40 protein-coding genes (1 of these 40 running past the window's edge) are annotated in these 57,671 nt (G+C 65.6%); 25 read left to right on the forward strand and 15 right to left on the reverse strand.

Annotated elements, in window-relative coordinates; genetic code table 11:
• The 14 genes from VGQ44_00735 to VGQ44_00800 all read left to right on the forward strand — a co-directional run.
• On the forward strand, positions 1-631 hold a 631-nt coding region (locus tag VGQ44_00735; protein ID HEV8445312.1), incomplete at its 5' end, for a type II secretion system F family protein.
• Between the two features lie 14 nt (positions 632-645).
• Positions 646-1,755, forward strand: a complete 1,110-nt coding sequence (locus VGQ44_00740; protein ID HEV8445313.1) for a pilus assembly protein TadG-related protein — start codon at positions 646-648, stop codon at positions 1,753-1,755.
• Positions 1,756-1,832: 77 nt separating this feature from the next.
• Positions 1,833-3,584, forward strand: coding sequence for a protein kinase (locus VGQ44_00745; GenBank protein HEV8445314.1), 1,752 nt, complete (start codon positions 1,833-1,835; stop codon positions 3,582-3,584).
• 24 nt (positions 3,585-3,608) lie between these two features.
• Positions 3,609-5,117 carry a hypothetical protein gene (locus tag VGQ44_00750; protein HEV8445315.1) on the forward strand — a complete coding sequence of 503 codons (1,509 nt, stop codon included), beginning with the start codon at positions 3,609-3,611 and terminating at the stop codon, positions 5,115-5,117.
• Entirely contained in the window at positions 5,114-6,265 is a 1,152-nt protein-coding gene (locus tag VGQ44_00755) for a glycosyltransferase family 87 protein (protein HEV8445316.1), read from the forward strand. Before VGQ44_00750 ends, VGQ44_00755 begins: the two co-directional genes overlap by 4 nt.
• A 983-nt stretch (positions 6,266-7,248) precedes the next feature.
• Positions 7,249-8,910: an FAD-dependent oxidoreductase gene (locus VGQ44_00760; protein HEV8445317.1), complete on the forward strand. Its 1,662-nt coding sequence runs from the start codon at positions 7,249-7,251 to the stop codon at positions 8,908-8,910.
• Positions 8,910-10,325 carry an ATP-binding protein gene (locus VGQ44_00765; protein ID HEV8445318.1) on the forward strand — a complete coding sequence of 472 codons (1,416 nt, stop codon included), beginning with the start codon at positions 8,910-8,912 and terminating at the stop codon, positions 10,323-10,325. Before VGQ44_00760 ends, VGQ44_00765 begins: the two co-directional genes overlap by 1 nt.
• Positions 10,326-10,614: 289 nt before the next feature.
• Positions 10,615-12,165, forward strand: a complete 1,551-nt coding sequence (locus tag VGQ44_00770; protein ID HEV8445319.1) for an aminotransferase class V-fold PLP-dependent enzyme — start codon at positions 10,615-10,617, stop codon at positions 12,163-12,165.
• A 79-nt stretch (positions 12,166-12,244) separates the two neighbouring features.
• Positions 12,245-13,810: an efflux RND transporter periplasmic adaptor subunit gene (locus VGQ44_00775; GenBank protein HEV8445320.1), complete on the forward strand. Its 1,566-nt coding sequence runs from the start codon at positions 12,245-12,247 to the stop codon at positions 13,808-13,810.
• Positions 13,811-13,818: 8 nt separating this feature from the next.
• Positions 13,819-16,932, forward strand: a complete 3,114-nt coding sequence (locus VGQ44_00780; GenBank protein ID HEV8445321.1) for an efflux RND transporter permease subunit — start codon at positions 13,819-13,821, stop codon at positions 16,930-16,932.
• A gap of 495 nt (positions 16,933-17,427) precedes the next feature.
• Positions 17,428-20,541, forward strand: a complete 3,114-nt coding sequence (locus tag VGQ44_00785; GenBank protein HEV8445322.1) for an efflux RND transporter permease subunit — start codon at positions 17,428-17,430, stop codon at positions 20,539-20,541.
• A gap of 279 nt (positions 20,542-20,820) precedes the next feature.
• A complete protein-coding gene (locus tag VGQ44_00790; protein ID HEV8445323.1) occupies positions 20,821-23,208 on the forward strand; it encodes a hypothetical protein in 2,388 nt (795 codons plus the stop codon).
• 278 nt (positions 23,209-23,486) lie between these two features.
• Positions 23,487-23,831, forward strand: a complete 345-nt coding sequence (locus tag VGQ44_00795) for a hypothetical protein (protein HEV8445324.1) — start codon at positions 23,487-23,489, stop codon at positions 23,829-23,831.
• 13 nt (positions 23,832-23,844) lie between these two features.
• A complete protein-coding gene (locus VGQ44_00800; protein ID HEV8445325.1) occupies positions 23,845-24,513 on the forward strand; it encodes a response regulator transcription factor in 669 nt (222 codons plus the stop codon).
• Here VGQ44_00800 and VGQ44_00805 read toward each other — a convergent pair.
• On the reverse strand, positions 24,474-25,091 hold the full coding sequence (locus tag VGQ44_00805; GenBank protein HEV8445326.1) for a type 1 glutamine amidotransferase domain-containing protein: 618 nt from the start codon (positions 25,089-25,091) through the stop codon (positions 24,474-24,476). The two genes, VGQ44_00800 and VGQ44_00805, sit on opposite strands and share 40 nt — an antisense overlap.
• Before the next feature lie 51 nt (positions 25,092-25,142).
• Here VGQ44_00805 and VGQ44_00810 point away from each other — a divergent pair, with 51 nt between their 5' ends.
• From VGQ44_00810 to VGQ44_00830, 5 genes are all read left to right on the forward strand, one after another.
• The gene (locus tag VGQ44_00810) at positions 25,143-26,498 is read left to right on the forward strand and encodes an ATP-binding protein (protein ID HEV8445327.1); all 1,356 of its coding nucleotides are present in this window, start codon (positions 25,143-25,145) and stop codon (positions 26,496-26,498) included.
• Positions 26,499-26,777: 279 nt separating this feature from the next.
• Positions 26,778-27,986: a TolC family protein gene (locus VGQ44_00815; protein ID HEV8445328.1), complete on the forward strand. Its 1,209-nt coding sequence runs from the start codon at positions 26,778-26,780 to the stop codon at positions 27,984-27,986.
• Positions 27,983-29,101: an efflux RND transporter periplasmic adaptor subunit gene (locus tag VGQ44_00820; protein HEV8445329.1), complete on the forward strand. Its 1,119-nt coding sequence runs from the start codon at positions 27,983-27,985 to the stop codon at positions 29,099-29,101. Before VGQ44_00815 ends, VGQ44_00820 begins: the two co-directional genes overlap by 4 nt.
• The gene (locus VGQ44_00825; GenBank protein ID HEV8445330.1) at positions 29,098-32,250 is read left to right on the forward strand and encodes an efflux RND transporter permease subunit; all 3,153 of its coding nucleotides are present in this window, start codon (positions 29,098-29,100) and stop codon (positions 32,248-32,250) included. The genes VGQ44_00820 and VGQ44_00825 overlap by 4 nt, the downstream gene beginning before the upstream one ends.
• Before the next feature lie 222 nt (positions 32,251-32,472).
• A complete protein-coding gene (locus VGQ44_00830) occupies positions 32,473-32,958 on the forward strand; it encodes an SRPBCC family protein (GenBank protein ID HEV8445331.1) in 486 nt (161 codons plus the stop codon).
• On the opposite strand, the gene VGQ44_00835 is transcribed toward VGQ44_00830, so the two are convergent.
• The gene (locus VGQ44_00835) at positions 32,906-34,828 is read right to left on the reverse strand and encodes a chloride channel protein (GenBank protein ID HEV8445332.1); all 1,923 of its coding nucleotides are present in this window, start codon (positions 34,826-34,828) and stop codon (positions 32,906-32,908) included. The genes VGQ44_00830 and VGQ44_00835 overlap by 53 nt on opposite strands.
• Before the next feature lie 140 nt (positions 34,829-34,968).
• Positions 34,969-36,057 (reverse strand): alpha-hydroxy acid oxidase, encoded by a 1,089-nt coding sequence (locus tag VGQ44_00840; GenBank protein ID HEV8445333.1) that lies wholly within the window; start codon positions 36,055-36,057, stop codon positions 34,969-34,971.
• A gap of 78 nt (positions 36,058-36,135) precedes the next feature.
• On the opposite strand from VGQ44_00840, the gene VGQ44_00845 reads away from it, so the two are divergent.
• On the forward strand, positions 36,136-37,497 hold the full coding sequence (locus tag VGQ44_00845) for a VTT domain-containing protein (GenBank protein ID HEV8445334.1): 1,362 nt from the start codon (positions 36,136-36,138) through the stop codon (positions 37,495-37,497).
• Between the two features lie 224 nt (positions 37,498-37,721).
• On the opposite strand, the gene VGQ44_00850 is transcribed toward VGQ44_00845, so the two are convergent.
• The 6 genes from VGQ44_00850 to VGQ44_00875 form a co-directional block, all read right to left on the reverse strand.
• On the reverse strand, positions 37,722-38,180 hold the full coding sequence (locus VGQ44_00850) for a MarR family transcriptional regulator (protein ID HEV8445335.1): 459 nt from the start codon (positions 38,178-38,180) through the stop codon (positions 37,722-37,724).
• A 130-nt stretch (positions 38,181-38,310) separates the two neighbouring features.
• Positions 38,311-40,605, reverse strand: coding sequence for a prolyl oligopeptidase family serine peptidase (locus tag VGQ44_00855; GenBank protein HEV8445336.1), 2,295 nt, complete (start codon positions 40,603-40,605; stop codon positions 38,311-38,313).
• Positions 40,606-40,696: 91 nt separating this feature from the next.
• Positions 40,697-42,409, reverse strand: a complete 1,713-nt coding sequence (locus tag VGQ44_00860; GenBank protein HEV8445337.1) for a hypothetical protein — start codon at positions 42,407-42,409, stop codon at positions 40,697-40,699.
• A 28-nt stretch (positions 42,410-42,437) separates the two neighbouring features.
• Positions 42,438-44,375: a hypothetical protein gene (locus tag VGQ44_00865; protein HEV8445338.1), complete on the reverse strand. Its 1,938-nt coding sequence runs from the start codon at positions 44,373-44,375 to the stop codon at positions 42,438-42,440.
• Entirely contained in the window at positions 44,375-45,277 is a 903-nt protein-coding gene (locus tag VGQ44_00870; protein ID HEV8445339.1) for a hypothetical protein, read from the reverse strand. Before VGQ44_00870 ends, VGQ44_00865 begins: the two co-directional genes overlap by 1 nt.
• Before the next feature lie 35 nt (positions 45,278-45,312).
• Complete coding sequence (locus VGQ44_00875; GenBank protein HEV8445340.1) at positions 45,313-46,401, reverse strand: alpha/beta fold hydrolase; 1,089 nt, start codon at positions 46,399-46,401, stop codon at positions 45,313-45,315.
• 327 nt (positions 46,402-46,728) lie between these two features.
• Between VGQ44_00875 and VGQ44_00880 the strand changes: the two genes are divergently transcribed.
• Both VGQ44_00880 and VGQ44_00885 read left to right on the forward strand, forming a co-directional pair.
• Positions 46,729-47,904: a hypothetical protein gene (locus tag VGQ44_00880; GenBank protein HEV8445341.1), complete on the forward strand. Its 1,176-nt coding sequence runs from the start codon at positions 46,729-46,731 to the stop codon at positions 47,902-47,904.
• Between the two features lie 179 nt (positions 47,905-48,083).
• Positions 48,084-48,221 carry a hypothetical protein gene (locus VGQ44_00885; GenBank protein HEV8445342.1) on the forward strand — a complete coding sequence of 46 codons (138 nt, stop codon included), beginning with the start codon at positions 48,084-48,086 and terminating at the stop codon, positions 48,219-48,221.
• Here VGQ44_00885 and VGQ44_00890 read toward each other — a convergent pair.
• The 3 genes from VGQ44_00890 to VGQ44_00900 are packed head-to-tail and all read right to left on the reverse strand — an operon-like array spanning position 48,218 to position 51,397.
• Complete coding sequence (locus VGQ44_00890) at positions 48,218-48,880, reverse strand: ROK family protein (protein ID HEV8445343.1); 663 nt, start codon at positions 48,878-48,880, stop codon at positions 48,218-48,220. The two genes, VGQ44_00885 and VGQ44_00890, sit on opposite strands and share 4 nt — an antisense overlap.
• Before the next feature lie 10 nt (positions 48,881-48,890).
• On the reverse strand, positions 48,891-49,448 hold the full coding sequence (locus VGQ44_00895; protein ID HEV8445344.1) for a hypothetical protein: 558 nt from the start codon (positions 49,446-49,448) through the stop codon (positions 48,891-48,893).
• A 32-nt stretch (positions 49,449-49,480) separates the two neighbouring features.
• A complete protein-coding gene (locus tag VGQ44_00900) occupies positions 49,481-51,397 on the reverse strand; it encodes a CocE/NonD family hydrolase (GenBank protein ID HEV8445345.1) in 1,917 nt (638 codons plus the stop codon).
• 280 nt (positions 51,398-51,677) lie between these two features.
• Between VGQ44_00900 and VGQ44_00905 the strand changes: the two genes are divergently transcribed.
• The gene (locus VGQ44_00905; GenBank protein ID HEV8445346.1) at positions 51,678-52,025 is read left to right on the forward strand and encodes a four helix bundle protein; all 348 of its coding nucleotides are present in this window, start codon (positions 51,678-51,680) and stop codon (positions 52,023-52,025) included.
• A 126-nt stretch (positions 52,026-52,151) separates the two neighbouring features.
• Here VGQ44_00905 and VGQ44_00910 read toward each other — a convergent pair whose 3' ends face one another.
• The 3 genes from VGQ44_00910 to VGQ44_00920 all read right to left on the reverse strand — a co-directional run bounded on the left by VGQ44_00910 (position 52,152) and on the right by VGQ44_00920 (position 56,528).
• Positions 52,152-52,904, reverse strand: coding sequence for a c-type cytochrome (locus VGQ44_00910; protein ID HEV8445347.1), 753 nt, complete (start codon positions 52,902-52,904; stop codon positions 52,152-52,154).
• Positions 52,905-53,208: 304 nt separating this feature from the next.
• Entirely contained in the window at positions 53,209-55,845 is a 2,637-nt protein-coding gene (locus tag VGQ44_00915; GenBank protein ID HEV8445348.1) for an FtsX-like permease family protein, read from the reverse strand.
• Positions 55,845-56,528, reverse strand: coding sequence for an ABC transporter ATP-binding protein (locus VGQ44_00920; GenBank protein HEV8445349.1), 684 nt, complete (start codon positions 56,526-56,528; stop codon positions 55,845-55,847). Before VGQ44_00920 ends, VGQ44_00915 begins: the two co-directional genes overlap by 1 nt.
• Before the next feature lie 248 nt (positions 56,529-56,776).
• On the opposite strand from VGQ44_00920, the gene VGQ44_00925 reads away from it, so the two are divergent.
• Entirely contained in the window at positions 56,777-57,355 is a 579-nt protein-coding gene (locus VGQ44_00925) for an arylesterase (GenBank protein ID HEV8445350.1), read from the forward strand.
• Between the two features lie 71 nt (positions 57,356-57,426).
• A protein-coding gene (gene efp / locus VGQ44_00930) for an elongation factor P (GenBank protein HEV8445351.1) crosses the window boundary here: on the forward strand, positions 57,427-57,671 show its start. The gene runs 319 nt beyond the window's last position; the window shows 245 of its 564 coding nt (coding positions 1-245); it begins with the start codon at positions 57,427-57,429; its stop codon lies beyond the right edge, outside the window.

The following is a 57,671-nucleotide window of genomic DNA, read 5'->3' on the forward strand; positions in this document are numbered from 1 at the left end:
CACGATGACCCGGCTGGTGTCGGCGCTGATCATCCCGGGCGCGTTGTTCGCCTGGGGGCCGCACGACTCGAGCTTCATGGTGCTGTTGAGCGGCGCTATCGGCATCGCGCTGGGTCTCGTCGCGCCGCCCGCGTTGCTGGAGCGTATGCGCCGGCTGCGCCAGGAGCGGATCGTCCGTTCGATTCCGGATACGCTTGACTTGCTGTTGGTTTGCGTTGAAGCGGGGGTGAGCCTCGACGCCGCGTTGTTGCGCGTCGGCCGCGAAATGGTGCTGTTGCATCCCGAATTGGCCAACGAGCTGTTGACGATGAACCGGCGCATGAACGCCGGTATGCGGCGTGAAGAGGCGCTGCACGGTCTCTACGAACGGACCGGCGTCGATGAGTTGCGGTCGCTCGGCTCGAACATGATTCAGAGCGAGCGTTGGGGAACGTCGATCGCGAAGGTGCTGCGCGTGTACTCGGAGTCGCTGCGGCGCAAGCGGCGCCAGGCGGCCGAGAAGAAGGCGGCGGTGGCGGCGACGAAGATGGTGTTCCCCTTGGCGTTGTTCATTCTTCCCGCGTTGTTCGCGGTCATCGGAGGCCCGGCGGTCATCGCGATCGGCCCGGTCTTCGCGGCGATGGGCCAGTAAGATCGGGGGCGATCATGCAAAGGCTCAAAATGAAGTTGTCGAATCGGAAGGGATTCACGCTCATCCTGTCGGCGCTGTTGATCTTCGTGTTCATCGGGGCGGCGGCGATGGCTGTCGACGTTGGACACATCCAGATGCGCCGCGCCGAGCTTCACGCGGCGGCCGATGCCGCGGCGTTGGCGGGGATCGAGAAGTTCGCCGCGTCGGACGACGCAGGCCAGGCTCTGGCTGAAGCGCAGCTCTTCGCCGGGAAATTCAAGGCCGACACGACGACGTTGTCGCTTGCTGCCGCCGATTTTACTCTCGGCCACTGGGACTCAGGCACCGGATTCGCGGCTGGTGGCACCCCGACCAACGCCGCGCAAGCGATAGTTCGGTATACGGGACCGCTCACCTTCGCACCGGCGCTTTTCGGACACATCACCCAGCACGCCGGGTTGGCGAGGTCGATCGCGATCGGCGTGCCGAGCAAGTCGGTGACGCAGTCGACGTGCGTCGCGCCCGTCGTGCTCTCGTTCGGGGACCTGCTTGCTCAGCTCGGGCTTCCGTCGAATACCACGACGCTCACGCAAGCCGATATCAACAATCTCATGAACGCGACCGCCGCGAATGCGGTCACTTTGGGCATTCCGAACGGCAGCCAGGTCAACTCTCTGAACAACGGGTTGTTCTACCAGGTACAAATGCCTCCGGTGTTGACTGCGGGGGGGGCGACGCAGAACGGCCAATCGCCAAGCGCTTCGATGTTCAAGAATGCGTTCACGTGCACCGGTGGCAATGCCGCGGTGGGCGTCGGCGACTGGCTCGCCATCATCAACGGCCAGGACGCGAACCAAGCCAAGCAGGGAATGGACAACGCGAACGGCGGCACCTATCCGACGACGATCGAGGTGGCGCTGACCGGCAACTATTCCAATACCGTGACCCCAGTTTGCGCGTCGGGCGGCTCGGTCAAGGGGTGCCTCCAGGTCCTGTACCTTGGAGCGTTTACGGTCACCCAGGAACCCGACTCAAAGGGCGTGGTTGGGTATTTCACCACGGCTGATCCCAAGGCGGGCGGCATAACCGGCACGGGCACATCGCCCGGGCCACTGGCGCTCGTAAAGACTCGATTGGTTTTTTGATCGATATCAGGCGCACGTAGGACAATCGCCGAAGCATGGCGGAGCTGATTTCTCCGGTTGTAGCCCCTGGAAGGCACGTGACCGAACTCGCTGACACGCAGGACCAAATCGTTTGTCCGTCGTGTGAGAGTCCTGTGGATCCGCGTGCCGTCGTATGCGGAGTCTGCGGGGCCGTGCTCGCGAGCGGCATCGAGAGCGAGCAGGCCACGGAGCTCCTTCGCAAGCTCCGCGACGCGTTGCAGGGAAGGTACGTGCTCGGAACCGCGATCGGTCTCGGACGGGCGGGGATCACCATTCGCGCGCGCCGCCAGAGCGGCTCGAATCGCGACGTCGCCATCAAGGTCGCCTGGGACGATCCGATCGCGCGGCGCGACTTGGCGCGCGAGGCCGACCTCGCCGCGCAGGTCGTGCACCCGAACGTGCTGCCGATGACGCGCATCGACATCGCGCCGCCGCTCGTCGCGGTCGAGATGCCGCTTGTCGAAGGCGGAACGCTCGGCGATCTGATCGACTCCGGAACGCAGGTGCCGTATCAGCGCGTCGTCGAAATCGTCCGCGGCATCGGCAAGGCATTGGACGAGGCGCACGAGCGCGGCATCGTCCACGGCGCGCTGCGTCCGGAGAAGATCCACCTCGACCGCGACGGCAACGCGATCATCTCGGGCTTCATGCTCGGGCAGTTCCCGAGCGGAGACCGCGACGCACCGCTCCCGAACTCGATCGGTTCGCCGGCATACACGGCGTTCGAGCAGCGGCACAACCTGCAAACGATCGATGGTCGCGCCGACCAGTTTTCGCTCGCCGTCACCATATACGAGGTGCTGTGCGGACGCCGCACGTGGCGCCTTCCAGCAGACGGCGTGCTCGAGATCGACGCGATCGAGATCGTCCCACACCGGGCGATCGCGCCGGCCGTGCCGCTGAGCGCGGGCGCCGCGATCAAGCGCGCGACGTGGAAGGACCCGAGCTACCGCTACGACACCATCAGCGATTTCATCGCCGGTCTTACGGGCACGGCGCTCGAAGGCACGCCGGCGGAGCAGTTGGCGAAGGTGGACCGCAGTGACATCAAGCGCCGCTCGCCAGTGTGGATTCTCGCGCCGCTCGCGGCGCTGATCATGCTCGCCGTGGGCGTTCGTCCAGACGTGAGGAAGACGGCCACCCACTGGTGGCACGTCGCGTTCACGGACAACACGATGTTCTTGCCCGGCGGGAGCATCTCGGGCCCCAGCGTGGACCCGAGCGCTCCGCCGACAATGCCCAGCCCCGACATGGGCCAGTCAAACCGCAAACAAGGTGAAGGCGCCCCGAGCAACACGCGCGTCGGCGACGAGACGCAGCGAGTGGGGCCGGCCGCGGGACCCGATCGCACATTCGATCCGTATCCCAAAGGGCCGCTGCCGAGAGGCGAGACGTCGGTCGACTCCAAGCGAATCGACGATCCGAAGTCGAAGGGCAGCTCCCGATCGCAAGACGGATCTTCGAAGTCGGGCAGCGGACGAACGAGCGGTTCGCCGCGAGTTTCGGTCGACGCCGGCGCCGTGTCGCGCGACGGTGGGAACGGATCGCCGACGCTCGCGGGCGACCCGATCAACGCCGGCCCCAACGCCGGATTCGTCGCCGTGTCGGCGGCGAATGGAGACGGCGTGTCGGTGTACATTGACGGAATTCTTCGCGGCAAGGCGCCCTTCATTTTTCGAGCGTCGCCAGGCAAACACGTCGTATCGGTGCGCGGAACCGGAAACTTGTCGTTCGGGTCGATGTCCGTGACGATCACGGCACGCGATACCGCGCGCGCCGTCTTCTCGCCCAACGCAGGTCGTCCCTAACAACCGATGCGGTCCCCGGCGTTGATGCGTGCGGCATGCGTCGCGGCGCTCGTCGTTGGAGCGTTCGCTCCGACTATCGCCGCGGCGCAGCGCATTGCGCCGCTCCCCAAGCCCTGCCACGTCGACGGCACCGAGCTCACGCGGCTTCCGCAACGAATGCCCGGTTCGGTCGCCGTATCGATCTTCGCGTCCGATTCCACCGACGCCGCGGGCGAGCTCGCGGGCGGCCTCGCCGACGTGATCGCGAACCGCATCGGAACGTCGATTCCGCGCATTCTCGTCATCGGCCGACGCGCGCAACGACGGCTGGTCGTCGTCGACTCGAATACCGCGCGCGCGATGGCCGACAGCCTCGGCGCGACCTATGTGCTCGCCGGGCGCGTGAGCGACGGACTCCGCGGACGCACGGTGTCGTTCACGCTCTACAACGGCGTGACCGGCCGGGCGCTCATGTATCGCACGCTGCCCCACGACTCCGCCCACGTGATGCTCGTCGAGCAGAACGTGTCGGCGCAGGTCGCGGCGCAGATCGTCGGCAAGCTGCGGCCGCAGGAGCAACGCGCTCTCGATAAGGTGCCTGACGTCAGCGCAAAGGCGTACGACGCGTACGTGCGTGGGCAGGGAGCGCGCGACCTATGGGCGTTCGGCCGCGCCGCCGGGTACTTTCGCGAGGCCGCGCGCCAAGCGCATGGCTTCGCCCCCGCGTACGCCGAGCTCGCGCTCGCCGATGCCGAGGTGCTTCACCGCGGCGTGAACTCGACGCTGGCCGCCGACGTGCTGTTCGAGTTGCGCAGCTCGGCGAGCCACGCCATCGCGCTCGATTCGACGTCGAGTCTGTCGTGGCGCGCCGAGGCGCAGTCGCGCATCGCGCAGGGGCGCGCGCCGACGCTGTGGCGGCGCGCGTTCGAACGCGCCATCGCCGCGGATTCACGCGACCCCGCCGCCTTCGAGGACTACGGGCTCGCGCTGATTCGCACCGGCGACCGCGAGGCGGGCCGTTCGATGCTCGAGCGCGCACTCGCGCTGGAGCCTCAGCGCGCACCGCCGATCGCTGCGCTGGCGAGCCTCGCGATCGCTGACCACCGCGACGGCAGCGCGTGCACGCTCCTGAACCAGGCGATCATTGGCGACGTGTTGTTCGCGCCGGCGTGGGCGCAGCGTGCCGTCGTGCGCGCCCGCCACGGCGACCTGCGCTTCGCGTGGGCCGACGCCGAGACCGCGACGCAGCTCGGGGAGGGATACCTGGGCGAGTCCGCGGGGGCGATCGTGGACTTGATAGCGCGTGACACGTCGCGCGCGCGCGACCGCCTCACCAACGAGTGGACGCAGGTGAAGGCCGCCGGCGTTGTCGGAGTTCTCGACGGCACGTCGATCGCCCGCGCGCTCGTCGCGGCCGGTCAGGCGAATCGCGCGCTCGACGTTCTGGAGCTCGCGACGCCGCGCGGACCGTGGCTCCTCGCCGCGCTCCGCGACCCGGGCTTCGACTCGATCCGCGACGACAAACGATTCCGGGCTCTCACGGCCCGGCAGTGACCGATCTGCGGATCGGAAAGGATCGGGTCCGCCTCTACGGAGTCGGGCTCGCCCTGATCGGTCTGTCGCAGCTGCGTTTCGTCTCGAGCGTCGGGCACTACTGGGACTGGCCCGATTTCTATGTGGCTGGTGCTACGGCTGGTACGCGGGCTCTGCTCGATCCCGCCGCGCACGCGGCGTGGGGCACGGCGCACCAACTTCCAGTCACCGCGTTCGCATACGCGCCGGGTTTCGCGTGGTTGCTCGCGCCGGCGGCACACCTGTCGATCCCGTGGGGATTCGCGCTCAACGCGATTCTCATGTCCGTTGCGGCAGTCTTCGCCGCGTTGTTGGCGTCGCGCGTGTATTCGATCGATCGCGCACAGGCGACGTACATGACCATCGGCTGGGCCCCGGTCACGGCGGCGGTCGTCACGGGGCAAAACAGTCCGCTCGGGTTGCTCCTGTCGCTCGTCGCCATTGACGGACTGCAAAGTGACGACGCGCTGCGAGCCGGACTGGCCGTCGGCGCGCTCGGCTACAAGCCGACGTACGTGCTGCCGTTCGGACTGCTGCTTCTTTTGTATAGAAAGTGGAAAGCGCTTGGGGTCGTGGCGGCGTGCGGCGTGGGGTGGTATGTCCTGAGCGCTTACGCCGCGGGCGGCGACTGGATGTGGCCGAGGCCGTATTTGGAGTCGGTCGCGAGTTACGTCGGGCCGGATTTCGCGTACAACCGTGCCAAGGCGGTGAGTTTGCCGGGCGTGCTGATGGTCGCCGGTGTCTCGTCGAAGGTCGCATTCCCACTCGGAATGGCGCTGCTCATCGGCGCGCTTGTGTGGCTGCGGGTTCGCGGGGCTGACCTGGTGCAGGCGGCTAGTTTCGCGGGAGCCATTGCGGTCGCGACGAGTCCGCATGCGTGGCCGTACGACGCGGCGGTGGCGTTACCGGGTTTGTTTTGGATAGCCGCGAAAGGGCAGGAGCCGGCGAGGACGAGGGCGATCGTGGTGGCGTACGCGGTGGCGCCGACGTGGTTGGCGGCGCATGTCTTGGGATTTGATCTGTTTGCGATCGTGGTAATTGGAGGAGCGGCGTGGGTGGTTGGGGCGAGTGGGAATCGGCGAAGTGAGGAGGGCCTAGGGCCGAAACTGCCGAACGCCGAAACTTCCTGAAAAGCCGAAACGGCCGAAAGCCGAAGAGGCGAAACTTCCGAAAGCCGAAACTGCCGAACGCCGAAACTTCCTGAAAGCCGAAACTGCCGAAGGCCGAAGAGGCGAGGCGGCCGAAAACCGACACTGCCGAACGCCGAAAACTGCCGGGGGCCGAAGCTAACCTCGCCGCGAATCGGCCGCCGGGAGTTTCGGAGTTTGGCAGTCTTCGGTCCTTGGCAGTCTCGGAGTCTCGGAGTTCGGCAGTCTCGGAGTTCGGCCATTTCGCTCTCCTAGTACCGAAGCCCTCGAATCATCCACACGATCGCAACGCCACGACTCGTGAGTCGACGGTAATCGCGCGCCGCTAATTGCTCGATGCGGTACGAGAGTCGGATCCAACCGAGTGCTTCCTCGCACTCGGATCGAGCCGTCCGGTAACTCCGCAACCGATCCCGACCCGGGCCCCGGCCGTAACCCTCGATGAGGTTCGAATAAACGGAACCGGCAGCGCGACGCACTTGATCGGCATAGAACGGCCGCCCGCCGAAACAACGGTTCACATCGACCGCGAAATCTTCCGCCGCATCGATCACGCGCAACGTCCCCCGTGGAGGCATGGGCCAAGTTTGGGGTCGCCGAGGGCGCCGCGTACCATCACTGCATTGCGAGTCGTAGTGAAAATTGCCCGACTCCGAAACTGCCCAAGTGCGAGACTTCCCACCTCCGAGACGGCCAAACTCCGAAACTGCTGTAGGTTCGGAGTTCGGCAACTTCGGAGTCAGACAGTTTCGGAGTTCGGCAGTCTCGCACTCTCGGCGTTCGGCAGTCTCGGAGTTCGGCAGTCTCGGCGTTCGGCAGTCTCGGCGTTCGGCAGTGTCGGAGTTCGGCAGTCTCGGAGTTCGGCAGTCTCGGCGTTCGGCAGTCTCGGCGTTCGGCAGTCTCGGAGTCCGGCAGTCTCGATTCCGGCAGTTTCGGAGTTCGGCAGTCTCGCTCCATGTTTAGCCATGCCCAAACCCGTCATTCTCGCCGTCGACGACGACCCCGAGGTCCTGAACGCCGTCGACCGTGATCTTCGGGCGCATTTTCGGACCGACTACCGCGTCATAAAGGTCGGCTCGGGGCGTCAGGCGGTCGACACGACGCTCCAGCTCAAGCAACGGGGATCTCCGGTCGCGCTCTTTCTCGTCGACGAGCGCATGCCGGAGATGTCGGGCACGCAGTTTCTCGCTGAGGCGAAGAAGCTGTATCCCGAAGCGCGCAAGGTTCTGCTCACGGCGTACGCCGACACCGAGACCGCGATCCTCGCCATTAATAGGATCGGGCTTGATCATTATTTGCTAAAACCTTGGGAGCCGCCGACGGAGCGGCTGTATCCGGTGCTGGACGACCTCCTCGCCGATTGGCGGGCGACGGTGCGGCCGTCGCAGGACGGGCTGCGCGTCGCGGGGACGTCGCTGTCGCCGACGAGCTACGCGCTCAAGGATTTTCTGTCCGGCAACGGTGTGCCGTACCAGTGGATCGACCTGGACTCGGACCCGGCGATGCGGGCGTTGGTCGAGGCGATGCCGGACGGGTTGCAGAAGCTGCCCGTCGTGCTGTTCCCCGATGGCACGACCATGGTGCAGCCGACGCCGCTCGAGGTCGCCGAGCGGCTGGGGATGCAGACGCACGCGAAGTCGAAGCAGTACGACTTCATCGTGATCGGGGGCGGGCCGGCGGGTCTCGCGGCGTCGGTGTACGCCGGCTCCGAGGGGCTGCGCACGATTCTCGTCGAGCGTTACGCCACCGGAGGACAGGCGGGCACGAGCTCGCAGATCGAGAACTACCTCGGGTTCCCGAGCGGCGTGAGCGGCGCCGACCTCGCGCGCCGTGCGACGACGCAGGCGAAGCGGTTCGGCGTCGAGGTGGTCACGGCGCAGGACGTGGCGTCGATCGAGCGGCGCGATCCGTATCGCGTCGTGAAGTTGTCCGACGGTTCCGAGGTGCAGGCGAAAGCCATCCTCATCTCGTCGGGAATGGAAGTTCGAAGACTCGACGTTCCAGGCATCGAAGGGCTCGTCGGAACTGGTGTGTTTTACGGCGCGGCACTCACCGAGGCGGCGACGTATCGCGACCGCGACGTCTACGTCGTGGGCGGCGCGAATTCGGCGGGGCAGGGCGCGATGTTCTTCTCGCGCTACGCGCGCCGCGTGACGATGCTCGTGCGAGGCGAATCGCTCACGTCGAGCATGTCCCAGTATCTGATCGACCGCATCGCCGACACGAAGAACGTCGAGGTGCTCACACGGTCGGTCATCACCAGCGTGCGCGGCACAGGCAAGCTCGAGTCGGTCACGATCTCGGATCTCGCGGCAGGCACGTCGCGCGAGGTGCCGGCCGACGCGCTGTTCATCTTCATTGGCACCTCGCCGCGCACGGATATGGTCGCGGGGCTCGTCGAGCGGGACGCGCAGGGCTTCATCCTCACGGGGCGCGATCTCATGGTCGACGGGCATCCGCCGCAAGGTTGGCCGCTCACTCGCGATCCATTTTTGTTCGAGACGAGCGTGCCGGGCGTGTTCGCCGCGGGCGACGCGCGCCGCGGATCGGGTAAGCGCGTCGCGGCGGCGGTGGGCGAAGGATCGGCGACGGTGAGCATGGTCCACGAATATCTGGAGACGGTCTGATGCCCAGGACCCATCCCGCCACTCGAGACGAAGTCATTCAACTGCTGCTCGCGCACCGGACGCTCGGCGACGCGCCGCGCGAGGAGCTGGAGTGGCTCGCCGACCACGGCGAGCTGCGCGACTACGAGATCGGCGACGTCTTCATCCAGCCCGATGCGCTTCCGACGGAGATGATCATCGTCTTTGCCGGCGACGGGGCGGTCTACGTCGAGCGGGGCGGCGAGAAGAAGAAATTCCTCGAATGGCGCGCCGGCGACGTGACGGGAATGCTCCCGTACTCGAGGATGAAAAAGGCGCCGGGTGTCTCGAAGACCGAACATCCGCTGCTTGGTCTCGTGATCAACGTCAGTTGTTTTCGCGAGCTGACCGTGCAGTGCCCCGTCGTCACCGAGCGACTCGTGCACATCATGATCGACCGCGCGCGTCAGTTTTCGGCCACCGATTGGCAGCTCGACAAGCTGGCGTCGCTGGGGCGTCTCTCGGCGGGGCTGGCCCATGAGCTGAACAATCCGGCGTCGGCTGTCGCGCGGGCGGCGCGCACGCTCGTCGACAAGCTCGCGAAGGCCGAGGCGGCGGCGCGCGAGCTGGGGGCGTTGAACCTGGGAGAACGCGAGATCACGCTAATCGACAACATGCGGGAGGGGAACGCGTTTCCGCGGATGACGGGAGTTTTTTCGGCGATCGAGCGGGCGGACCGCGAAGAGGAAGTGGGTGAGTGGCTCGACGCGCACGGCGCCGATCCCGACACCGCGCAGAGCTTGAGCGAGAACGGGGTGCCGGTGTTCGCGCTCGATGACCTCGCGCGGGCGGTTCCCGACGAGGCGCTCGACACGGCGCTTCGCTCGGTGGCCGCGGGTGTGACGACGCGCTTGCTGGCCGAAGACATCGAGCGCGCCGCGACGCGGATTCACGACCTGGTCGGTGCGATCAAGCGCTTCACCTACATGGACCGGGCGACCGTCCGCGAGCCGGCCGATATCTCGCAGGGCGTTTCCGACACGATCGCCGTGCTGGGGTCGAAGGCCAAGGCGAAGTCGGCCTCGGTGCGCATCGACATTCCGAGTGATCTTCCGAAGGTGGGCGCCTACGGCGGCGAGCTGAATCAGGTGTGGTCGAACCTCATTGACAACGCGCTGGACGCGTTGCCCGAGCAGGGCGGAGAAATCACGGTCAGCGCGCGCCCGGACAACAATGCGCGCGTCGTGGTGCGGATCGCGGACAACGGCTCGGGAATTCCCGCGGATGTCCTGCCGCGGATCTTCGATCCTTTCTTTACGACGAAGCCGATGGGGCAGGGGACGGGGCTTGGGCTTGATATCAGTCGGCGGATCGTGGCCTCGCACGACGGAACTATTGACGTGGATTCCAAGCCGGGGAAGACGGAATTCAGGGTGTCGCTGCCGGTGTTGAAATGACGCCCTGGTACCGAAAACTGCCGACGCCGAGACTGCCAAGCTCCGAAACTGCCGGACGCCGAAACTGCCGAGCTCCGAGACTGCGAGACTGCCGATCCCCGAAACTGCCGAACTCCGAAAACTGCCAGACGCCGAGAGGGACCGAGTTTCGGAGTTGGGGAGTTCGCGGGGGTTGGAAGTTTCGGAGTTGGGAAGTTTCGCAGTCTCGGAGTTCGGAAGTTTCGGTGTTCGGAAGTCTCGGAGTTTGGTAGTCTCGGAGTCAGGCCGTTTTCGCCTTACTGTTTGATTTATGCGTTCTTCTCCCGCTGACCTTTCTCCCGACGAATTCCGCGCAGTCGGCAAAGCTCTCGTCGACCGCGTAGCGGATTTTCTGGCCACGCTGCGCGATCAACTCGTGGCTCCGGACACGACTCCCGCGGCGGTGCGTGCAAGAGTGGGGGCGGACGCGCCGGTTCCGCGCGTCGGCATTCCGGCTTCGGAAGTGCTCGAGCGCGCGGCGGATGTGTATCTGTCGGGCTCTACGCTCAACGGGCATCCGCGGTTCTTCGGCTACATCACGTCGTCCGCGTCGCCGATCGGCGCGTTGGCCGACATGCTCGCCGCGACGGTCAACGCGAATGTTGGCGCGTGGTCGTTGTCGCCCGTGGCGACCGAAATCGAGCGGCAGACGGTGCGGTGGATCGCGGAGCTGATCGGATTTCCGACCGACACCGGCGGAATTCTGGTGAGCGGTGGCAACGTCGCGAATCTCGTGTGCTTCATCGCGGCGACGCGCGACAGGGCAAGGACGGATGTTCGGTCGCACGGCATTGCGAGCGGTGAGCGCCTGGTCGTGTACGCGTCGAGCGAGGTTCACACCTGGCTCGAAAAAGCGGCCGACATCTGCGGACTGGGTCTCGACGCGGTGCGTGCCGTTCCGGTCGACGCTGGGCGTGCGATGCGCACGGACGCGCTGCGAGAGCAGATCGAGCGCGATCGGCGCGAGGGCTTTCGCCCGGCCGTCGTCGTTGGCACCGCCGGCTCGGTCGGCACGGGCGCGATCGATCCGTTGCGCGAGATCGCCGCCATCGCGAAGGAAAACGATATGTGGTTCCACGTCGACGGCGCGTACGGCGCCCCGGCGGCGGTTCTCGACGACGCACCGCCGGAGCTTCGCGCGATCGCGGTTGCGGATTCGATTGCCGTCGATCCACACAAATGGCTTTACGCGCCGCTCGAGGCGGGGTGCGCGCTGGTTCGCAGCCCCAGTGCGCTGCACGACGCGTTTTCCTTTCACCCGACGTATTTCCGGTTCGAGGGCGACGCCAGTGATCCACCGACGAACTACTACGAGTGGGGCCTGCAAAACTCCCGCGGCTTCCGCGCGCTCAAGGTCTGGACGACGATCCAGCAAGTTGGACGCGAGGGGTATCAGCGAATGATCGCGGACGACATCGCGTTGTCGCGCGAGATGCATCGCCTCGCGAGCGCGGAGCCCGAGCTCGAGACGTTCACGCAGGGTCTGAGCATCAGCACGTTTCGCTACGTCCCGAACGGTTTCGATCGGGCGGCCGCCGGTGCGAACGACTATCTCAACGCACTGAACGCCGCTCTGCTCGAACGGGTACAGCTCGAGGGGACGACCTATCTCTCCAACGCGGTCCTCGACGGGGCGTTCGCATTGCGCGCGTGCATTGTAAACTTCCGGACCACGTCGGCCGACGTTCGGGCCGCCATCGACGTGATCCTTCGCCTCGGCAGGGTGGTTGACGCGGACCTGCGCCCGTCAAGTCTTGGCGGGCGGGGTCCCATGCGTCCCGCCGAAAAGGCTGCTCCGGTTCCTTCAGCGACGTCCCAATAGCGGCCGGAAAAGTTTCCGAACACATTGAAGGGCTTACACGTAGTACATTCGTGAAGCCTCGAAAATCTTTGTGAACACGATGATCGGATTGCGACACCTCTCCCGTCGCGCACCGTTGCCGGTTTTTGCCGTCGCGCTGTCGTCGCTGGGCATTTCCGCCTGTGCCAAAAAGCAAGAGCGTGCTCAACGTCCCGTGGCGATGGTTTCCGTCGTCGCCGCGCGCCGAGCCACTGTCCCCTACATCATCGAATCGAACGGAATCGTGACGCCGGTTCAGACCGTCTCCGTCACGCCGCAGGTCGATGGAATCATCCAATCGGTGGATTTCGCCGAGGGGCAGGAAGTCCGGACGGGACAGCCGCTCTTCCATATCGACTCGCGGCCGTATCAGAACGCCTACAACCAGGCGGTCGCGGTTCTGGCGCGCGACAGCGCCACGTGGGCGGCCGCCGACGTAAACGCGAGGAGATACAAAGATCTCCTAGCGGCCAAAGTCATCACGCCGCTCGAGGCGGAGGCGCAGTTCACCTCTGCCGCGACTGCCGTCGCGACGCTTCAGTCGGATCACGCCGCGGTCGAGCAGGCGAGGTTCAACCTCGACAACGCAGTCGTCCGCGCGCCGATCGGCGGCCGCACGGGCAACGTACTGGTCAAGCGCGGCAATCTCGTTCGCTCGGGGGCGGCCACACCGTTGGTTGTGATCAACCAGGTGCGCCCGATCTACGTTCGATTCTCGATTCCGTCGTCCGAGCTGCCGTTGGTCCAGCAGTACGGTGCGGGCGGCGGCCTTGCGGTCGCGGCAGTACCCAGCGGGGTGGCTCCGGCGACCCCGTCGATCGATTCGCTGGCCGCGGCGGCAATGAACCCGGTCAACGACCCGCCAGGTCAAGACGGCGGCGGCTTTTCCGGAAGCCCCGGCGGCAAATCGGGGGGGGGAGGACGCGGTCGACGCGGTGCCGGCGGCCCATCGTCTGGGCCCGGGCCGTCAGCCGGCGGGTCAGCGACCGACGGCGCGTCCGGCGGGGCCAACGGAACAGTCGGCACGCCGCGCGGGGCGCAGCAAGCCGGAAACACGACGCAGCCTGGCGCTCAATCAGCGGCGGGCGCCGGCGTCGCTGGACCGCCCGTCGGCGAACGCCTGATGGGCAAGCTTTCGTTCATCGACAACGCGATCGACACGTCGACGCAGACGGTGCAGCTCAAGGCCACCTTCGACAACACAAACGGCCGGCTCTGGGCGGGGCAGTTCACGGCGACCTCCCTCCATCTGTTCGACGAGGACGGCGCCCTGGTCGTGCCGACGCAGGCCATCGTGAATGGTCAGCGCGGGACCTACGTGTACGTCATCGATCAGGCCGACACGGCGAGGCAGCGTGGCGTCGTCGTCGAGCGACAGGAGAGCGGGCTTGCCGTCATCGCCAGCGGAATTCACGATGGTGACCGTGTCGTGACGGACGGCCAGTCGCGTCTCACGCCCGACGCGCCGGTTCGCATTCGCGGCGCCAATGATATGGGCGGTGGTGGAGCCTCCGGCAGCGGCCGGCGCGGCCGAGGAGGAAAGGGCCGTGCGGGTGGTGGCGGCGGCGGGGGCGGCTCGGGGGGCGGACAGCCGAGCGGCAACGGAGGCGGCACGGGCAGCCGTTAGAGGATCCAATGAGCCTGACGAGTCTGTTTGTTCGACGGCCGGTCATGACGACACTGCTCATGATCGGCATCCTCGTGTTCGGGATCGTTTCGTACCGGAAGCTGCCGGTGAGCGACCTCCCGACGGTCGACTATCCGACGATCAGCGTCGACGCCAACCTGCCTGGCGCGAGCCCCGAAACGATGGCCGCTACCGTGGCGACGCCGCTGGAAAAGGCGTTCTCGGCCATCGCCGGGATTGACGAGATCACATCGAGTAGCAGTCTAGGTAGGACGAACATCACGCTGCAGTTCGCCCTCGACCGAAGCGTCGAGGCCGCGGCGCAGGACGTGAACGCGGCCATCGGGAAGACGCTGCCGTTTCTTCCGTCGACGATCCTGCCGCCCAACTACCACAAGCAGAATCCGTCGGCGGCGCCGATCCTGAACATCGCGCTCACGTCCAACGTGCTGCCGATGACGGACGTGGACGAGTACGCGGAGACGACGATCGCGCAGCGGCTCTCGATGATCGAGGGTGTGGCCCAGGTGAACGTCTGGGGCTCGGCGAAATACGCCGTGCGCGTGCAGGTGGATCCCGACCAATTGGCGAGCCGCAACGTCGGCGTATCGCAGGTCGCCAACGCGATCCGCAACAACAACGTGATGCTGCCGACGGGCGTGCTCTACGGAAAGACGCACACCTACACCGTGCAGGCGACGGGGCAGATGAATGACGCCGACGAGTTCCGGCGCCTCATCGTGTCCTACAAGAACGGCGCGCCGGTGCGACTCGGCGACGTCGCCAACGTTCTCGACGACATCCAGAACAACAAGTCCGCCAGCTGGTACGAGAACGAGCGCTCGATCAACCTGATGGTGCAGCGGCAGCCGGGGACGAACACCGTCGAAGTGGCGAGCCGGGTGAAGGAAGCGCTGGGCGACATCGAGCGCGGTCTTCCGCCGACGCTCAAGGTCCACGTGCAGTACGACCGCTCGATCTCCATCCAGAACGCCGTCCGCGACGTGAAGTTCTCCCTGCTCGTCGCGCTCGTGCTCGTGGTCGCGGTCATCTTCCTATTCCTGCGCAGCGCGGTCGCGACGCTGATCCCCAGCCTGACGCTCCCGCTGGCGATCATCGGCACGTTCTCGGTGATGTACGCGCTCGACTTCAGCGTCGACAACCTGTCGCTGATGGCGCTCACGCTCGCCGTCGGCTTCATCGTGGACGACGCGATCGTGATGCTCGAGAACATCATCCGGCACATCGAGATGGGAAAGCAGCCGATGCAAGCGGCGCTCGACGGCGCGCACGAAGTCGGCTTCACCGTGTTGTCGATGTGTCTCTCGCTGTCGGCGGTGTTTTTGCCGCTGATGTTCATGGGCGGCATCATCGGACGGCTGTTCCGAGAGTTCGCGATCACGATCGCGGTGGCGATTCTCGTCTCCGGACTCGTCGCGCTCACGTTGACGCCCATGCTGTGCAGCCGCCTGCTGCGCGCGCGCGACGACGAGCCGCGTCACGGAAGCCTCTTCAATCTGAGCGAGCGCGGCTTCGAGGCGCTGCGCCGCGGCTACGAGCGGAGCCTCGAGTGGGTGATGCGGCATCGGCCGCTCACGCTCGTGTTCTCGGCGCTCATTCTCGCGCTCACGGGCGTGCTCTGGACGGTGATCCCGAAAGGGTTGTTCCCGCCGGACGACACCGGATCGCTCAACGCGACCGCCGAGGCGGCCCAGGGCACGACGTTCACGGAAATGCTGCGCTTCGGCAAGCTCGCGAGCACGAAGTTGGCCACCGACTCGAACGTCGCATCGTACACGATGAACGTGGGGAGCATGGGGCCGTCGAACCAGGTGCAGTTCAACATCACGCTCAAGCCTGCGGGCACGCGGCCGGCCGCGGATTCGATGGTGCACGAGCTGACGAAGGTGATGTCCGGGATCCCTGGGCTTCAGATCTTCGTCACGAACCCGCCGTCGATCCGCATCGGCGGCCGCGGCACCAAGACGCTCTATCAGTACACGCTGCGCGGCCCCGACATCACGCAGCTCTATTCCGAAGGCAACAAGCTGATGGCGCGGTTGCAGGAGATGCCGACGTTGAGCGGCGTGACGTCCGATCTCTTGAATCGCAGCCCGATTCTTCGCATCCACATCGACCGCGAGCGCGCGGCGGCTCTTGGAGTCACGCCGACGGGAATCGAGCAGGCGCTCGCCAACGCGTACAACCAGCAGCAGGTCTCGACGATCTTCATGCCGACGAATCAGTACCTCGTCGTCATGGAGACGGTGCCGAGCGCGCAGCTCGACGCGAGCGCTTTGGAGCATTTCTTCGTCCCGGCGCCGAACGGAAAGCAGGTTCAGCTCACCGACGTGTCGTGGCTCGAGCAGACGACCGGCCCGCTCAGCGTGGCGCACTCGGGACAGATGGCGTCGATGACCATCTCGTTCAACCTGGCGCCGGGTGTGTCGCTGGGCGCCGCGACCGACGAGGTGAGTCGTGTCGCGCGTCAAACGTTGCCGGCGACGATCACAGGGGGCTTCGCCGGGACGGCGGCCGCGTTCCAGGATTCGCAGCAGGGGATGGGACTGCTGCTCCTGATCACGATCTTCATCATCTACATCATTCTCGGGATCCTGTACGAGAGCTTCATCCATCCCGTGACGATTTTGACGGGACTGCCGTTCGCGGCGTTCGGAGCGCTGCTCGCGCTCTGGCTCGCGCACGTCGAATTGGGTGTGTACGGATATGTCGGCATCATCATGCTGATCGGCATCGTCGAAAAGAACGCGATCATGATGATCGACTTCGCGCTCGAGCGTCAGCGGACGGAGCGAATTCCGCCGGCCAAGGCGATCGTCGAGGCGGCGAGCGTTCGCTTCCGTCCGATCATGATGACGACGGTGTCGGCGATCGTCGGCACGCTCCCGATCGCGATCGGTGTCGGCACCAGCGCCGCCTCGCGTCGCCCGCTCGGCGTCGCGGTGGTGGGCGGGTTGGCATTCTCCCAGATCGTGACGCTCTACGTCACGCCCGTGTTCTATTCGTATTTCGATGAGATTCAGGCGTGGATCGGTCGGCGAGCAAGGCGGGCGGTTGGAGCGGTCGGTACGGCGGAGCCCGTGCCGGCGGCTGGAGACTAACGAAGGACTACAACGACAAGTACAACTGCAACGACCAACCGCAACGGCAACGACCAACCACAACCGCTCACCGCAGAGACGCAGAGGACGCAGAGGAACGCAGAGGAGTGCACATCTGGGCGGACCAGTCCGCAACGAGCTGGTTTGTTTGCGACAGCCGCTCGGGGGGGCTAGGGCGAGCGGAGTGGGGGTCCTCCACGCATAAGCATCCCGAGCGGCAGTCACCAAAACCCCCCGGCGTGGTGGCGAGGGCTGGCGGTCGCCGCGTGGAGGGCCCTCTGCGTTCCTCCGCGTCCTCTGCGTCTCTGCGGTGAGTCGTTGCAGTTGTTTTTTCAGTTGTTTTTTTAGTTGTTTTTTGTTGATCGTTGCCATTGGGGTCGTTGCTGTTTGGTCGTTGCTGTTTGGTCGTTGCTGTTTGGTCGTTGCTGTTTGGTCGTTGCAGTCGAGTCGTTGAGCAGTTGCTGTTGCTGTGGACTTTTCCCTATCGAGTAGTCGATGAATTTCACGACGTTGTTCATTAAACGGCCTGTCATGACGACCTTGGTCATGATCGGCATTCTGGTTTTCGGCATCGTCGCGTACCGGCAGCTTCCGGTGAGCGACCTGCCGAACGTCGATTTCCCCACGGTGACGGTCAGCGCGACGCTGCCGGGGACGAGCCCGCAGACGATGGCGGCGACGGTCGCGACGCCGCTCGAGAAGCAGTTCTCGACGATCGCGGGCATCGACAACATGACGTCGACGTCGAGCCTCGGGCAGACGCAGATCGTCATCCAGTTCGCGCTCGACCGGAACATCGATGCGGCGGCGCAAGACGTTCAGGCGGCGATCGCGCAGACCATCCGCAGCTTACCGCAGGGTATCATCCCGCCGTCTTATCAGAAAACCAACCCGGCGGACGCGCCTATTCTCACCTTGGCGCTCACGTCGACCGAGGTGCCGCTCTCCACGCTCGACGAGTTCGGCGAGACTACGCTCGCTCAGCGGCTCTCGATGGTCGGCGGGGTCGCGCAGGTGCTGGTCTACGGCGCGCAGAAATACGCCGTGCGCCTCCAACTCGATCCCGGCCAGCTCGCGTCGCGCAGCATCGCGCTCGAGGACGTCGCCAACGCGGTCATCGCGCAAAACGTGAACATGCCGACCGGCGTGCTCTACGGGCCGCGGACGGCGCTCACGGTTCAGGCGACCGGGCAGCTCGAGAACGCCGACCAGTTCAAGGACGTGATCGTGGCGTATCGGAACGGCGCCCCGGTCCACCTCGAGGAAATCGGTCGCATCACGGACGACGTGCAGAACAACAAGACGGCGAGCTGGTACAACGGCGACCGTTCGATCGTGCTGGCGATCCAGCGGCAGCCCGGCACCAACACCGTAGACGTCGCGAGCAAGGTCAAGGCGGCGCTGGGGCGATTGTCGGCCGAGATTCCGCCGGCCGTGCACGTCGACACGCTCTACGATCGCTCGGCGACGATCAAAGCGTCGGTGGACGACGTCACGTTCACCCTCGAGCTCACGCTCGCGCTCGTCGTGCTCGTGATCTTCTTGTTCCTGCGGAACTGGTCGGCGACGATCATTCCGAGTCTCGCCCTGCCGATGTCGATCATCGGCACGTTCTCGGTGATGTATCTGCTGCACTACAGCCTGGACAACCTGTCGCTGATGGCGCTGACGCTCGCCGTGGGCTTCGTGGTCGACGACGCGATCGTGATGCTCGAGAACATCGTGCGGCATCTCGAGATGGGAAAAACGAAGATGCAGGCCGCCGTCGACGGCGCGGCCGAGGTCGGGTTCACGATCTTGTCGATGACGTTCTCACTGGCCGCGGTCTTCATCCCCTTCCTGTTCATGGGCGGGATCATCGGCAAGTTGTTCCACGAGTTCGCCGTGACGATCGGCGTCGCGATCCTGGTATCGGGGTTCGTGTCGCTGACGCTGACGCCGATGCTGTCGAGCCGCTTCCTCAAGTCGGATCACGGCAAAGAGCACGGCCGCCTTTACCAGGCGACCGAGCGCTTCTACGACGCGTGGCTCGGCCTATACGAGCGCACGCTCGCGTGGGTCATGGCGCGGCGCCCGCTCACGCTCGCGTTCTCCGCGGTGATCCTCATCGCCACGGGCTATCTGTTCTGGTCGACGCCCAAGGGCCTGTTCCCGACCGACGACACGGGGCAGTTGCTTGCCACCACCGAGGCGGCGGAAGGCGTGTCGTTCGACGCGCTCGTCGAGCACCAGCAGGAAGTGGCGGCGGTCATCACGAAAGATCCGGACGTACTGTCAGTCACGTCGTCGGTGGGCACAACCGCCGCGGCCAACCAGGGACAGCTGACGATCGATCTCAAGCCGATCACCGAGCGGAAGCGAAGCGCGGATCAGATCGCGCGCGACCTCACGAAGGCAGTGGTCGGCGTTCCCGCGATCAGCGTTTTCATTCAAAACCCGCCGGCCATCTCGATCGGCGGCCTCGCGTCCAAGAGCCTGTACCAGTACACGCTGCAAAGCGGCGACATCAACAGCCTGAATACGGCGGCGCGCCAGATGGAGACGCGCATGCGGCAGTTGCCCGGACTCGTGGACGTCACGAGCGACCTGTTGATCGAGAATCCGCAGGTGACCGTCGACATCAACCGGGAACAGGCCGGCCAGCTCGGCGTCTCGGCGAGCGAGATCGAGAACACGCTGTACGACGCGTTCGGCCAGCGCCAGGTGTCCACCATCTACACGTCCACGAACGAGTACTGGGTCGTCATGGAGCTCCTCCCGGAGTTCCAACAGGACGTGGACGCGCTGGGCAAGTTGTGGGTCCGATCGTCGCGGGGCCCGCTCGTTCCGCTCAGCACCGTGGCCGCCTTCCGCTACACCGTTGGACCGGTGACGGTGAACCACTCCGGCCAGCTTCCGTCGGTCACCGTGTCGTTCAATCTCGCCACAGGTACGTCGCTCGGTACCGCGCTCAAGGCGATCCAGCAAACGGCGGCTGACGTGCTGCCGAACACCGTGGCGGCGAACTTCTCCGGCATCGCGCAGGCGTTCGTCACGACGCAGCAGGGACTCGTGCTGCTGATGCTGCTGGCGATCTTCGTGATTTACGTGATCCTCGGCGTGCTGTACGAGAGTTTTATCCATCCGATCACGATCCTCACGGGACTGCCTTTTGCGGCCTTTGGCGCGCTGGTCACGCTGATACTCTTCGGTCTCGATCTCGACATCTACGGATTCGTCGGCATCATCATGTTGATCGGGATCGTGGAAAAGAACGCGATCATGATGATCGACTTCGCGATCGAGGCGCAGCGCGACAAAAAGCGCACGCCGTCGGAGGCGATCCTCGAAGCGGCGAGCGTGCGTTTTCGCCCGATCATGATGACGACGATGGCGGCGCTCATGGGCGCGGTGCCGATCGCGGTCGGCTGGGGCGCCGGCGCGTCGACGCGACGGCCGCTCGGCGTGGCGGTGGTGGGCGGGCTGGCGTTCTCGCAGCTGGTGACGCTGTACGTGACGCCGGTGTTCTACACGTACCTCGACGAGTGGCAGCAGTGGTTCTCGAGGCGGAAAGAGCGGAGCGCCGTGACGGTGGTGGGGCCAGCGCCGGAGCCGGCTGCGGGCGACTGACGGCTGACGGCAGCCGGATCCCGGCCACTCTGAGGTCTGTCGTCGGCCGGTGGGTACGGCTGAGCGCTTCCGAGGACCGAATCCGGACATCAGACATGTGGTTCGGCGTGACGCGACGAGGAACTTGAACATGGGTCGGAGTGCCTCCGCGCCGGCCCACTGCATCATGCCTCTGTAACGACTAGTCCGGATTAGAACGCTCTAATCTGACCGCCTGCTTCTTGCGCTCCGGCCGGACGTCCGTACCTTGCCGCGGACCAATCCGCTCGAGAATCGGTCATGGCCACTCGTCGCCGTCGCCCCCCGAAGCGCGCCTCACGCCGCAGTCCGACTGCGCGCGTCCGTGCCGAGCCGCTCAGCTCGGCTTCGGCGCTCCTCGACACGGAAAAAGACTTCAGCATGCTCTCGCTTCGCGACCTGGTCGCGGCGCGGGACGCGTACCATCTCCACCTGATGGAGAAGCGGCATGTCGTCGCGACGGCGGTGGGCCGCTACCTGATTCGCAGCGAGGAGAGGTGGCCGCAATACCTCGGCGACGCAGCGGAGCACGATAGAAAGGTCGCACGACAGCCCAAGAAGGAGCCGCGGACGCTATACAACTCCGAGGTGCGCCCGTACTCGTGGCCGTGCGTGCTCGTGTTCGTGGACAAGTGGTTGAATCTCGAGGACGTGCAGTCGGGGAAGGTCGACCCGGCCGATCTCGTGCCTCGTTCGCTCGACATGCCCGACGGCTCGCGCGTGCCGGTGTGCGTCGTCTACGCTCAACCGGTGGACGCGCCGCCGTACGCGCCGGTTTCGCCGCGCTTTCCTCGACAGTTCATCGGCGGCGGGTATCCGATCATCGCGCGCGTGCAGCAGGAAGAACATGTCGCGTCGGTCGGCTGCATGGTGACCGACGGCCACGACGTGTACGCACTCACCAACCGGCATGTCGCGGGGAAACCGGGTGAAGAGCTGTTCTCGAAGATCGGCGGAGAAGCGGTACGGGTGGGAGTGTCCTCGGACAAGCAGTTGACTCGAAAGAAATTCTCCGAGGTGTATCCGGATTTTCCCGACCGGCACATGTACGTGAATCTCGACGTCGGTCTGGTGCGGGTGGACGACCTGACGAAGTGGACGGCGCAGATCTACGGGATCGGCGAGATGGGGAAGTTGGCCGACCTGTCCGCCGACAACATTTCGTTGCGGCTGATCGACGCGCACGTGAGGGCGTTTGGCGCAGCGTCGGGGCCGATGCGCGGCAAGATCAAGGCGCTGTTCTATCGCTACAAGTCCGTCGGCGGAATGGAGTACTGCTCCGATTTCCTGATTGGACCGCGAGAGGGAAAGGTCTTGCCGACCCGGCCGGGCGACTCGGGCACCGTGTGGCTGCTCGAGGACGGGAAGAAGGCTCCGCGCCCGCTCGCGCTGCAGTGGGGCGGGCACACGTTCGTCGGCGACGGCACCAAGATCGTGGCGCCGTACGCGTTGGCCACATGCCTCGCGACGGTGTGCAACGAGCTCGAGGTCGACGTCGTGCGGGACTGGAACGCGGGCGTGTTGGACTATTGGGGGGCCGTCGGCCATTACACGATCGCCGCGCTCGCCATCGACCGCATCGACGGAACGAAGTACCCGAAGCTCAAGAAGCTGATGCAGGCGAACCTGCCGCGCATCACCTTTGCGGCCGCCTCGATCACGGCCAAGAGCACGACGGGGTTGTCAAAGCACGATTTCGTCGCGCTCGCGGACGTCCCGGATCTCGTCTGGAAGAAGGGGCACAGCCCGAAGAATCCGCCGCCGAACCCGACGCTCGCCTGGAAGCGCGCGCACTCGAATCGCGGACCGAACGAGCATCCCAATCATTTCGCCGACATGGACGCCCCACGCGCCGGCGGAAACTTGCTGGACTTGTGCTCGAAGAGCCTCGCGAAGAACACGGACGTCGCTGTGTGGCGGAAGTACTACACCGACGTAAAGGACAAGAGTCGCGGCCTGCTTCCGTTCCGCGTACAGCAGTTCTACGAGGGCATGGTGAAGGACCTCAAGCAAGCGCACCCGGACTTCGCGCGATTCGTCTGCGCGGCGGGAATCGTGTCGCACTATGTCGGCGACGCGTGCCAGCCGCTGCACGTCTCGAGCTGGTTCAACGGCGACCCCACCACCCTCGTCGACAACCCCAACAAGGGAAAGCCGCACGAACCCGACAAGATTCCTGCCGGGACCGGGGTACACGGCGCGTACGAAGACGACATGATCAACTTTCACATCGGCGACATCACGCCGGTGGTGCAAGCTGATACGACGCCGCTGCGTCCCAATTTCAAGGGCGGCAAGCACGCCGCGATGGCGTGCACGCAACTCATCCTCGACACGTTCGACCTGATCAAGCCGAAGGACATCGTCGCCAAGTACATCACGCTGCAGCAGCAGGGAACGACCGGAAAAGCGGCCGCCGACGAGCTTTGGAAGACGTTCGGAACGCCGACCGAAGGCGTCATCGCGGCTGGAGTGCGCGCACTGGCGAGCGTGTGGCAGAGCGCGTGGGCCGAGGCCAAGGCGGAAGCAAAAGCGCCGGCGTCGCCGAGCGCGTTCGACGAGCCGGTGCTGGAGGCGTTCTTCGTCGAGCCGGAAACGTTCTATCCGTCGAAGACGATCGATCACGTATGCGAGGTGATTGACTGCTGACGGCGGCTGGATTCGGGACACTCTGAGGTCTGTGGTCGCGTGGCGGGTACGGCTGAGCGCGCGAAGTCCGAAGACTGAATCCGGACATCAGACGTGCGGTTAGGCGTGACGCGACGAGGAACTTGAACGCCGGTCGGAGTGCCTCCGCGCAACGCCGACCCTGATGTCAGTGGTCTGGAGTCAGTTCCCGACTTCTAGCGCACAGCCGTACCCAAACAGGCGATCGGACCTAGAGTGGCCGGCCCACTGAGCGTCGCCGGCGCGAGACCGGCTCCAGAATGGCCGCGCGCCCTTCGCTCTTCGTCATCCTCGTGACAGGTTCCGGAGATACCATTCGCTCGAACCTCCTGGGGGGCCGCATGACGACGAAATTCACGCTGGCGCCGGTCATTGCCCTTCTTTGCGCGGCGCCGTTTGTCCATGCCCAGGGCAACTACAAGTATTCCTACGACATCGCCCCGCCGAACAAACCCGGGATCGACGAGGTCGACGTCGACGCGCTCACGGGAAAAGTCATCGCCGTCGCGCACGAGACGCCGGAACAGATGAAGAAGGAGGCGGCTGAAGAGGCGAACGACGCGAAGGCGAAGGCCGCAGCAGCTCCGAAGCCGAAAAAGCCGTGACCGCGCAGGCCTGATGCGAATTCTGTTGGTCGAGGACGATCCGCAGCTCGCCTCCGTACTCGAGAGCGGGCTCACGGAGCACGGATTTCACATCGCGCGCGAAAGCTCGGCCGACGCCGGTCGGTCGCGCGCGGTACTCGGCGCATTCGACGTCATCATTCTCGACGTGATGCTCCCGGGCGGGAACGGGTTCGACCTCTGCCGCACGCTGCGCGAGCGAGGAGTCGGCACACCGGTTCTCATGCTCACCGCCAAGGACACCGTCGACGATCGCGTGCAGGGACTGGAGTCCGGGGCCGACGACTACCTCACGAAGCCCTTCGCATTCCGGGAGCTCGTCGCGCGTCTTCGGGCGCTCGCCCGACGTCCACCCACGCCGATCCCCGAGCGCACGTCGATCGCCGATTTGGAGATCGACCTCGGCGCACACCGCGTGCGGCGCGGCGGCCGAGACATCGAGCTCACCGCGAAGGAGTTTGCGCTACTCGAGTTTCTCGTGCGGCACCACGACCAAGTCGTGGATCGCGCGGCGATCACCGCGCACGTCTGGGACGAGAACCACGATCCGTTCACCAACGTGCTCGAGGTGCTCGTCAGACGGCTGCGACGCAAAATCGACGACGGATTCGACCTGAAGCTGATTCATACGTTGCGCGGAGCCGGATACCGGCTGGGCGTCTGAGTGTCTTCGGTCGTCAATCGTTGATCGGCGCGGACTCCAATCTCGAACTCCTCGACCACTTTCTTGCTGAATGCCGGGATGTCCGCCGGCCCGCGGCTGGTCACCAGCCCCATATCCGTCGCGACCTCACGGTCTACCCAGTCGGCGCCCGCGTTGCGGAGATCCGTCTGCAGCGACGGCCAAGACGTGAGCGTGCGATTTCGAACGACGTTTGCCTCGATCAGCAGCCACGGAGCGTGGCAGATGGCGGCGACGGGTTTGCCGACCTCGAAGAAGCGCCGGACGAACTGAATGGCTTGCACGTCGACCCGAAGCTTGTCGGCGTTGATCACCCCGCCCGGGAGGAACAGAGCCTCGAAGTCGTCGGCGCTGCACTTGGAGAGCGGCAGATCGACCGGGATGTCGTCGCTCCAATTCCCGTGCTCCCAAGTTCGGATCTTGTCTTGAGTCGGCGAAACGAGCAGTGTCTTGGCGCCGGCCTTGTCGAGTGCGTTGCGTGGATCGATCAGCTCGGAAGCCTCGACGCCGTCGGTCGCCACTATTGCAATGCGTTTGCCGATGAGATCGTTGCGGGGCATGAATCGACCTTCCATGAAAGAGACGCACACGCTGGGGGCAAACCGTAGACCGTGAGTCGCGCCGTCTATCGAGCGGTATCAGTGCGGCAATCGCTTCGCCGGCTCCGTCTTCGGCTCACGATCTGGTACGCCGGAACGTTTCTCGTCATCCTGGCACTGCTCGGTATCGGCATATTCGCGACGATTACCGCCCGATTCGACCGCGACCTCGACTCGTCGCTGATCGACGCGACGAAACAGCTGTCGCTGCTCGCTCGTGAGCGCGGCGTCGCGGCCGCCGTCGACGCGCTGCGAATTCCCGATCGGCGGCTCGCGATTGCCGACACGACAGGACGAACGATCGTCGGCGAGGCACTCGAGCCGTGGCTTCAGCGTCTTGTTCAGTCGGCCGCCCACGCCGGAGCGCGAGGGGAAAATCATCAGGAACGCGATCGCATTCTGCGGGCGCAAGCCGCTCCGTTCCGCCTCGATGACGGTCGCGCGTTCGTCGCGGTGTCCGTCGCCGACGAGATCGAGCTCGAGGATCGCTACATGGCGCTCATCGCCGAGCTCGCCGCTGCCGGCGTGATCGCGGCGGTCCTCGTGGCGATCGGCGGATGGATCGTCGCCGGGCAATCCACGGCTCCTGTAGAGCGAGCGATCGATCAAATGCGACGTTTCATGGCGGACGCGGCTCACGAGCTTCGCACGCCGCTCACCGTCGTGCGCAGTCGCGCCGAGGTCGCGCTCCAGCGCTCGCGCTCGGCGGACGATTACGCGGACGCGCTACGCGGCATCGAACGCGAGACGATTCGCCTCGGACGTATCGTCGAGGATCTGTTGACGCTGGCCCGCGCCGACGCCGGGCAACGGCCGATCGAGCGGGAGCGGGTTTTCCTGGACGACGCCGCTCTCGACGCGGCCGACGCGGCGCGCGTGATCGCAGAACGAAAGGGCGTCCGCCTCGAGGTTTCCGACTTCGAGGAGTCGCCGGTCGTCGGAGATGCTGCGCTGCTGCGACAGCTTGGGCTCATCCTGCTCGACAATGCAGTCAAGTTCACACCGCCCGGCGGAGTCGTTCGCATCGCGGTCCGCGTCGCCAACGGCGCGCCGACGATCGTGGTGTCGGATACCGGGGTAGGGATCGGTCCCGACGAGCTTCCGAGGATCTTCGAGCGATTCTATCGAGGCGACCCGTCGCGCACGCGGTCGGACGGAGGAACGACGGAAGGGGCAGGGCTCGGGCTATCGATCGCCAAGTGGATAGCGGAGGAGCACCGCGCGGAGATACTCGTCTTGTCGAGAATCGGGGTTGGGACAGAAATGAAGGTGGAGTTTCCGACGACGAACGGCGCTGGGGATCGCGGCCATTCGGCCGGTCGTCTCGAACCGGAGAGTACGGCTGCGCGCTCGAAATCGGACGTCTGATATCGGATATCTGACGTCAGTCCCGGCGTGACAGGGCGGGGCGCCATGGCGAGCCGGCATCCCACCCGCAAACGCCGGGTCTGATGTCCGACGTCGGATATCAGACGTCCGATTTCGAGCGGAAAGCCGTACCATCCGAGCCAAGGCAGACCTCAGAATGGCCGCGAAACCGGCCTCGAGTCTGGCCTCTTTCCTGCCTGAGCACTGCTGGCTGGGTGTCATTCCCGTGACAGGTCCGGCTCGCTAGGATCAAGCGTTCCCGGCCACACGCCAGAGGTCATGCGCCTTCTGATTCCGACCGTGGCGCTCTGCGCGACCGTGGGTGTGGCCGCGAGTGCGCCCGGACAGCAAACCAGGCTCACACGCGCCCAAGCCGTGCGGACCGCGCTCACGCGTGGGACGCGGATCGCCGTTGCAGCGGCGGACACGGCTGTGGCGGCGGCGCAGGTTGTGGCCGCCCACGTCTTTCCCGATCCATCGTTCGCGGCGAGCTACAGCAAAGCCGTTCCGACGCAGCACTATTCGCTCGAAATCCCGCTGGAGTTTCCATGGTTGCGGCGTCCTCGCTCGCAGTCCGCCGCGTTCGAGCTCCAAGCGGCGCGCGTCAAGTTTTTTCTCGCTCGAGCTACGGTCGGACTCGACGCCGACACCACCTACACGCGCGCGATCGCCGCGCGCGAACACCTCGCGCTTTCGCGTCGCAACGCGCTGGATGGAGATAGCCTGCTGCACATGGTCGAGCGGCGGCGCGCGGCCGGCGACGCGAGCGACATGGACGTCGAACTGGCGCGGGTGAACGCCGGCCAGCAGCAGAATACGGCGGCGGGGGATTCGCTCACCTGGATCTCGACGCTGCTCGACCTTCAGGCGACGCTCGGCTACACCAGCGAGGACCTCGAGATCACGGCGGTCGACTCGCTGGAGACGCCCCCTGAAGCACTCCCACCCGCTCAAGCGACGCTCAGCGAGACCGCGGCGTCGCTGTCGCTCACGGCCGCCTCGCTCAACTCGCAGGCACACCGTCACTCCGTGTTCTCCGCGCCGACCGTCTCGTTCGGCTTCGAGCACGGCGATCCTGACCAGCCGGGGATTCTGCCGACGTTCGGTCTTGGCCTCTCGCTCCCGATCTTCAATCGCCAGCGCGGCGAAATCCTCGTGGCCCAAGCCCAGCGGATCAAAGCGGAGGCCGAGCTGACGCAGGCACAAGTCGAGGCGCGCAACGAGATCGCACACGGCAAGCGAGAACGTGAGAACGCGCTCGCGAAAGTCGCCCGCGACCGCCAGCTCATCGTCAGCGCGGATCACGTGGCGGCCATGTCGCTCGTGGCGTACCGCGAAGGAGCGGCGTCACTCCCCAACGTTCTCGAGGCGCAGCGGTCCTCGCGCGACGTTCGCGCGCAGTACATCGACGACCTCGCTGCGGCATGGATTGCGACGGCGGAGCTTCGCGTGTTTTCGCTCACCCCCAGCTCGCAGCTCCTCCCATGAAACGTCGATCTCGCGAAGCGGCCGTCGTGGGCCGCGCCGCCCTTGCGCTGGCATTCGCGCTGGCCACCAGCTGCAAGTCCAAGGGGGGCGGGGAGGGCGACGCCGAAGGCGAGGCCAAGCCGGTCGTCGCGGCGCAAACGATCGTCGTGACGCCTCAACCGTTTACCGAAATGCTCGGCGCGATCGGGACAGTCTCGCCACGCCCCGGACACGTCGCAGCCCCGAGCGCACCGGCGCCAGGACGCGTGGCCAACATAGCGGTCGCAGTCGGGCAGTCGGTTCAAGCGGGCCAGCCGCTCATCGAGCTGGAGCAGCAGACCTTCGAAGCGGCGCGGCGGAGCGCCGACGCGGCGCTGGCCGCCGCCGAGAAAAACGCCGAGCGTCAGGAGCGCCTCGCGAAAGATGGCATCGTGCCGCCGAAGGACGCCGAAACCGCGCGCGCCGAAGCGGAGAAGGCGCGGGCAGACGCGATGGCGGCTCGGCGCTCCGAACAGTTGGCGACCATTCGCTCGCCGATCAAAGGCGTCGTGACCCGGCTCTCGACGACGCTCGGCGCCTCGGTGGATCCGTCGCAGCCGCTCGTCGAGGTCTCGGACCCGCTTGCGGTGGACGTGCTGCTCAGCGTGACGCCCACCGATGCGGCGCGCGTACGGCAGGGTATGCGGGTCACGCTCAGCGCAGGGCAGGGCGCCGGCGGTGAGGCGCTCGGGTTCGGATCGGTCGCGGAGATCGCGGGCACCGTCGACACGACCACGCGCAGCGTGGAGATCCGCGTGCGTGCCCCGTCTACGCGGCGGGAGCTGCGAATCGGCGAGACGGTGTTCGGATCGATTGCCGTGGTCACGCGCGCGCATGCCATCGTCGTCCCGGCGGACGCCGTCGTACCGGAGGGAGACGGCTTCAAGGTTTTCGTCGTGGACAGCGGTGGCATCGCGCACGAGCAAGCCGTGAAAGTCGGATCGAGGAGTGCCACCGGCGTCGAGATCCTCGAGGGACTTTCGCCGGGGGATCGCGTCGTGACATTCGGCGCGTACGGCATGGAAGACAGCGCCAAGGTCGTTCCGATGAACGCCGGTAAGACGCCGGGCAAGCCGGATTCGGCGGATAAGCCATGACCGACGTCGAGGTCGGCAAGAAGCGATCGCTGTTCGGCGTCCTCGCGCAGCAACGCCGGTTCATCTACATGGCGACGCTGGTGCTCAGTGCCGCCGGAATCTGGTACGCGACTCGGCTCCCGTCGGCGATCTACCCGGAGCTGACGTTCTCGCGAATCACGGTCGTGGCCGAGGGCACGTCGCTCGGCGCTCGGCAGATTCTCTTCACGGTGACGCGGCCGATCGAAGAGGCGGTGAGCATCGTGCCCGGCGTGACGCGCGTGCAGTCGCGATCGATCAGGTCAGGAAGCGAGACGAACATCACGTTCAGCTCGTCGACCGACATGATCTACGCGCTCCAGCAAGTGCAGGCGCGCGTCAATCAGATTCGCGGCGACCTTCCGGCCGGACTCGACATCGAGATCGAGCGCCTCACGCCGTCGCTCTTCCCGATTCTCTCGTACAACCTCGAGGGCGGCGATCCAGCACGGCTGTACGACATCGCGCGCTACCAGATCAAGCCGCTCATCTCGCGCGTGCCGGGGGTCGGGCGCGTCGACGTGATGGGCAGCGACGTGGCCGAGATCGAGGTCATCGCGGATCCGGCGCGCCTGGCGGCGCAGCAGCTCACGTATCAGGACCTGGCGACGGCAATTCAGTCCGCGACGACGGTCGAAGCGGTCGGCCGAATGCCGCGCGACTATCGGCAATACCTGATCGTCACCACGACCGAGGCGCACTCGACCGACGACGTGGCGAACATCGTCGTGAGTCGCGGGCTACGGGTGGGCGACCTGGCGACTGTCCGATCGGGCACGGAAGACCACACCCGCATCATCGCCGGCGACGGACGTCCCGCGGCGCTCATCAACATCACCCGCCAGATCGGCGGCAACACGCTCGAGATCGCCGACAGCGTCGCGCGCGTCGCGGCGTCGCTGCGCAAAACGCTGCCGGCGGGCACGATTCTCAAGGCCGTCTACGACCAGGCGTCGCTCGTCCGCGAGGCCGTGACGTCGGTGCGCGACGCGATGATCATCGGCGCGGTCCTCGCCGTGATCATCCTGCTGCTCTTCCTGCGGCATGCGCGCATCACGGCGATCAGCGCGTCGTCGATTCCAATCACGATGGCGATGACCGTGTTCGTGATGTCGCTCATCGGCCAGACGTTCAACCTGATGACGCTCGGCGCGATGGCGATCGCCATCGGCCTCGTGATCGACGACGCCGTGGTGATCACCGAGAACATCGTCCGCCACTCGCATCTGACAAAGGACCGGCCGATCGCGATTCGGGACGCGGTGCAGGAGCTGATCTGGCCCGTGACGTCGTCGACGATCACGACGGTCGTCGTCTTCCTGCCGCTCGGCTTGCTCACCGGCGTCGAGGGACAGTTCTTCCACGCGCTGTCGATCACGCTCACCATCGCCGTCCTCGTCTCGCTCGTCGTCGCGCTGACGATCATCCCGCTCCTCAGCGAGCAGTTCCTTCGCGAGGAGGACATCGAGGCCGCCGCCGAATCCGGACAACCCGACGGGAAGCCCGGCATCACGGCGCGAATGGGCGGCTGGATCGACGCGCTCTCGGACCGATATGAGAGCGCGCTCGGTGCGTCGCTTCGCCACGCGCGCTGGATGATTCTGATCGCGCTGGTTTTGGTCGGCGCGGGCGTCGTCGTTCACCGATTCGTGCCGACGGGATTTCTCCCGGAGATCGACGAGGGCGCGTTCGTCTTCGACTACTTCGCGCCGGGCGGAACGGCGCTCGCCGAGACGGATCGGCAGCTCCACATCGTCGAGAAGATCTTCGCCCAGACGCCGGAGATCACCGGTACATCGCGGCGGCTCGGCGCGGAGCTGGGTCTCTTCGCAACGCAGCAGAATCGCGGCGACATGGTCGTGCGGCTCAAGCCGGAGAGCCAGCGGGCTCGCTCCACGGCGCAAGTGATCGACGACGTGCGCCCGAAGATTCAGGCCGCCGTGCCGCGGCTCCGCATCGAGTTCGTGCAGATCCTGTCGGACGTCATCAACGACCTCGCCGGCGCGGCGCGTCCCGTCGAGATCAAGATGTTCGGCCCGGACCTCAACGCGCTCGAAGCATACGCCAAGTCGCTCGACCCGAAGCTCGCCAAGGTCGAGGGGCTCGAGGACTTGTTCAACGGCGTGAGCGAGCCCGGCGCGGAGCTCGAGATGACGATCAACCAGGCGGAGGCGAACCGCGTGGGTCTCACGCCCGCGCAGGTCGCCGACGAGGCGGGCGGTGCGTTGCTGGGGCAGCCCGCCGGGGAAATTCGTTTGGACGACCGGGCGGTCGGCATTCGCGTTCGCGCGCCCGACTCCGTGCGGTTCGACTCGAGGCTCCTCGGATCGATTCCGATTTTCTCCGCGCAGACCCACGCGTCGGTTCCACTCGGCACCTTGGCCACATTCGAGCCCACCGAGACCCGCGCCGAGTTGCTGCGCGAGAATCAGCAGCAGCTGATCATCGCCACGTCGGACCTCGGCGAGGTGTCGCTCAGCGCCGTGATGGCGGACGTGCGCGCGATTCTCGCCGAGAATCCGCCGCCGCAGGGGATTCGCGTGGAGATCGGCGGGCAGTACGCGGGGCAGCAGGCGGCGTTCAAAGCGCTGCTGCTCGTGCTCGCCTTGGCGGCGGCGAGCGTGATCGCGGTGATGGTGATCCAATTCCAATCGTTCATCGAACCGCTCGTCGTCCTGCTCGCGGCGCCGCTGTCGTTCGTCGGCGCGATGCTGCTTCTGCTCGTCACCGGAACGCCGCTCAACGTGTCGTCGTTCATGGGATTGATTTTGTTGGTTGGACTGATCGTGAAGAACGGGATCATTTTGCTCGACTTCACGAAGCACTTGATGAAAGAGGCTGGCTTGCCGCTCGAGCAAGCGCTTCGCGAGGCGGCGCGAATCCGTCTGCGCCCGATCCTCATGACGACGTTGTGCACGTTGTTCGGCCTGCTGCCGTTGGCGCTGGGAATCGGGGCAGGGAGCGACCTGCAGCGCCCACTTGCGCTCGCCGTCATCGGCGGGCTCGCGCTGTCGACGCCGATCACGCTGTTCGTCGTGCCGAGTCTCTTGGTCGCGATTCGCGGCCGAGACTACGCGACGGTGGGAGATCGGTTCAGCGCAGCAGCACCAACGCCCGCACCGAACCCCTAACGGCGCGTGTGGGATCGCTCACGCACGCGCGACGATCTCGGATGAGGAAGCGAGCCTAGCCTTGAGCGGCAGCTTTGAGCAGAAGCTGTGAGCTTGGCTCAGCTCATGCTGAGGGCTGATGCTCGCGGCTAGGCTCGCGTCGCTCGTCGAGATGCGGGTCTTCGAGAGCTGAATCCGAACGTCCCTCGCTCCATTCTTTGCGCGAAAGCTCCGAGAGGCACGATGACCAAGACCCTACGGAAAGCCGCCGTCACCACGCCCGCCGATCGGGAGACCCGCATCGAGCGAATCTTCGACGCGCCGCGCGATCGCGTCTGGCGCGCGGTCACCGATCCGACGCTCGTCGCGAAGTGGTGGGGGCGCGGCAACCCGCTCACCATCGAGCGAATGGAAGTAGAGAAAGGCGGTCATTGGCGCTACGTCGAGCACGCGCCCAACGGCCAGTCCCACGGTTTCGAGGGACGCTACGCCGAGGTCACTCCGGAGAGCCGCATCGTTCAAACCTTCGAGTGGGACGGCATGCCGGGACACGTCTCTCTCGATACGATGACGCTCGAAGACCTCGGCGACGGCCGGACGAAGCTCGTCATCGTCTCACTCTTCCATACCAACGAGGACCGCGACGGTATGCTGCAGTCGGGAATGGAGAGCGGCCTCAATGAGAGCTACGCGGCTCTCGACGAAGTGCTCGAGTCGCTTGCCGCTTGACCCACGCTCGTCCGATCGGGGGCGCTTCGGTGACCAACGCGGCATCGATGCGCACCCGATGGGCGTCGAGCAAATCGCTGCGCGAGATGATGCCGACGAGTCTGCGCGGCGCCGAACGTGACACGACCGGCAGCCGTCCGACTTTCTCGTTGACCATGTGGTCGGCCGCTTCGCGAAGCGTGTTCTCCTCGAACACCACGACGGGCGCCCGGCGAATCAACGTGCGAACGGGAGCCGTCTCGTCGGCGTTCGGATCGAGCAGGTCGCGGCGCGTGATCACGCCCAAGAGCGTGCCATCGTCGGTCAGCACGGGAAAGCCTTGGTGGTTCGTGCCAGCGCCGCGCGTGGACAGCCAGTCGAGAACGTCCGTCAACGCGGTGTTCTCGTTGAGCGTCACGACTTCTCTCGTCGCGGCCTCGGCGACGGATACGTGACCGAGGTGGTCCGCGCTGTACTCCGTACGCACCGGCGTGCCGCGGCGCGCGAGCTTTTCGGTCATGATCGAGCTGCGCTTGAGGAGCAGCGAAACGAGGTACGCGGTGCTGCAGCCGGCGAGCAGCGGCAGAAGCCCCATCGGCTGACGGGTCGTCTCGAACGCGAACACGACCGACGCGAGCAGCGCGTGCGACGCGCCGGCGAAGATGGACGCCATGCCGACGAGCGCCGCGACGTGCGGGTCCACGCCGAGCGACGGCGCCACCGCCACTGCCGCGGCTCCGAATAGCGCTCCAACACCGCCGCCGATCGTGAACAACGGTGCAAGCGTTCCCCCCGACGTGCCGCTGCCGAGATACACCGACCAAGACACGAACTTGAGCACGATCAGGACGACGAGCGACATCCCGACGACCTGACCGCTCAGGATGTGATCGATGTTGACGTAGCCGACGCCGAGCGTCCGCTGGTCGACCAACCCGATCAAACCGACGACGACGGCGCCAACCACAGGCCACCACATCCAGTGAATCGGCAGGTCCTCGTACAGATCCTCGAGGCCGTACACGATCTTCGTCGTCAACACGGAGAGCACGCCGATCGTCGCACCGAGCAGCACGTACACGCTCAGCGCGGGCAACGAGGGCGGCATCAACGTTGGAATCGAGAACACGGGCGCCGAGCCTGCATGCGCCGCGCGCACTCCGGTCGCGACGGCCGCGGCGAGAGCCACCGGAACGACGGATCGCGGACGGTACTCGAACAGCAGAAGCTCGACGGCGAGCAGCACCGCGGACACCGGGCTGCCGAATGTCGCCGCCATGCCCGCCGCCGCGCCGGCCGCCAGAAGAGTTTTTCGCTCGTCGGCGGTGACATGGATCAATTGCCCGACGAGAGACCCGAGCGCGCCTCCGGTCGCGATGATCGGACCCTCGGCGCCGAACGGCCCGCCCGTTCCGATCGCAACCGCCGCGGAGAGCGGCTTGAGAAACATGATCTTGGGCGAGATGCGGCTTCGTGCGGTGAGGATGCGCTCCATGACCTCCGGAATGCCGTGTCCACGAATCGCCGCCGCGCCGTACCGGGCCATGATCCCGACAACGAACGCGCCGATGATCGGAATGAACACCGAGAGCACGCCCCAACGATCGGTCGACGGCGGACTGAACTCCGTCGACAGACGGCCGTAGTAGGCGAGGTTCGTGATGAACCCGATGAGGTGCGTGAGGATCGTCGCGATCAGCGCGCCCGCGGCCCCGACGCCGAGCGCCAACGCGCAGATGACGATGACGCGTCGATCGACAGGGGAGTATGTGGGTGGTCCCTGAACCTGGGCCAGCGCCAGATCGAGCGATGGCGCGACCGGCAGGCCATCCGTCGAGTTGAGTGAGTTCGCGTCAATCGAACCCGGCGGTCTATGTCCGTTCTCTTTCATCAGTTTTTGTGAGTCGTCGCATTGGTGCCCAACATATTGAAGTATAGCGGGCGCGACGAGCGAAATGCAGGCGCATTAAGACTTTCACGAGCCGCGGTTTGGTAGCGCGTCGCGATGAGGCTGCTGACAGCCCTAGCTGATCAGTGCACGATCAAGTCCGCCGTCACATCGGCGAGCGTGGCACAGCCGGCGAGCGCCATCGACAGATCGATCTCGGCGCGAATGCGCTGAAGGACTGCGCGCACACCGTCTTCGCCGTCGAGTGTGAGACCCCAGAGAATGGGCCGGCCGATCATGACGGCGCGCGCGCCGAGTGCGAGGGCGCGAAGCACGTCGGTGCCGCGCCGTGCTCCGCCGTCGACGAGGACCTCGCACGATCCACGACGCGCAACCGCTTCGACGACCGCGGGAAGCATCGTGATGCCCGCAGGCACGCCGTCGAGTTGGCGTCCGCCGTGGTTCGAGACGATGATGCCGGCGGCACCATGATCGACGGCGAGCGCCGCATCGTCAGCCGCGAGAATTCCTTTCACGATGACGGGCATCGGCGAGATGGAGCGCAGCCACTCGACGTCCTTCCACGTGAGCGCGGGATCCCACTGTGCATGGATGTATTGGGCGAGCGACGATCCCGGGCCGCTGCCCTGGTGATGCATCGCCGTATGCGACTCCGGGAAATTCGCCAGCTTGAGATGCCCGGGCATTCGCAGATTGTTGCGACGGTCTCGCTCGCGCGGACCGGCCAGCGGCGTGTCCACGGTGAGGCAGAGCGCCGAATAGCCGGCGGCCGCGGCGCGCTCGACGAGACTTCGCGTGATGCCTTTGTCCTTGTAGACGTAGAGCTGAAACCAGCGCGCACCGCTTCCCGATGCTTCGGCGATCGCCTCGAGGCTGCAGTTCGAGACCGTGCTCGCGCAGAAGATCGTTTGCTCGGCGGCCGCGGCACGTGCGGTCGCCGTCTCCGCTTCGGCGTGACAGAGTCCTTGGAACCCCATCGGCGGGACGACGACGGGCATCGCGATCGGGGTGCCGAGGACGGTCGTCGACATCGAACGATCGGCGACGCCGCGCAGCATTCGGGGAAGGAGACGAAAACGCGACCATGCGGCGCGGTTCTCGACGAGCGTCCATTCATCGGCCGCGCCGCCGGCGATGTAATCGAACAGCATCGGGTCGAGACGTTCGCGCGCTCGCGCCTCGAGCTCGTCGAGATTGAGGACTTCCAGCATCGATTCTCCGCTAGAGGCTGTCTAAGTTTCGATCCGTTCGCGCCGTGTGTCCACCCACCCGGACTACGTTCCAGATCGATGCTCGACGTCGTTACGCAGTGGGTCGCGCACTACGGGTTCGTGATCGTCGCGGCGTTTCTCTTTTTGGAGAGCGCCGGTGTGCCGGCTCCGGGTGAAACGGCACTGGTCACGGCGGCGGCGCTCGCGGGACGCGGAACTCTCTCGATTTTCGCGGTGATCGTCGCGGGCTGCGTCGGCACGGTCGCCGGCGGCCACGCCGGCTACTGGCTCGGCTCCCGAGAGGGGCGGGCACTCATCGAGCGCTACGGCAAATGGGTGAGGCTCACGCCGGACCGTATGGCGCGCACCGAAGAGGTGTTCGCGCGTCACGGCGGCAAGACGATCTTTCTCGGCCGATTCGTCGCGTTCATGCGCAGTTTCGCCGGCATCTTCGCCGGGATCGTCGGCATGCCGCTGCGCACGTTCGCGATCTACAACGCGGCCGGCGGCATCGTATGGGTCGTCACGTTCAGCGCGCTCGGGTTCGTATTCGGCCGCAATCTGCCGCGACTGGTCCGCTATGTGGGCCGCGCGAGCCTGATCATCGCGATTCTCGTCGCGCTGGTCGTCGGCGTGATCTACGCGTGGCGCTGGTTCGAGCGAAACCGCACCAAGGTCGTCGCCTCGATGGACGAGTCGTACGCCCGCGTGACGACCACGCCGCGAATGAGCCACTGGCGGCAGACGCATCCACGCGCCTGGCGCTACATGTCCGGAAACTTCGCGAAGGGCGAGTACCTCGCGATCCATCTGCTCGTCGGGTTCCTCGTGAGCCTCACCGTGATCGGCCTGTTCGCGACGATCACGGAGGGTCTGGTCGACACGTCGCCGCTCACGCGCTTCGACGTGACCGTCGCCGGGCGTCTCGAGCAATCGGCGGCGGCGTCGCTGCTGCGTCTATTCCGCGTACTGAGCACGCTCGGCGGACGCGGCGCTATGACGCTCTTCCTGATCGCCGGTGGGCTCTACTACGCGATGAAGCGAAAGGGGCTCGAGCTCACCGGTTGGTGCGCGGCGTTCATCGGCGGTTCGATTCTCGACGCATCGCTGCGCTTCGTCGTCCGGCGATCCGAGCTTCCCTTCGCCGACGTCGTGCTCATCGACTGGGGCACGGGACTGGTGAGCCGCAAAGCGCTTGGAGTTCTCGTCGGATACGGAATGGTCGGATATCTGCTGGCTTCCCACGCGCGCGGAGCGTTGCTGCGCACGGCCATATCCGTGCTGGCGATCGCGATGATCGTCGCGATTACGGTGAGCCGACTGTTTCTGGGACAGCAGTACATCAGCGATACGACTGCCGGGTTGGCGGCGGGACTGGTGTGGTTGGTGACCTGCGTGACCGGAGTGGAGATCGCGCGGCAGAGGAAATGGGGGCGGTAGATCGGAATGTTGGGTCCCGTCGTGCCGGTCGCGGATCTCGGACAGCCACGCGAGCCTAGCTGTGAGCAGCAGCTTACAGCTGCAGCTTTGAGCTAAGAAAAACGACGGCGCTCAAAGGCGCCGTCGCAGTTTGTGCTCGCAGCTCATACTCGCAGCTGCTGCTCGAGGCTAGGCTCGCCGTCCATTTCGCGATGCCCGCTTCAGCGAGACCTCAACGAACGTCTCTAATGCCGACCCGGCGCCCCAACCTCGTCTTCGCCGAGCATCGGCGGTGAAGCGAAATCGATCTTGGCTTCGCGGAGCCACCGCTCGAGAAGATTCGCGAGTGTGTTCTGCTCATCGCGGCTGAGTCGGCGGAGCGCGGTCATCAGCTGGGTCTGGATCGTCGTCGGGGCGTCCTCGAGCAGCGCGCGACCCGCTGGCGTCACGGCGATCTCGATCCGTCGACGATCGGCGGACGACGACGCGCGCGATACGAACCCGCGCTCGACGAGTCGCCGAACCACCACGGACACCGAGCTCTGGTGTGTCGCGGTTCGCTCGGCCAACTCGTTGAGGGAATCCGCCGGCCGCTCTGTCAGCTGCTGTAACACGAAGAGCTGAGCGAGACTGATTCCCATCTTCAACTCGATCGCGCGTGTGTTCACTCGGAACGCGCGAACGATGCTTCGTACGGCGTTCATCGAACGATCGACAGGTCGATCGTGATTCAACGCGGCTGCGCTAGGCGTCGGATTGGCACCCATGATGGAGAACATGCTGTCCAGCCCGCGCTTCTACAAGGGGGCCATTCGGGTTGATTTCCGGTCTCGGTCAATTTGTCGCCAGCTTCGACTTCTCGCCCTTGAGCTTGGCGTCGTACCAGGCAAGCACTCGGCGCCACATGTCGAGGAAGTCGTCCGCGGTCGCGGTTCCGGCCCCATGGCCGCCGTTCATGTAGTTCACCCAGACGACTTCTTTCCCGAGTCGCCGCAGCGCGTAGTACATCTCGCGCGTGTTGTCGGCCGGTACGTTCGAATCCTGCGCGCCGGTGACGAGCATGAGCGGCGTCGTGATTCGATCGGCGAATAGCACGGCGGAGTGCTGCTCGTACTTCTGCGGTTGCTGCCACATCGTCGCACCGATGCGGTCTTGCGTCTTCTCGGCGGCGTTCACGTTGCGTACGCCGAGTCGCGGGCTGTCGGTATAGAAGCTGATCAGATCAACCTTGCCGGAGATGTTCACGGCCGCCTTGAATCGGTTCGTCTGCGTGACGAGAAGATTCGTCGCATAGCCGCCGTAGCTCGTGCCCTGAACGGCCATCTTCGAGGAGTCGGTGATGCCCAGCTCGATCAGCTTGTTCGCCGCCGCGGTGACGCCTTTGAGCCACGCCTCGCCGGGGAACCCGATGTCGAAGTCCACCGACGGCTGCACGACGACATAACCGTGCCCCGCCAGCAGCGCGAGCTGCGAGTTGAACGTGTCGTCGAAGAAATCTTCGTAGACGTTGAAGATCGTCGGGTACGGTTTTCCCTTCTGATAATCGGGCGGTAAGTAGACGACCGCGTATTTCTGGTGGCCGTCGGCATCGAGGAAGGGAACGAGGTCGGTGGCACCGAGCCGCTTCGACTGAAGCTGCGGATTGCTTTCGACCAAGCGGCGCGGCGCCGAGAGCGTTTCGTCGGCGACGTAGACGTCGGCCGGGTGGTTGCCGCTGGCGATCGACAGCACCACGGTCTTGCCGTCCTTCGAGAGACGGATACCGGAATAGGTGCGTCCATCGCGCACGAGCGTGGCGAGCTGTTTGGTCGCCCTGTCGTAGCGTAGCACCGCGCGCTCCCATTTCGTGCGCGACGCCGACGTGAGGTACAGGTGTTGGCCGTCGCTCGTCCACGCGGCGAAGCTGACGCGCGGCGACGTCGACGATGAATCGTCCGTCGCGACCACCTGGTCGCGTGCCGAGGTCGCGGCGTCGACGAGCCAGAGGCCTTCGCGGTTCGAGACGAGCACCGCGTCGCCCTTGGGGCTGAAGCGAACGACCGAGAATCGTTCCTTGGCCGCGCGTTCGCGCCCCGCCTTCGTCGTGTCGGGAGGCGTACTATCACCGGGCTTTCGCTCGGCTGGGCCGGCGACCTGCTTCGCGTCCTTGTCGTCGATCGAACCCACGTAGACGCGCCCGTCCTTGGAGTACGCGTAGTGGCGGCCGTCCTCGGCCCACTGGATCTGCATGCCTTTCGTCGTCGCGAAGACGACGCGCTCCGCGCCGCCGGCGGTCGTACGAGTGCGCAGCGAGCGTTCGCTGTTGAAGCTGTCGTAATCCGTCTTCTTCTGGATGTCGACGTCGTAGGCGATCGCGGCATCGTCTTTGGCGAACACGTACTGCCCGATCATCGTCTCGGGCACGACCTCGTGCATCTCGTTCGTCTTCAAGTCGAATGTGACGATGCTTCGCACGCTGCCCATGCGCCGGACGTCGTCCCAGGCGAGGAACGGGTCGAGGCTCGACTGCACGAACACCGGACCTACCGTCATGTTGGTGAACGTGTCGCGCGCCTTCTTGCGCCATTCCGTCGTGTGCACGGTGAACACGAGCGCCTTGCCGTCTGCCGACCACTCCAAGTCGCTGTTCTCGGCGACGTACCTGCCGGCCGGAAGATGCACGGTGACTACCCGATCCCCTTTGCGGTCCCACACGGCGGGTTCGTAGACGTCGCCGTTGAAGATCAGCATCGCGAGGCGATCGCCGTCGGGTGACCAGCGCGGCAAACGGACAGCCCGCTTGTCGGCGAAGACCGGATGTTCCGCGCCAGACTTCGTGTCGATGACGACGAGTCGCACGGGAACCGGATGCACGTAGGTCGGGTCGCCGTCGTGACGGTAGTCTTGTCCGTATGCGTCGCGCCGGACGGATTTGGTCAGCGCGAGCCAACGCCCATCGTCGCTCAAGTCGCCCACCGATGCGCTCACGACCTCGAGAGCGTCGTTCATCGTGAACGCGGCGCTCGACGCGGGCGCCGACGCCGCGGCCTTTGTCGCCGATCCGGAGGCGTTCTGTGCGACGATCGCGAGGCGGGGAGCCACGACGAGCGCGGCGGCGAACAGCAGAGAAACACCGGGGCTGGAACGCATGGCAAATCCGTGAACGGGTGCCGTGCAATGTGCGTGGCCGCCGCGGCCGTCGCCAGCGTCGCGACCCGCGTCGGCCGGCCGACCTGCCGCGCTAGCGGACGACGATCTCGCGCTTGGTTGTCGTGATCCCGCGGTCTGTCTGAGCGGTGACGGCAAGCTCATACGTGCCGGACCGCAAGCGCGAGAGGTCGACGCGGACGCCGCGCGCCGCAACGCCGTCGTGCTGCTCGGGAACCTCGTCCCACTGCAGGCGAAGGCCGGTGGTCGGATCGGCGAGGTGCGCGTGTTCGATCGCACGGCGCAGCCAGCTCACACCCACTTGCTGCACACTCACCGTGTAATGCACCGGTTCGCCCCGTTCGCGAAGCCCGTACGCTTCCCAGTACACGCCGACCGCGCGCGCCAACGGAATCTCCGTGCTCGCCAGCGCGTTGTCGCGCGCCGTCACGAAGTCGGCATTGGCCGACGCGTCGGCCTTGTACAGCAGCAAGTCGGACAGCGCGACGGCGCGACCGTCCAGTGCCGTGAAGCCCTCACGACGTCGGGCGGCGCGGCGGTCGTGATCGGCGAGGAGCTCGAGACTCACGACGCCGGAGTCGGCCCGGGCGACGCACACGAGGCGTCCCGTCGCGGCCGCCGAGTCCTGTTTCGTCACGGCCATCGGCGAGCCGTCGCCGGCAACGACCAGCGACGCGAGCAGCGGCCGGCCGATCAACGTCGTATCGCGGCGCGCATCCCAGGCGGCGACGATGAGTGTGGAATCACCCCGCCGGAAGCGAGCGATCTGGCTCGGCAAGTCGTGCATCGAGCGGGCGTACGCCGGCGCGTAGCCGGTGCGCGCGAGGCGGTTGTCGAGCGTCCAATCTTCGCTCGTGATTTCAGCTTCGTGGTCGACCGCGTGTTCACTCGGGATGAAGTCATACGGCATTCCGGCGTCGTGCCCGGTGATCGACATGCGAGTCTCGAGCATCATGCTCGGGAACCCGCGCGAGTACCATTGCGGCCAGCCGTACCGCATGACGAGGTGCTTTACATCGTCGCCCCAGGCCTCGCCGTCAGCCGTCGCCGAATGCTCGGCGATCTTCGCCCGCGCGTAACGCGTGAGATGCTCGGTGAGCAGATCGGTCGTGCTCACCGAATAGAGGGGTGCGCCGAGCGTCAGGATTTGCCGTGCGAGCGAATCACGCGCTTCGCACGGCATGTGGTCGAACCGGTCGGCGAGCGGCCCGTCGAGCAGATCGGTGATGTCGAGCCAACGGCATCGCTCGGGCAGCTCCATGGCCGCGAGCGCGACTCCGAAGGCCGAGTCCGCGACGACGTATCGCTTGTCGGCGTGTGCGGCGAACCCGGCGAGCGCGGCGCACCACGCCCGCCCGGCGCTGCATCTGGTGGTGGCGAATCGGATTGCGTCATCGGTGCGGTGCGCGTCGACGAAATAGCGAACCAACTGGCCGGCGATCCACGAGTCGCCGGAGAGTCGGCCGGAAGCGCTGTCGAGCTGCGTGATGAGCGCATCGCGACGCGACTTGATCTCGGGCGGATCCTCGGGCGGAGGCGCTTCGTCCGCGTCATCTCCGCGCCAATAGCAGTAGCGGCCGACACGCACGTCGCACGGCCCGCCGCCGTCGCCGCCGCGAACGGGGAAACGGCTTCGCCGGAATGACTCGAACGAGCGCTGCGCCGACTCCGCCGAGCGCCGAAGATGCACGGAGTCGGCGCGCGATACGGACGCCAACTCCACCGGCCCCTGATAGGCCCCGGCGTGCGCGAAGAGCGAGCCGGCGAGCAACGCGTGAGTCAGCATCGCCGGTCCGCTCCGCGCTGTTGCTTGGCTACGGCTCTCCGAGCGCCAGGAACGGTCCCGCGGTCGCCGAGACGCCGATGTCGTCCACGACCACCGTACCCGCGACGAGTCGGTCGAACACGAGTCGCACCGAGCGTAGCCGAGCCGGATCGAACTGCGGCGACGCCTGCGCGAATTCGGCGAGCGGGAGCACGTACGTTTGCAGCACCATCTCGTACTGTGTTGGAAAGCGCTGCTGCTCTTGGTCGTGCCGCCGCAGGATGTGGATCTCCAGCGGTCTCCGCGGCACGCCGAAATGGCTGAGCAGCAGCCGCGCGACGTGTCCGGACGCGTCGGTCATTTCGACGGTGAGATCGACCGGCGTCGAATCCTTTCCCGCTTTCGGCTCGGGCTTCTTCGGCGGCGGCTTCTTCTCGTCTTTCTTGGTACTGTCGGCCTTTTTGGTCGTGTCGCGCGCCGGTGCGCGGGGACCCGGTTTGGCGTCCGTCGGCGCGAGCGAGAGATACACTGCCGCCTCGCGCCCGAGGTGCAGACTGCCGACGAGCGAGTCGCTCAGCGTGATCGTGTACGACGCCGGCTTGCCGAGCTTTGTGGTGTCGTCGCCGCGGATGTGGTTGTTCCAACCGAGCGTCACCGCGTTGGTGTTGATCGGATCGTTCTGCCCACTGCGCAGATTGATCGGGGCCTCCTTCCATGTTGCAAGACTGTCGCCCGAAAGGGAAACCCCCGGCACGGATCCGGTCGTCACGTCGACGTCTTCATCAAAAGTTGCCAGCGACTTGAACCCTGACTCTTCGAAGCGGGTGATGTACATGGTCTTCGGGAGCCAGGCGCCGATGAGACGGTGGTCGCGGAACATCGGCAAGTACTCGGACTTGCCGTGCAGCGTGGCCTCGAGGAATCCGCCGATCACGACCTTGCTGAACTGCCTCTGCTCTTCGGGCGTGATGAGCCCGCGCAAATCCAGGAACCGTCCGCTGCGCGGCCCGTTGTCCTTGTTGCCCCAGACGGTGTTCCACTGCCCGTGGTTCGCTCGGTAGACGTACCACGCCGCCTTGAACCAGGGCTTGCCGTCGGTGAACTGAATCCGCTGAAAGGCCCGCAGACCGTTGAACGACGACACGTCGCCGTCGTGCGAGCCGTGGATCACCATGTAGTTCACGTTCTTGATCGGCGTGTACACGCCGGCCGGCTTGTATTGCCCGTCCACGGGCGCGATCGCAAACACCGACTTGATGTCGAAGTTGAAGTTGAACTTGACGTTGGCGTCATCCGGGTAATGACTCAGTCTATTGAACGCCGCGGCGATCCCGACCGCCTCGCCGCCGCGCGAGTGGCCCATGATCCCGATGTTGTGCATGTCGACCTTGTGCGAGAACGGGCCGGCCGAGCTGTCGTTCCAACGCTTCCAGTCCTCGAGGTGCTTGAGGAGGAGCCACGCGCGCCCATCGCTCTCGCCGCGAAGGTTCCCATTAATGAAATTCTCATCGACGCTCGCGAGGATGAAACCGCGCGACGCGAGCAGCTCGCCCAGGTAGCCGTAGCCCGGGTCGGAGTAGTCGAGCATGTCGTGGTTGCCGTGGACGATCAGCACGAGCGGGAAGGGGCCGTTGCCCTCCGGATACCACACGCGCGCGTTGATCGGCACCTTGCTGAACCCGAAGCCCCAGTCTTTTTCGCGGGCTTTCGCATTGTCGGGCTCCGTCGACACGAAGGGCGACACGTCGACGGTTTTCGTCTTGATCGTCACGGAATCGCGGTATTCGGCTCGGCGCTTGTCGGTGCCGCTGCCGTAGTAGAGCGTCTTCACCGCGAACGCCCCCTTTTCGCCCGGGTTCGGCGCGCCGATGAGCTGATGCGAGAGGACGGTCGGCGAATCGTCCTTCGAGAGTTGGAGCGCCTGCGTGCAGCCGGTGACGAGGAGACCGAGAGCGATGCCGGCGGTGCGCGCGCGAATGGTGAGCATCAGCGAATCCTCAATCCAAGACGATTGCCAATCCGGCCGCCGGTAAAGGTCTCGAGCGCGTAGTCGATCGACAGGCGGTCCATCGTGAGGCCGGCGCCGGCGGTGAGGGCCTCTTCGCCGATCAGCGGACGACGCGCGCCGGCCCGCAGCGCGATGTTGTAGCCGCTCAGCCAACTGTAGTTGACCTCGAGACCGCCGGCGGGAACCAAGGTGTTGCTGCGCACCCAGGACACCGCGGCGGTTCCAAACAGATCGAACTCACCGACAGGCCCGCCGCGAGAAACGCCAAGTGTCGCCTGGCGGGGAAGCTCGGCCTCGAGCGGGCCGGGCAAATCGGCGTCCTGCCCGAGATTCTGCACCGCCACGCCCACGGTGTAGGCCCCAAAGACCACCTTCGAAGCTCCGACGTCGACGAGGCCGCGCTGCAGCCGCGAGATTCCCAGATCCTGCTCGGCGTATTTCCCGGCGATGCCGAAGCGAACACCCTTATATGCCTGCGCGATTCCCACGGTCGCTTCGAGCGACGAGGACAAGGCCGTCTGCTCGAATGGCGTCGGCGTGACGGGCGCCGAGATGAAGCCGCCGTCGCTGCTCTGCGTGCGGACACCAATCCCGATGCCTCCGCCATTGAATCTCGTCACTGCCGAGAGAGCGGCCCCGCTCGAGCCGGGGGCGTATCGCTCTCCCGACATACTGAACCCATTGGCGATGACCAGCTGCGCCGGGTTGAAGAAGATCACCTCGTCGTCGCGACTGGTGATGCCAACGTCGCCGAGTGCCAACGTGCGCGGACCTGACGGCAGCACGAGAACGCTCGGCAAGATCGGCCGTGGCTGCGCGGCGAGCGCCAGCCACGGCGTCAGGAAGACTGCGAGGCCAGGGACTGCGCAGCGGAGATTCATGTCGTTGGGGGGGGGCTGCGAGGAGTGATTGAGTCTCAGTTGTCGCCCGGCAACGTCTTCAGAAAATCGGCGAGGTACGATCCCCACACGGCGGGCAGCGAATGCGTTCCGTGCCCGCGCGTCTGGTCGGTGATCGGCAGCAACACGAACTTCCCGTTCTTCACGCGGTGAATGAGCGTATCTACGATCCCCAGCTCCGGGGGATTCACGTAGTCGTCCGCTGAATTGATCGCCAACACTCGTGCAGAGATCTTTTCCAGACGTGGAGACGGGTCGTAATCGCGCGACGCGTTGAACGCGTAAACCACATCATTTGCGTCGTGCGTCTTCACGTTCTGGTCGAGGTACGCGCGGATCACCGAGTCCGCCTTGTCGCGCGTCGGCGCCTGGCGGTGCTGCACCTTGGGCGCGGACGACATGATGTACAGCATGCCCATCGCCTGCCGAAGGCCGGGCGGCTGCGCCGTGTAGTCGCCGCCGTGGTAGCCCGGATCCTTGGTGATGAAGTCCATGATCATCCTACGCATCATTCGGTTCCTTCCGGCGATCGGGGCGGGCACGCAGGCCAGCGGCACCAACCCGTCCGCGAAGTCCGGATAGCGTTCGCCCCACACCCACGAGTGCATGCACCCCATCGACGTGCCCATCACCAGTCGGAGATGGTTCACGCCCAGGCCCTTCGTCAGCAACTGGTGTTGCGCGTCGACCATGTCATCGTACGTGTACTTCGGGAACCTCGCGTGCATCCCGTCGCTTGGTTTGCTCGAGCCGCCGTGGCCGATGCCGTCGGGCAACACCACGAAGTAGTTGCTGGTATCGAGCAGTTGGCCGGGCCCGAACAGCACGCCGCCGTACGTCTGGCTCATGAATCCGCTCCCCGACCCGGTCGTGCCGTGGAGTATCAGGACCGCGTTTCGTACCATTCCCGAAGCGTCGCGACGCGGCTTGCCGAGCGCGATGTAATGGATTCGTAGGTCGGCGAGCGACTCGCCGCTCGCGAACTTGAAGTTGTGAATCGTGTAGTCCTGGCCCGCGGGAGTCCCACCCCGCTGTGCATGGGCGGGTACCACGGCCAGATTCGAGAGGGCGGCAAACGCAATCAATCGGCGGATGACGGACGGCATGGCCTCACCTGGATGGATTCTCGTGGTGCGACGATAGCCACACAGCCGCCGATTCGACAGTCCAAACAGCCGGATCGTTGGCTAACCTTCCTTGACCGTTCGCGTGCCGTTCCACCCCGCCTCCGTCAGCACCGCGCCATCCACAGGATCAAGCCCATCTCGATCGTCGCCGCGATGATCCCGAACACCAACGCTGCCCGGAATCCTTTGCTGAGATGCATGTCGTCGCTTGTTCGTGGCTTGAGACGGCGTGGATGGTGGGGACCGCCGGCGTTCGCTTTCGTCGCGGCCCTCGCGATCGCGGCGTGCAGTGAACCTACGACATCGGTGCGCCGTTTTCCCATCCTCGACGACAACGGCACGAGCGACTGGGCGTCCGTGACGGTCGGCGGCGACCACACGTGCGCGCTCAAGATCGACGGCAGTGCGTACTGCTGGGGGAGCAATCAGTACGGCCAGCTCGGGGTCAGCCGCACGGACACGACCTGCGGCGCGGGCAACGCGCGCTTCCCGTGCGCGACGACGCCGCAACTCGTCCAAGCGGGTCTCCAGTTCGCGTCCATCAGCGCCGGTCAACGCCACACCTGCGCGATCACTCGCACGCGCGAGGCGTACTGCTGGGGCTCAAACTCTGACGGCCAGGTTTCCGACTTCGGGCCGGGTGGGCCGGCGCTCACCAAGGTGCAGAGCGCTCTGCCGTGGACGCAGATCACAGCGGGCTTCAGCCACACCTGTGCGGTGCGCTCCGACGGCCTGCTCGTTTGCTGGGGCTCGAACGACCGCGGCCAACTGGGGAACGGAAGTCTGCTGTCGGGGACGACGCGCGCGCTGATCACGGCGCCGGTCGCGTCGGCGAGCGCGGGCCAGTCGCGCACCTGCGCGCGCACGACGGTCGGAGTCGTGTACTGCTGGGGCGCGGTCTGGACGGAGCGTAGCGGGGCGCTCGAGCTCTCGCGGACGCAACTGACGCCGCAGCTCGTGCCTGGCGCGCCCGCCCTCGCGTGGCTGACCGTCGGTTCGTTCACGACCTGCGGCGCGGACGTCTCGGGTTTCGCCTATTGCTGGGAGGCGAATCCGCGCGGCGAGTTGGGAAATGGCACGCAGAACGGAAGCATCGTCCCGGCCCGGGTACTGAGCGATCAGGCGTTTGTGCAGCTCAGCGCCGGGATCGTGCAGACCTGCGGCATCGACATCGAAGGGACGGGCTACTGCTGGGGCGACGATTCCTTCGGTGAAATCGGCGTCCTGCCGTCGGTGCTCGTCGAGCGATGCGGCGGACAAATCCTTCCATGTTCGACGAAACCCGTGTCGGTCATCGGGCGGCGGAAATTCGTGGAGATCAGCACGGGATTCGGCAGCCACACCTGTGGCGTCACGACCCGTGGCAACCTCTACTGTTGGGGGCTGGGCCTGTCCGGGCAACGCGGCGACGGGTCGGAGTTCTCGGCCGTGGCCTCACCCGTTCTCGTCGTCGAACCCGCCCGCATCGCGCCGAGCCAGTAGACGGGTGGACGAGCGGCTCGAATGTGTCGGCGGTCACGCGGGATGACAATATCGCCCGCCGCGAGCCGATACTGAGATTACATTGTCGGTCGCGGCTCGGGCGTCCCTCCCATCACGACCCGGCGCGGCTCGCGCTTGTAGTTCCTTCCTTCGCCGTCACGCTTCGCCCTCTCCAATCGATGAACCTCGACCGTCGGTTTATTCAGCGCGCCATTCTCGCGTTCACCACTGGATTGTTCCTCGCCTGCGCCGCGCGCGTGTCGGAGTCGAGCGCCGCGACGATCCCCTCCGTCAGCTCGAGCGCGATCGTCCGCTAGCTGCCCCGATTCGATTTCCAGAGCCGATAGCCGCCGGCGAACGCGTTGGCGTTGGCGCCGCGCTTGACGCCCTTCGGCAGTCGCTTCATGTGCCGGACGTTTCCGCCTCCCAGCACCACATAGTCGGCGAGAAAGGCGGCTGAAAGCAGCTCGACGACCTCGAGGACGTGGCGCCGCCATCGGTGCTTGCCCAGTCGTCGAAAGCCCGCTTCACCAATCCAGTCCTCGTACGTCTTTCCGCGATGGTAGGGCAGATGCCCGACCTCGAGCGGAATCACGACGCCGTCGTGGATCAGCGCCGTGCCGAGTCCAGTGCCGAGTCCCAGAAACAGCATTGTTCGGCCCTCGTAGCTGCCGAGGGCTTGCATGACCGCGTCGTTCACCACGCGAACGGGTTTGCCGAACGCGCGGTGAAAATCGAATGAGACCCAGCCGGGGCCGAGATTCCAAGGGTCCTCGATCGGCTTGCCGTCGTGCACCGGTCCGGGATAGCCGATCGAGACGCGATCGTACCTCCAATCGCTCGTCGCAAGGCGAACGGCGCGCACCATCTCGCGCGGCGTCAGCGTGGGACCGGACGGGATCTTGATCGGCGTGCGGTGGCCGGACGCGAGCACCTTGACGTTCGTGCCGCCGACGTCGACCACCAGAGTCTTCATCGCCGAGCGATCACGGAGCGGCAGGGAGCCCCTTTCGCGCGCGGACCGCATCGACGAATCGCTTGGCATCCGCTTCGTTGAACGAGTCCGACACCTTCTGGTGGTTCATGCTCGTCCCGTTGAACAGCTCGCGATCGCCGCCGTCGGTCCACTTCACGCGGATCTTTCCGGCGTCGTAGCGGATGTCCCGAATCTCCGAGAGCGGGAACACCGCGTGCGTTCCGATCGCGCCGGCGACCGACGACTTCACGATCTGGCTGATCATTCCCCCGACGCCGCTCGTGTCGCCGGAGCGCGACTCGTCGAGGCCATTCTTGATCTTGGCGACCGTTTTCGGCGAGAGACCGGCGAAAATCTTGTCGCCCTGTAGAACGACGTCGACCGAGCTGTCGGCGTTGTACAGGCGCATGTCACCCGGGCCGAGGCTGTCCGGCGGCGCCTGCGCTTCGACCCGCACGTGTGTGTTGTGACTCGAGATTCGCCGCCTGACCCAGCCGACGACGAGCCAGATGGCGAGCACGACGAGGCCTACTCGAATCAGGCCTCCGATGACACGGCGAGAGTTCATGGCGACAACCTGTAATAATGAGCTTGAAGATCCTATCGCGGTCCCGACACGATCGGCAACTCGATGAAGCTTACGTGTCCGGGTTCGTGGAAGATTCGGTGTTCAGCCTTCTTGTAGTCGCTCGCTTTCGCCCAAAAGATGTTCGGCACGAACGTCTGCGGGTTGCGGTCGTAGAGCGGAAACCAGCTCGACTGAATCTGCACCATGATGCGGTGCCCCGGCAGAAACACGTGGTTCGCCGTCGGCAGCGCGAACGCGTACTCGAGCGGCGTGTTCGACGCGATCGGTTTCGGGGCGTCGAACCCTTCGCGATAGCGTCCTCGAAAGATGTCCATCGCCACCGCGAGTTGATAGCCGCCCAGCTTTGCGTCGCCACCGACCTCGTCCGGATACACATCGATCAGCTTGACCACCCAATCCGCGTCGCTGCCGGTCGTCGACGACACGAGGCGCACCATCGGTTGACCGCTGATCTTCACGGGCTCCGCGAGGACTGCGGTCTCGTACGACAAGACGTCGGTTCGCCCCGACGCTTCGCGCTGGTCGTCGACCAGCCAGCAGGGCCACGTCGCGCATGTGTCGTAGCCCGTGGGCTTGATCGGCCGTGCGCGGAACGGCACCGGCTTCGCCGGATCAGAGATGTATGAATCGAACCCGGCCGCCGTCGGCGCGGCGAAGCCGGCCGAGAAATTCGCGCCCAGGTACAACGGCGTCTTGGTGATCGTGCAGCCGGCCGCGCATCCGCTTGGCCACGCGCTCAAGCGCTCCCACTTGTTCGTACCGGTCTCGTAGGCGTTCACCGCCGCGACGTCCATCGGCGGATGCCCGTCCTTGAGATAGTGCGCGAGAAATGGCGCGAGAATGTTCTTCTGGAATTCCTTCGAGGTGTTGGCGTCGAAATCGAGCGCGCCGAGGCTGCTGCCGTTCTCGATTTCCTGCCCGTGATGCCACGGTCCCATGGTGAGGAACACCATGTTGTTGTTCGTGTCCTTCGGTTTGATCGCCTTGTACACCGCGATCGCGCCGTAGATGTCCTCTTGGTCCCAGAGGCTGTGCACGAGCATCGTCGGGATTTTGAGCGGCTGCGCGGCGAGGATCTTATCCATCGCCTGCAGTTGCCACCACGAGTCGTAGCTCGGATGCTGGAGAATCTTGTTCCAGAATCCGACCTGCTCGAGCCCGTGGAGCTTTCCGAGCTCGCCCGCCGAGCCGGACTTCAGGTAAACGTCGTAGTCGTCGTAGTGGTCGGTCCACCACTTCGCCGAGTTGTCGCGCATCGCTTCCTGCTCGAGGATGTACGGCATGTTCTGCTGGCGAAACGCGCCGTTGTGGAACCAGTCGTCGCCCATCCAGCCGTCGACCATCGGATTCATCGGCACGGAGACCTTGAGCGCCGGGTGCGGATTGACGAGTCCCATGAGCGGCTCGAATCCGTCGTACGAGATTCCGAGCTCGCCGACGTTGCCGTTGGTCTCGGGAACGTTCTTCACGAGCCAGTCGATCGTGTCGTACGTGTCGGTGGCCTCGTCGACCTTCGTCGGGTTGAGCGGACCGACGAGGGGCCGATTCATGACGTAGTCGCCCTCGGACCCGTACTTCCCGCGCACGTCCTGCACGACGCGGATGTAGCCGCCCGGAACGATCACGTCGAGCGCGTTGTCGTAGCCGTTCAGCTCGGGGCCGAGGTGCGCACTCTGCGCGTACGACGTCGTGGCCGTGGCGTCATACGGCGTTCGAGTCAACAGAATCGGCGCTCGGCGGGCGTTCTTCGGGACGAGGATGACCGTGTGGAGCTTGGCGCCGTCGCGCATCGGGATCATGACGTCGCGGCGTTGGTAGTCGAACGTCGCAGTCGACGGAGTGAACTTCGACGGCGTTTCGGAGGGGAGCTGAGCGCTCAGCCGGGGCGCGAAGAGCGAAAGGGCGAAGAGGAGGCGAGCAGGTCGCACGGGAGGCTCGAGGTAGTGGCGGGGTTAAGGTCGCGTGAGAGGCGGTGAGGCGAAAGGCGGCGGGTGGGCCGGCCTTTCCGATTACGAAATCCGGCCGATGGCTGGCCATTCTGGTCCCTCGCGCCGCGGTGAGCACGGCCGTGCGCTCGAAATCCGACGTCCGATTTCGGACATCTGACGTCAGTCCCGTCGTGACAGACGGCAAAACGGGCGTGATCGGAATGAAGTGGTGATGCAGGTGAGAGGAATTTCCCTAACGTGTCGCTCTTCAGGAGCGACTGTGGGCGACTTTCGACGCCTCAAAGCATGGCAGAAAGCACATGCATACGGCTTGGCGGTGCACGCCGCATTCAAGAACGTCAGGACATGGGTTTCGCCTGGTCTGCGCTCGCAGATACTCCGCGCCGTCAGTTCGATCGCCGACACTCTCGCCGAGGGCTGCGCCAAACAATCACGCCGAGAGTTGGCCCGCGACGCCGACATGGCCTACTCGTCGTCGAAAGAAGTCGAAAACGACCTCATTCGCGCGCACGCCCTCGGCATGCTCACGCGAGTGACGTTCGAAGACCTATTACTCCAGGGCGACGAGGTATCTCGGCTCTGCTACGGTCTGGCGCGCAAACGTTGAAACGAGCCTCGCCCCTGGCGAGAGCCGGTCTGACATCCGACGTCCGAAAATCAGGCGTCCGACATCCCAAACCACGTGGCCCACGAGGCGATCCAAACGCCACTGGCCGCGCGCCGTTTCGGTGTTTCAAAAAGGCGGTCTGCCGATATCTCTCAGCCGTCCTCTCGCCTCATTGTTCGTCGAATCCCGCCTGATCGCCTCGTTGTACGCCGCCGCCGCTCCCGCCGTATCCGCCTTCATCAACAGAACGTTTCCCCGAAAGACGTACATCCCCGACGAGTTCGGGTAGAACTCCTCGTTGAGCGTTAGCAGCGCCATCGCCTCGTCGAACTTGTTCGCTCGCCCCAGCCGAAACGCCGCGATGTTCAGTTGGGACTCGCCGAAGTCGTAGGCTCCGCTGCCGTAGTAACGCTGCCGCAGCGCGCGGTACGTTTTCACGGCGGAATCGGCGCCACCGCTGGTCCCGGCGGCGATGACGACGGCGGACAACGGCATCGGCTTGCCCACCCCGCGGTGGCACGTCGCGCACGTGACCGGCGGGTCGTCCGGCTGGTGGCCGGGCAGCGTGTCGACGCGTCGGTTCGCTTCCTGCACGAGCAACATCATCTGCCTCGCGACGAGCTTCGTGCGCTTTTCGTCGCTCACGAAGTTGAACTGGGCCAACGGCTGGCCCTCCTCGCCGACGTGGCAAAACGGACAGCGTACGCCGAGGTCCGACGTGAAGTTCCGCATCGTCCCGATGACCTGAATCACCGGCGTCGATTTGGGAATGACCTTGGTGTTGACGAGCGAGTCGGGGGGGAACTTCGCGGGTGTCTGCGCGCGAGAATACGTGGTCGTGAGGGCGAGGAGCGAGATCACTGATACCGAGACACGCATCGTCAGCCTCGTGTACGGAGTGCGCAACGATAGTACGCGCAGGCGGATCGGGGTGTAAGAATGTTGTTCGCAACAAAAAGCGCGCGGCCGTTCACGGCCTGCGCGCCAACCGCCTTTCGGCTGATCACTTGAAATCGGACCTCTGACATCTGACTTCCGAAATCAGACCCGGCGTCACAGAACGAGCCGTCGCCATGCGAGGGCTGGTCTGATATCCGACGTCAGACGTCCGACGTCCGACGTCCCCAACCACGTGGCTCCGTTCCGATACGTACTCAGACTGGCCGAGCTCCAACCTCACCCATCACGTCTCCCGCAGTGCCGCCATCGGTGTTTCGGCGAACACATCTCTCCCCGTCAGCAACCCGATCGACACCGCCAGCCCGATCATCGCCGCCGCCACGATGCTCGCCGGCCCGAACGCCGGCATGAACGGCATCCTGAAGATCACGTGCAGCAGCCCCCATGCGGCGAGCGTCGACAACAGGACCCCCGTGAGTGCGCCGAGCGTGCCAAGCAACGCATACTCGGCGAGCATGATGCGCGCGATCTGCCGGCGCGTCGCGCCGAGCGTCTTGAGCAGCACGCCCTCGCGCAGCCGGTCGCGGCGCGTGGCTGCCACGGCACTGAACAGGACTGGAACGGCAAGCCCGAGGCTGATGAGCGCGAGAAAGCGAACGGCCATCGTCACCTTTCCCAGCACGCTCTGCACCGTGCGTTGCACGAGCGTGAGGTCGAGACTCGAGATGCTCGGATAACGAGCGACGACGTCGCGCTGGAGATGCGCAATCGCGGTGGGCGACGACGCGTGCACGAGAATCGCGTATTGCTTGGGCGCGGCGGACAGCGACTTGGGGTCGAACACCGCGAAGAAGTTGGGCGCGAACGTCTGCCACTGGATCGAGCGCAAGCTCGTCACGATCGTCGGAATGAGCACCCCCTGCACGTTCCAGGTGATCGTGTCACGAAGCTTGACGCCCATCTCCACGGCGACGCCCGAATCCAGCGAGACCTCGCCGAGCGAGCCGACGTCGTTTCCGGGCGCGCCGAACCACTTGCCCGACACGAGCCGCTCCGACGCCGTCAGCGTGTCGCGGAACGTCGATCTGAACTCTCGGCGAAAGACCCACGGCCCGCGGCGATCGCGCACCACTTCGCCTCCGCGGGCGCCACGCCCGGGTCCTCGTTGGCCGGCGGCGACGCGCGCCGAATCGCGAGCCCGCCGATTCTTCTCGATTTCGTCGGCGATCGCCGTCGCCGACTTTCCATTGACCGACGCGACGCGCATCGCGACGATCGGCGTCTCGTCGATCAGCTCCTCACGCGCCGCGCGGATCACCGAGTCGATTCCCGGCTGCTGATTCTCCTGCACGTCGAAGAACACGACGTTGGCCCGCGCCTCGCCCAGGCGAAGATCGAGCGAGCGGAGAATGTTGTACTGCACTTGATACAACGTGCCCATCAGGAAAACGCCGAAGCCCAGCGCGAGCACGACGGCGCGCGTCTGGTTGCCGGGGCGATACAAGCTCGCGATCCCCTGGCGCAGCGGGAACGGCCACGACGGACGGATCAATCGTCGCGCCGCCCATGACAATCCGGCGGCGCTGAGCCAGAGAATGCCGATGGCGCCGGCGATCGCCAACGTGAAGCCGATCCCGCGGCGTGGCGTATTCGCTCGGCTGAGCCCCAACGCGAGGACGCTCGCCGCGATCGCCAGGGAAAGCCCGATGCGCAGCGGATCCCAGCGCGCGCGTCGCAGCGCATCGGCGTCCGGCTCGCGACGCAGCGCCTGAAGAGGCGACACACGTCGCAGCGCGACGAGCGGCCGCAGCGAGAAGAGCAGGGCGACCCAGACGCCAATCCCGAGACCGAGCACGATCGGGCGCGGCGCCAGATGGAGCTCGACGTCCACCGGAAGAAAGTCGTGCAGCACGTACGGCATCGCGAATTGGATGCCGAGTCCGAACACCACGCCCGCCGCGGCCCCAACGAGACCCATCACCGCGGCTTGCATCGAGTAGATGGCCAGCACCTGCCAGCTCGTCGCGCCGACGCAGCGCAGGATCGCCACCGGATCGATTTTGCGCATGACGAACGCGTGCACGCCGCTCGCCACGCCGATACCGCCGAGCAACAGCGCGATGAGGCCGACGATCGCCAGGTAGTCGTGCAATTGGTCGATCGCGCTCGCCAGCCGCGACTCGTTGTACCCCGCGCTCTGCACGGAGCCGTTGCTGGCCGCGAGACGCTTGCCGAACGTCTTCACGAAGGCGTCGCTCGGGAGCGTCGCCGGAAGCTTGAACAGCGTTTCGTACTCGACGCGGCTGCCGAAGACGACGAGTCCCGTCGCCGGCACGTACCGTTCGGGGATGTAGACTCGCGGCCCGATCGCCGCGGAGATGCCGACGTCGCCGGGCACGCTTCGCAGCGATCCCGTGATGACGAACTTGGCGGAACCGAGGCTCAGTGTGTCGCCGAGCTGCGCGTCGAGCGACACGAGCAGTGCCGGGTCGACGATCGCGTTCGCGCCGCCTTGGATCTGACTCCACGCCGCGACCGGATCGGTGACGATGTTGCCGTAGAACGGATAGCCCGCGCTCACCGCGTGCACCTGCACGAGCCGCGTCCCGCCGCTCCTCGGCACGAGCGCCATCGACGAGAAACCTGTCGAGGTCACGTTCGAGATGCCGGCGCGCGCGAGCGAATCCACGAGCGAGTCGATCGCGGGGCCTCGCTGCGCATTGCGGCGCGCCGCGACGTCGCCGCCCATGAGCGCACGCGACTGCTCGTGCACCGAGCGAATGGTGTTCTCGGAGAACGAGTCGATCGCGACGAGCGCGGCGACGCCGAGCGAGATCGACGACATGTAGAGCAGAAGGCGCCGGCGCGCCGTTCGGCTCTCACGCCAGGCGAGCGCAAGGAGTTGCCGCGTCGCGGACATTACGCGGCCCGCTCCGCGGCCGAATCCGAGATGACGCGGCCGTCGCTCAAACGGATGATTCGTTGCGCGCGCGAGGCGAGCGCGTGGTCGTGCGTTACGAGGACGACGGTCGCGTTGGACTCACGGTTGAGCGCCTCGAGGAGCTCGACGATCCGTCCGCCCGTATCGCTGTCGAGGTTTCCGGTCGGCTCGTCGGCGAACAGGATGCGTGGTGCGTTCGAAAACGCCCGCGCGATCGCGACGCGCTGCTGCTCGCCGCCGGAGAGCTGCATCGGAAAATGATGGAGTCGGTCGCCGAGCCCGACGCGGCGCAGGAGCTCGCGAGCGCGGTCGGCCGCGCCGGATTCGCCGCGCAGCTCGAGCGGCACCTGCACGTTCTCGAGCGCGGTGAGCGTGGAGATCAGCTGAAAGCTCTGAAAGACGAACCCGACCTTTTTCCCGCGGAGCTTGGCGCGGCCGTCTTCGCTGAGCGCGGTCAGGTCGGCGTCGTCGAGGAGCACCTGCCCGCGCGTCGGTGTATCAAGTCCGGCGAGCAGGCCGAGCAACGTCGTCTTGCCGCTTCCCGAGGGCCCGACGATCGCGACGAAGGAGCCTTGAGGGATGCTGAACGACACGTCGCGAAGCACGGCCAACTTGTTGTCGCCGCTGCGATATTCTTTGGTGAGGTCCCGGGCAAGGAGCATGTCGCGTGAGGTCAGACGGATGGGTGCGGGGGAGAGAGTTCTCGTGCAGAGCTCGCCGGCTGTCCTTGGGAACGGCGGGTCCCGCCGTACTTGCCTTTCTCGTGGCGTGCGGAAGCGGCCGAACGCAAACCGGCTCAGTCGTGGTCCGATCCGACTCAGCCGCCCCTACGGAATCTAGGGCCGCGCAGTTACGCGGCACGCCCAGCGCGCGATCCGACCCGAAGACGGCGACTGCTCGCTCCACGATCGTGTTCGCCGGAACGAGCCTGACCGCCGGCCTTGGACTCGAGCCGGACAGCGCCTATCCGATGCTCATTCAGCGCAAGATCGATTCGGCGGGGCTTCCGTTTCAGGTCGTCAACGCCGGGGTGAGTGGCGAGACATCGTCGGGCCTGATCGACCGGCTCGACTGGCTGCTGCGCGGGACGTTCGACGTCTTCGTGATCGAGACTGGCGCCAACGACGGACTTCGTGGGATTCCGGCGTCGACGCTGAAGACAAACCTCGAGACGGCGTTCGACCGGATCAAATCCAAGCGGCCAGAGTCGACGATCGTGCTCGTCCAGATGGAGGCGCTTCCGAATCTGGGTGCCAAATACACGTCCGCGTTTCACGCCGTGTTTCCAGCGGTAGCCAAGGAAAAGGGAGCGATCCTCCTCCCGTTTTTGCTGGACGGAGTGGCGGGGCGCCGCGGTCTCAACCAGGGCGACGGCGTGCATCCAAACAACGCGGGGGAGCGGATCGTGGCGGCCAATGTTTGGCGCGGCCTGGAGCCGATTCTCGCGGCTCGCGCCGGGAAACAGGCGGCCGCATCGCCCGGTCGTTGACTGTCGTCGACTAAGACGATAAGTTTAACGGCTGTCTGCGTTTAGACCACAGTTTCCAAGAGTGATTTGATATGGCAATACCGGCTACGCAAATCCGGCGCGGCATGGTCCTCGTGTTCGACGGCGATCCGTGCCGCGTCATAGAATTCCGCCACCACACCCCGGGCAACCTTCGCGCGATGGTGCAGGCGAAGCTCAAGAACCTGCGCACGGGTTCGAGCTTCGAGCATCGCTTCCGCGCGGCGGACTCGATCGACCCGGCGTCGATGGAGACGCACGACCTGGAGTTCCTCTATCAGGGCGGCGACACGTATCA

The sequence above is a fragment of the Gemmatimonadaceae bacterium genome (assembly GCA_036003045.1).
GTDB lineage: Bacteria > Gemmatimonadota > Gemmatimonadetes > Gemmatimonadales > Gemmatimonadaceae > JAQBQB01.

What these genes read in the sequence shown, in the direction of transcription:
- VGQ44_00740 (HEV8445313.1), top strand. Translation starts at nt 646, where the DNA reads ATGCAAAGGCTCAAAATGAAGTTGTCGAATCGGAAGGGATTCACGCTC.
- VGQ44_00750 (HEV8445315.1), top strand. Translation starts at nt 3,609, where the DNA reads ATGCGTGCGGCATGCGTCGCGGCGCTCGTCGTTGGAGCGTTCGCTCCG.
- VGQ44_00760 (HEV8445317.1), top strand. Translation starts at nt 7,249, where the DNA reads ATGCCCAAACCCGTCATTCTCGCCGTCGACGACGACCCCGAGGTCCTG.
- VGQ44_00765 (HEV8445318.1), top strand. Translation starts at nt 8,910, where the DNA reads ATGCCCAGGACCCATCCCGCCACTCGAGACGAAGTCATTCAACTGCTG.
- VGQ44_00770 (HEV8445319.1), top strand. Translation starts at nt 10,615, where the DNA reads ATGCGTTCTTCTCCCGCTGACCTTTCTCCCGACGAATTCCGCGCAGTC.
- VGQ44_00775 (HEV8445320.1), top strand. Translation starts at nt 12,245, where the DNA reads ATGATCGGATTGCGACACCTCTCCCGTCGCGCACCGTTGCCGGTTTTT.
- VGQ44_00780 (HEV8445321.1), top strand. Translation starts at nt 13,819, where the DNA reads ATGAGCCTGACGAGTCTGTTTGTTCGACGGCCGGTCATGACGACACTG.
- VGQ44_00785 (HEV8445322.1), top strand. Translation starts at nt 17,428, where the DNA reads ATGAATTTCACGACGTTGTTCATTAAACGGCCTGTCATGACGACCTTG.
- VGQ44_00790 (HEV8445323.1), top strand. Translation starts at nt 20,821, where the DNA reads ATGGCCACTCGTCGCCGTCGCCCCCCGAAGCGCGCCTCACGCCGCAGT.
- VGQ44_00795 (HEV8445324.1), top strand. Translation starts at nt 23,487, where the DNA reads ATGGCCGCGCGCCCTTCGCTCTTCGTCATCCTCGTGACAGGTTCCGGA.
- VGQ44_00800 (HEV8445325.1), top strand. Translation starts at nt 23,845, where the DNA reads ATGCGAATTCTGTTGGTCGAGGACGATCCGCAGCTCGCCTCCGTACTC.
- VGQ44_00805 (HEV8445326.1), bottom strand. Translation starts at nt 25,091, where the DNA reads ATGCCCCGCAACGATCTCATCGGCAAACGCATTGCAATAGTGGCGACC.
- VGQ44_00815 (HEV8445328.1), top strand. Translation starts at nt 26,778, where the DNA reads ATGCGCCTTCTGATTCCGACCGTGGCGCTCTGCGCGACCGTGGGTGTG.
- VGQ44_00820 (HEV8445329.1), top strand. Translation starts at nt 27,983, where the DNA reads ATGAAACGTCGATCTCGCGAAGCGGCCGTCGTGGGCCGCGCCGCCCTT.
- VGQ44_00825 (HEV8445330.1), top strand. Translation starts at nt 29,098, where the DNA reads ATGACCGACGTCGAGGTCGGCAAGAAGCGATCGCTGTTCGGCGTCCTC.
- VGQ44_00830 (HEV8445331.1), top strand. Translation starts at nt 32,473, where the DNA reads ATGACCAAGACCCTACGGAAAGCCGCCGTCACCACGCCCGCCGATCGG.
- VGQ44_00835 (HEV8445332.1), bottom strand. Translation starts at nt 34,828, where the DNA reads ATGAAAGAGAACGGACATAGACCGCCGGGTTCGATTGACGCGAACTCA.
- VGQ44_00840 (HEV8445333.1), bottom strand. Translation starts at nt 36,057, where the DNA reads ATGCTGGAAGTCCTCAATCTCGACGAGCTCGAGGCGCGAGCGCGCGAA.
- VGQ44_00845 (HEV8445334.1), top strand. Translation starts at nt 36,136, where the DNA reads ATGCTCGACGTCGTTACGCAGTGGGTCGCGCACTACGGGTTCGTGATC.
- VGQ44_00850 (HEV8445335.1), bottom strand. Translation starts at nt 38,180, where the DNA reads ATGAACGCCGTACGAAGCATCGTTCGCGCGTTCCGAGTGAACACACGC.
- VGQ44_00855 (HEV8445336.1), bottom strand. Translation starts at nt 40,605, where the DNA reads ATGCGTTCCAGCCCCGGTGTTTCTCTGCTGTTCGCCGCCGCGCTCGTC.
- VGQ44_00860 (HEV8445337.1), bottom strand. Translation starts at nt 42,409, where the DNA reads ATGCTGACTCACGCGTTGCTCGCCGGCTCGCTCTTCGCGCACGCCGGG.
- VGQ44_00865 (HEV8445338.1), bottom strand. Translation starts at nt 44,375, where the DNA reads ATGCTCACCATTCGCGCGCGCACCGCCGGCATCGCTCTCGGTCTCCTC.
- VGQ44_00870 (HEV8445339.1), bottom strand. Translation starts at nt 45,277, where the DNA reads ATGAATCTCCGCTGCGCAGTCCCTGGCCTCGCAGTCTTCCTGACGCCG.
- VGQ44_00875 (HEV8445340.1), bottom strand. Translation starts at nt 46,401, where the DNA reads ATGCCGTCCGTCATCCGCCGATTGATTGCGTTTGCCGCCCTCTCGAAT.
- VGQ44_00885 (HEV8445342.1), top strand. Translation starts at nt 48,084, where the DNA reads ATGAACCTCGACCGTCGGTTTATTCAGCGCGCCATTCTCGCGTTCACC.
- VGQ44_00890 (HEV8445343.1), bottom strand. Translation starts at nt 48,880, where the DNA reads ATGAAGACTCTGGTGGTCGACGTCGGCGGCACGAACGTCAAGGTGCTC.
- VGQ44_00895 (HEV8445344.1), bottom strand. Translation starts at nt 49,448, where the DNA reads ATGAACTCTCGCCGTGTCATCGGAGGCCTGATTCGAGTAGGCCTCGTC.
- VGQ44_00910 (HEV8445347.1), bottom strand. Translation starts at nt 52,904, where the DNA reads ATGCGTGTCTCGGTATCAGTGATCTCGCTCCTCGCCCTCACGACCACG.
- VGQ44_00915 (HEV8445348.1), bottom strand. Translation starts at nt 55,845, where the DNA reads ATGTCCGCGACGCGGCAACTCCTTGCGCTCGCCTGGCGTGAGAGCCGA.
- VGQ44_00920 (HEV8445349.1), bottom strand. Translation starts at nt 56,528, where the DNA reads ATGCTCCTTGCCCGGGACCTCACCAAAGAATATCGCAGCGGCGACAAC.